The organism is Agrobacterium sp. CFBP 3001, assembly GCF_027871605.1.
In the GTDB taxonomy this organism is placed as follows: Bacteria; Pseudomonadota; Alphaproteobacteria; order Rhizobiales; family Rhizobiaceae; genus Agrobacterium; species Agrobacterium leguminum.
The window spans coordinates 1-49,502 of the sequence record NZ_JAQAHD010000026.1; the positions used below are offsets into that span (position 1 = coordinate 1).

Sequence of the window (49,502 nt, forward strand, 5' to 3'; positions counted from 1 at the left end):
GAAGAGAAGGCTTCGGCCGTAATCGCCATCACATATTGGCGTAAACCGGCCCCTCGCCGCCCTGCGGCGGCACCCAGTTGATGTTCTGGTTGGGGTCCTTGATGTCGCAGGTCTTGCAGTGCACGCAGTTCTGGGCGTTGATGACGTAGACTTCTTCGCCGTCCTTCTCCACCCATTCGTAAACGCCGGCCGGACAATAACGCGTCGAAGGCCCGGCAAAGACGTCGTGCTCGGACGATTTCTGCAGCGCCATGTCCTTCACCTGAAGATGCACCGGCTGGTCTTCCTCATGGTTGGTGGAGGACAGGAACACCGAGGACAGGCGGTCGAAGGTCAACACGCCATCCGGTTTCGGATAGGCGATCGGCTTGTGCTTTGCGGCCGGCTCAAGGCTCTGCGCATCCGTCTTGCCGTGCTTCAGCGTGCCGAAGACGGAGAAGCCGAACAGCTGGTTCGTCCACATGTCGAGACCGCCAAGACCGACGCCGATGAGCGTGCCGAATTTCGACCACAGCGGCTTGACGTTCCTGACCCGCTTCAGGTCCTTGCCGATGTCGCCGTCGCGCCATTCCGCCTCGATCTCCGCCACCTCATCATGGGCGCGGCCGGCGGAAATCGCTGCGGCGATCTTTTCCGCCGCCAGCATGCCCGACAGCACCGCATTATGGCTGCCCTTGATGCGCGGCACATTGACGAAACCGGCGGAACAGCCGATCAGCGCACCGCCGGGGAAGGTGAGCTTCGGCACCGACTGGTAACCGCCTTCGGTAATGGCGCGCGCGCCATAGGAAATGCGCTTGCCGCCCTCGAAGGTCTCGCGGATGGCCGGATGCGTCTTGAAGCGCTGGAATTCCTCGAAGGGGTAAAGATAGGGGTTCTTGTAGTTGAGGTGCACCACGAAGCCGACGGCGACGAGGTTATCCTCGAGATGATAGAGGAAGGAACCGCCGCCGGTCTTGAAACCGAGCGGCCAGCCGAAGGAATGCTGCACGAGACCCTGTTTGTGCTTCTCCGGCTTGACCTGCCAGAGTTCCTTGATGCCGATGCCGAATTTCTGCGGCTCGCGATCCCTGGACAAATCGAATTTGGAAATCAGCTGCTTGGCGAGCGAACCGCGCACGCCTTCGCCGATCAGCACATATTTTCCGTGCAGCTCCATGCCGCGGGTGAAGTTCGGGCCCGGTTCGCCGTTCTTTTCGATGCCCATATCGCCGGTGGCGACACCGATGACAGCGCCCTCGTCATTATAGAGCACCTCGGTTGCGGCAAAGCCCGGATAGATCTCGACGCCGAGCCCTTCCGCCTTTTCCGCCAGCCAGCGACAGACCAGCCCGAGCGAGACGATGTAATTGCCGTGATTGTTCATCAGCGGTGGCATCATGAAATTCGGCAGGCGGATGGAGCCGGCCGGGCCGAGAAACAGGAACTGGTCGTCCTTCACCTCGGTCTTGAAGGGATGCCCCTCCTCTTCGCGCCAGCCCGGCAGCAGCCTGTCGATGCCGATCGGATCGACAACCGCGCCGGAGAGAATATGCGCGCCGACTTCGGCACCCTTTTCGAGAACGACGACCGAAAGCTCCGGCTCCACCTGCTTCAGCCGGATCGCGGCGGCAAGGCCCGCAGGACCCGCGCCAACGATCACAACGTCGAATTCCATCGCTTCGCGTTCGGGCAGTTCCATCGCTTCCGTCATCTCATCCTCTCCGCATCGCCGGTCCCATCCGGCTGTTGTTATATCCGCTTTCCGGCATTCCCGGCGCATCGCCTGCGCCGGTCAAAAAGCCATACGCGACACCGCATCCACCAGCGCCTGTCTTCGCAAAGCAGGACGCCTTTGTCGAGCTTCTATAGCGGCAAAACATGTCGCACGCCAGTCAATTGTCAGACAACCTGATGATTGATGAATTACTTTTACGTTCACGTAATAATGAAAATAGAAGTTGGGAGTGTAGCCGTCAAGGGTAGTCGGCATTTGTGCCACTCTCGCGTTTACCGCGGGTGAAACGCCCATTCGGCTCGCTTCATCAATGGCGGCGCTTCTGTTTGCGCCAAAAGCGGACGTACCTTTACGTATCGATGATTGTCCGCTGTCGCCCCCATTGAAGACGTTCACCGGCTTGATCGCGACGCTGCAAACCGGACATAGTACAACAGCAAAACGTGTCGCAGGTTTTGAGAATTATGTCATAGGTGTGGTATCTTACCAGGGAGACAATGAGAGATATGAACCGCAGCGTCACCTTCACTTTGACCGCCGACGACTATGTTGCTGCCAACAAGCTGTTCATACTGAAATATTCAACCTCACGCTGGCCGCTCGTTTGCTGGCTGATTTTCGTTGCTTTGCTGCTTGCCTCGCTCTTCACGTTGGCGCTGCGATTCCCCGATGCGCCTTTCATGTCGCTCTTCTACATCTGTGTGGTGGTTGTGATCTCAATACCGCTCTACCAGTATTTTTTCGGCGCTGCCGTGTTTGCCCGCAAGGCCTACGCAGAACAGAAAACCCTTCAGCAGCCGATCACGGTTACATGGTCTGAGGAAGGCTTTAGGAGCAAGGGACAGCAGGGCGACTGGAATGTTCCTTGGAACGACTATCTCAAATGGACCGAAGACAGCAAAGTGATCCTCCTCTATCAGAGCGCGCGCGTGTTCAACATGCTGCCCAAGCGCGTCCTGACGCCAGCACAGATCGAGGACTTCAGGCAATTGGTGGCCACCCACATCAAACGCGCGTAAAATGCCCCCACGAAGATGGAGCCGTTCCTATCGCAAACTCCCAAGTTGCTTCAAAATCGCCACTGCCGACTTCTAAAGGAATTTCTGTAGCAAGCGTTTGGTGCAAAACTCCGGCTTGAGCGACACTGGAAGACCTCTTCCCTCTCTCTCAGCGTGAAACTTGCCAATCCGCTCTCCCCTCATCGGTCCCGTCCAGATCAGTGCTACAATCGGTTTGGGCCACAAGCCGACTAGCTAAAATCGCTCTCCAACATCAAACCGCCCATTCCTCATCCGTCGTGAACACGATCGTCAGCCAGCGGTCGCTCCCCTCGCCGCCCAGCGCATCGCCGATTTCGTCGCGGATCGCGTCCCATTCTTCCAGACGCCGTGGCGGCCAGTTCTTCGGCACGATGAAAAAGAGTTCGATCTGACGGCCGCGGCCGACGCGGGCGACATAGGAATAGTGCGAGGAAAAGCCGAATTTCTCCACCGTTTCGGCCGCCACGCGGTCCACATGCTGCTTGAATTCCAGCGGGGTCACCAGAAGGATGTCCGCGAGCGCCTGTTTCACATTGCCGAGCGGCATGGGAATGATGACGAGGCAGACCAGCGCCAGCACGGCCGGGTCGATGTAGGGTGCGAGCCATGCCTGCGCCGTTCCCGTGAGCCCGTAACCCACGGCGAAGGCGACGAAGAGCGCCATGCTCAGAAGCGCGCTCATCAGCCAGCTTTTGGCGTCCAGCGCCACGAAGGCGGATTTCAGCCGGCGGTTCTGCCGTTTGACGAACCATGCCATGGCGAGCGAGACGGCGAAGCTGACGAAGGTGACGACAATGGCGTAATCGAACTCGATCGATCTGCCGCCATCCATCAGGCTGTCGACGGCATTGATGAGGGCGTAGATCGCCGCCCCCATCAGGAGCGTGCCGTTAAGCCCGAGCACCATCGGCTCCAGATGCCAGAAGCCCATTGTGAAACGCTCCACCAGCCGGCCGCCGGGCTTGGGCGCTGCGGAAGCGGCGATCAGCCGCGCGACAAGCAGCGCCAGCACCGTCATGAAAGCATCCGTCAGCGCATAGACACCATCGAAAACCACGGCGAAGGAGCCGGAGAACAGGCCTGCGCCGATGCCGAAGAGCGCCAGGAGAACCGTGACGGCAATGGAGAATTTGAGCAGGGATTGTTCTGTCATGACGTGTCTTTACCTTCAAACCGGACGCTACCTTGCTCTAAGCGTTTTCCCTTTTCCTTGAATCGAGAAAACCCTCTAACTCTTTGTTTTGTAGCATTTCCAGGCGGAAAACCGGGGTCCACTTTTCCTGGAAATGCTCTATAAACAGCACATCGAGCACTCACAAGACAGGACAAAACCCATGGATCTCGGCATTTCCGGCAAACGCGCCCTCGTTCTCGCCTCCTCTCGCGGCCTTGGGCTGGGCATTGCCACCGCGCTGGCGAAAGAAGGCGCACATGTCCTTCTTGTCGGCAGAAGCGGCGAAAAGCTGGAGGCGAATTGCAAGGCGATCAATGCGCTTGGCAAGGGCAAGGCCGACTGGGTCTGGGGCGATCTGGCCGAGGACAATTTCGTCGAGGCCATGGTTCAGGCCGTCAGGGAAAAGCTCGGCGGCATCGATATTCTCGTCAACAACACCGGCGGCCCGACGCCGGGCCTTGCGCAGGAAATGACGGCCGACAAGCTGGATACCTTCTTCCAGTCGATGGTGCTGCGCGTCATCACGCTCACCAATGCGCTTTTGCCGCAGATGAAGGAACAGGGTTTCGGCCGCATCCTGACCGTCGCTTCCTCCGGCGTGTTCGAGCCGATCGCCAATCTGGCGCTGTCCAATACGCTGCGCGGCGCACTGGTCGGCTGGAGCAAGACGCTGTCCTCCGAAGTGGCCTCCTTCGGCATCACCTCCAACCTGCTGCTGCCCGGCCGTATCCACACCGACCGCATCGATGAACTCGATGGCGCCAACGCCAAGCGTCTGGGCAAAAGCGTCGAGGAAATTCGCGAGGCTTCCGTCAAGAGCATTCCGGCCGGTCGTCTCGGGACGGTCGAGGAATTTGCCGCCGCCGGCGCTTTCCTCTGCTCGGTGCCGGCAAGCTACATCACCGGCACGATGCTCAGGGTAGATGGCGGCGCGGCGAAGTCGAATTAAGGCCACAGAGCTACGAATCCGGTCAGGAAGCCGCTCCGTAGATCACGTAGCGGTTCCGGCCAGTATTCTTGGCCTCGTAGAGGGCGGTATCGGCGCGGCGCAGGACATCGCTTGCGCTCTCGCCCGGATTTGCAAAGGCAATGCCCGCCGAGCAGCTGTATCGGAAACCGGGCATGTCTGCGAGCGGTGAGGCCTGCGCCAGTGATGACAGCACCCCCTGCATGACCGCCTCAACGCCCAAAACGCGCGAACCGGCGAGCATCAGCAGGAACTCCTCACCGCCGATCCGCCCCACGAGATCGCCGCGGGCGACCGCAGCAGAAAGTCGGGCGGCGAAGTCCTTGAGAACCAGATCGCCGCAGGCATGGCCAAAACGGTCGTTCACCGACTTGAAGTGGTCTATGTCCATGATGATGACGGCAAGGGCCTCGGCCTTGTTGGGGCCAAGCCTGTGATTGAGAATATCCATGACGTAGCGACGGTTGCCGAGGCCGGTCAACTCGTCGCTCAGGGCGAATTTAAGCGCCCTGTCCCGCTCCTGGCGAAGATCGCGCAGCTCAACACCGAGTTCGGAAATATCGGTGACGACGCAAAGCATCCAGCCGCCCGGCAGCGTCGTCTCGGTCGTCAGCATCCAGCGCCCGTCATTGAGGCTGGTTTCAATGGTGCGATACGGCAGCTTGCCGCGCCTCGTTCCCGCCGAGCGCAGCCATAATTCGAAATCGGCGGTCTCGACGGCCGTGCCGGTGGAGTTGCGGTAACCGATGCGCATCAGATCGGCCCATGTCGGAAATTCGTCCGGCCCGATGCCGAGCGCCATGCGGAACGCCGCGTTGGCGAAACGCAGTTCATCTTCGCCGTCGAAAAGGGCATAACCCTGCTGGGACGCCGCCATCAGGTCAATGAGATGGCGGTTGAAGCTCTCCGCATCGCCGCGGGCGTTTTGCGCCGGCAACACGTCTTCGAGGGAGGAACGGGCCGGCTTTCGGGACATCGGGGCTCCGCGTCTGCAAACACAACAAATACAAAAATAAATCTGCTCTTTAACGCTATAGTTCAGCCTTATACTCGCTTTATGCGAAAAAATATTTAATGCCGGCAGCAGGACGGCCTTCCAGCCATGGCAATTACTTCATGCAATTTTCACAATAAACCCGGGTGCAGGCGCTTGCCATTCCGTCAGCCCTGTGCAATCAACCGCCCTCCTCTGACATCGGGGTGCCAAAGGCATCCCTTATTTTCACGCCGGGCCGCCTTTCAGGCCGGGCGGGTGTTTCTATCGGCAACAAGGATATGGCGATGACGCAAAAGCGGGCTCTCGGCCTCGATTTCGGCACGACCAACACGGTCATGGCTCTTTCCGACACGGGCGGCGCCAGCCGTTCCATGCGCTTCACCAGCAGCGCGGGCACGGATGACAGCATGCGCACGGCGCTCTCCTTCATGAAGGATGCCGGCCTTGGTGCGGCCGCCCTGCATGTGGAAGCCGGCCATGCCGCCATCCGGCAATTCATCGACAATGCCGGTGACTGCCGTTTCCTGCAATCGATCAAGACATTCGCGGCCTCGCCGCTGTTTCAGGGCACGCTGATCTTCGCCAAGCGCCAGAGCTTCGAGGATCTGATGGACGTGTTCCTGCGCAAGCTGAAGACCTATGCGGGCGAGGAATGGCCGGGGGACGTCTCCACCGTCATCGCCGGCCGGCCGGTGCGTTTCGCCGGCAGCAATCCGGACGAAACGTTGGCGCTCGCCCGTTACAACGAGGCGCTCACCCGCGCCGGTTTCCCGGAAATCCACTATGTCTACGAGCCGGTGGCAGCCGCCTATTATTTCGCCCAGAGCCTGAAGAAGGACGCCAATGTGCTGGTGGCGGATTTCGGCGGCGGCACGACGGACTATTCGCTGATCCGCTTCGAGACCCATGCCGGCAAGCTTTCCGCCACCCCCATCGGCCATTCCGGCGTCGGCGTGGCGGGCGATCATTTCGACTTCCGCATGATCGACAATCTGGTCTCGCCGGAAATCGGCAAGGGCAGCAAGTTCAAGAGCTTCGACAAGGTGCTGGACGTGCCCTCCGGCTATTACGTGAATTTCGGCCGCTGGAACCAGCTGTCGATCTTCAAGACCTCGAAGGAATTCACCGACCTCAAATCGCTGGTGCGCTCGGCGCTGGAGCCGGAAAAGCTCGAACTCTTCATCGATCTTGTCGAACATGACGAGGGTTATCCGCTCTATCAGGCGATTTCCGCCACCAAGATGGCGCTCTCCTCAGCGGAAGAAGCGGAATTCAACTTCGCACCATTGGGCAAGGCCGGCCGCAAGATGGTGAAGCGCAGCGATTTCAACAACTGGATCGCCGAAGACCTCGCCAAGATAGAAGAAGCGCTCGACGAGGTTCTGGAAAAGACGAAAGTCGCGCCCGAAGCCATCGACAAGGTGTTCCTGACCGGCGGCACTTCCTTCGTGCCGGCGGTTCGGGAGCTTTTCACCCGCCGTTTCGACGCGGACCGGATCGAAAGCGGCGGCGAGTTGCTCTCGATTGCCCATGGTCTGGCCATGATCGGCGAAAGCGGCGACATTCAGCGCTGGACAGTGTGATTTGCGGGTTTCCCGGGCAGGGAACATGGGTTAATTTCCGCCCATGATCGCCGCTCACGACCTCTCCCCGGCCGAACTCGCCGCCCTCCTGCATTTCCATGCGGATGCGGGCGTGGACTGGCTGCTGGAAGACCAGCCGGTCGATCGTTTCGCCGAATTTGCCGCTGCCCGCCCGGCCCGATCCGCGCCTGCGCAGGAGGCCGCAGCAGCTTCACGCCAGATGGAAAGGCCGGCGGACCGCCGTGCCGATGCGCCTCAGCGGCAGGCGGCGACGCGCAGCGCCCCGGCGCGCGGCGCACCGGCGGCCCCCGCCATTCAGCAGAATGTCGCCATGCCGGACGAGCAGGCGGTGGCGGCGGCGCGTTTTGCGGCCGAAAGCGCGCGGTCGCTTGCCGAGCTGAAAACCGCGCTCGACGGTTTCAGCGGCTGCAACCTCAAGAACAGCGCGCGCAATACGATCTTTACCGAAGGCGACCCCGCTTCCGCCATCATGGTCATCGGCCCGATGCCGGATGCCGATGACGACCGCGAGGGCCTGCCCTTCGCCGGCAAGGCCGGGCTGTTGCTCGACCGAATGCTGGCAGCCATCGGGCTTGAGCGCAGTACCATCATGCTCGGCAATGTCGTGCCGTGGCGGCCGCCGGGCAACCGCCCGCCGACTCAGGCCGAAATGGATATCTGCCGCCCCTTCATCGAGCGTCAGATCGCCCTTGCAGAGCCGAAACACCTGTTGCTTCTCGGCAACTTTACCGCACGTTTCTTCTTTGGCGGCACCGGCACGATCCATACGCTGCGCGGACAGTGGCGTGATGTCGCAGCCGGGCACCTGATTTTGCCGGCTTTGGCCAGCCTGCATCCGCAGGAACTTCTGAATGCGCCTGCCAGCAAGTCATTGGCATGGCAGGATTTATTGGCTTTTCAGGCAAAGATTGCCAAAGGCTGACTGCCTTATTATTGCTCAATGTAAATGAATTATGAAAAAAGCCATGCACAATGCGCATAACAGCGGCGCATTTGCTCAGCTTGCCGAATCCATGCTGCGCTGCGATATAGCCCCATGTCTTGGGAGGAATAGGTTTAAGGAACCAAGGCAATGACCACTCGCTTCCGTCCGGTACATTCCGGCTTTGAAACGCTCCGCCTGGCGGGCCTCGGCCCTCGCTCCAGTCAGGGCTACCATCGTTTCGGCGCAGCCGCAAACGAACAGATGACCGCACGCGCTGCCATGCAGCAGGTCCGCGTGACGCGTCCCTCGGCAGTCTTCGCGGATTTCCGCGAGCGCTGAGAAGCACTCAGGCCAGTCTAACGCTGGTCCACAGATATGATTGCGCGCTGGCGTCTTTCTTCGGGAAGGCGCCTTTTGCTTTTGCGGTTTTTACGATCATAAGTCCCCGTCATGCCGGACCTGATCCGGCATCCAGCCAGCCCAAGTCCTTGGGCTGAAAGAACTCTTTTCGCCGCGCGGACGCGCGTCGGCTGGATCCCGGCTCAAGGCCGGGATGACGGAAGCGGTTGCCATGAAACACCGGCAATAACATCCCTCACCCCTGCGGCGTCGAGGCCTTGCGGGCCGCCCGTCTTGCCAGGCCCAGCTGATGCTCGCGAAAGATGATGAAGATGCCGGCGAGGATAACGATCACTGTGCCGATCAGCATCGTCACCGTGGGAATATCTCCGAACAGAATGTAGGAGACCGCGATGCCGAAGATGATGGAGCTGTATTCGAAGGGCGCGATGACCGAGACTTCGGCGTGCCGATAACTCTCCGTCAGGAAGATTTGCGCAACCCCGCCGCAGATGCCGCTGGTGATCAGCAGCATGGCCTGCGTCATGCTCAGAGCGCTCCAGCCGAAAGGCACGCTGACGAGCGACAGCAGCGTGGCGGTGAGCGAAAAATAAAGCACGATGGTCGGCGTCTTTTCCGTCTCCACCAGTTGCCGCACCTGGATCATCGCCAGACCGCCGAGCGCCGCACCGCACAATACGGCAATGGCCCCCAGCCCCTCACCCGCGGCAAAACCGCCTTCCCTCAGAAGCGTCATCTTCGGCCAGAGAATCACCAGCACGCCCGTCATACCGACGAAGACCGCGCTCCAGCGATAGATGCGCACCTTTTCATGCAGGATGACGGCGGCAAAAACGACCGCGAGAAGCGGCGAGGCATAACCGATGGCGATGAATTCCGGCAGCGGCAGCATGGTCAGCCCGTAAAAGCCGCAGGCCATGGACAGGATGCCCAGAAACCCGCGCTTGAAATGGCCGAAAAGATTATTGGTGTGCAGCGCGCTCGTCAGCGCATGCAGCCACGCCAGATAGACGACAATCGGGAGAATGGCGAAAGCGGAGCGGAAGAAGGTGATCTGGCCGGCAGGTACATCGCCTGCGGCCTTGATACAGGTCTGCATGACAAGAAAAAAGCCGACCGAAATCAGCTTCAGGCTAATCCCGCGAAAGGGATTCATCGGTTCGGCGTTCATTGGCAACTACTCATATCGGCTGCGCAAACACGCCATCGGGGGATTTTTCATGCGGGGAGGACGACGCAGGGGAATTGGATTTATGCAAGGCTAGAGCATTCCTCCGGCGCTTTACAACAAAAAATGTGATTTACCCGTGAATTCGGCTGATTTGGGGAGGGATTGTTTTCGCGGCTGCGGAAATGATGCAAACCAAAAGCGACGCGCGCTAAAATTTGAAGAAAATAAAATATAATTTCAGCAATCGTTCAACATTTGCTGCCATGGTCCACAGGTCCGGCGGCGGGAGGATTGTCTGCATGGCCGGCAAAGCCTTCCATGGCGGGACAGAATGTCCTCCGACGCGCACATGAACGTGACGAATATTCTACCCATTTTACATCCGGGCCTTATGACGACATGATGCCGGGAAGACCACGCAAAGTTATTCAGGGACAGTCATGCGAACAGACACGGGCCAGATCGTTCACCTGGCAGATTACCGCCCCACCGATTTCGTTCTGGAGCGGGTGGATCTCACCTTCGAACTCGACCCCAAGAATACCAAGGTCGAGGCCCGTCTGATCTTTCACCGGCGCGAAGGCGCCGAGCGGCAGGCGCCGCTGGTTCTGGATGGCGACGAGCTGAAGCTTTCCAGCCTGCTGCTCGACCAGGTGGAACTTCCCGCCGGTCAATATGAGGCGACGCCGGAGAGCCTGACCATCCGCGACCTGCCGGCGGAGGCGCCCTTCGAAATCTGCGTCACCAATTACATCAATCCGCAGGTCAATACGCAGCTCATGGGGCTTTACCGCACCAATGGCGTTTATTGCACCCAATGCGAGGCGGAAGGTTTCCGCCGCATCACCTATTTCCCCGACCGTCCCGATGTTCTGGCGCCCTATACGGTGACGATCATCGCGGCGAAGGAAGGCAATCCCCTGCTGCTCTCGAACGGCAATTTCCTCGGCGGCGGCAATTACGATGAAGGCCGTCACTTTGCGGCATGGTTCGATCCGCATCCGAAGCCCAGCTATCTCTTCGCACTCGTCGCCGGCGATCTCGGCGTGGTCGAAGACACCTTCACCACCATGTCCGGCCGCGATGTGGCGCTGAAGATTTACGTCGAGCACGGCAAGGAGCCGCGTGCGGCCTATGCCATGGACGCGCTGAAGCGTTCGATGAAGTGGGACGAAGAGCGCTTCGGCCGCGAATACGACCTCGATATCTTCATGATCGTCGCCGTGTCGGATTTCAACATGGGCGCGATGGAGAACAAGGGCCTCAACGTCTTCAACGATAAATTCGTGCTGGCCGACCCGGAAACCGCCTCCGACGCGGATTACGCCAATATCGAGCGCATCATTGCGCACGAATATTTCCACAACTGGACCGGTAACCGCATCACCTGCCGCGACTGGTTCCAGCTGTGCCTGAAGGAAGGCCTGACGGTCTATCGCGATCAGGAATTTTCCGCCGACATGCGCTCTCGGCCGGTCAAGCGCATCGCCGATGTGCGCCACTTGAAATCGGAGCAGTTTCCCGAGGATTCCGGCCCGCTGGCGCATCCGCCGCGCCCCGATACCTATCGTGAAATCAACAATTTCTACACGACGACCGTTTATGAAAAGGGCGCCGAAGTCACCCGCATGATCGCCACGATCCTCGGCGCGGACGACTTCAAGAAGGGCATGGACCTCTATTTCGAGCGCCATGACGGCGAAGCCGCCACCGTCGAGGATTTCGTCAGGAGCTTCGCTGACGCCAGCGGCCGTGACCTTTCGCAGTTTTCGCTGTGGTACACCGAAGCGGGCACGCCGCTCGTTTCCGTCTCCTCGGCCTACGACGCCGGCAACGCCACCTTCAGGCTGACGCTGGAGCAGACGACCGCGCCGACACCCGGCCAGCCGGTAAAACAGCCGCGTCACATTCCGCTGTCGCTGGCGCTGATCCTCGACAATGGCCAGATCGCCGAACCGCAGGCCGTCGAAGGCGGCGAGTATCGCGACGGCGTGCTGCATCTGACCGAACGCAACCAGACCTTCTCCTTCTCCGGCATTTCCTCACGGCCGGTGCTGTCGATCAACCGCAGCTTCTCGGCGCCGATCAATCTGGATTTCGAGCAGAATGCGGCCGATCTGGTGCAGATCGCCCGGCATGAGACGGATATGTTCGCGCGCTTTCAGGCGCTGACCGATCTTGCCCTGCCGGCGCTGATTGCCGCCACCAGGGCCGTGCAGAATGGCAAGGACGTTCAAACGGATGCGGAGCTGACCGCAACGCTCATCGAAATCATCGGCAACGACGCACTTGAGCCCGCCTTCCGGGCGCAGGCGCTGGCCTTGCCGAGCGAAACGGATATCGCCCGCGAAATGGGCGGCGACAATGACCCAGACGCCATCCACAAGGCGCGCAACGCCACCATCAAGGCCATCGCGACAGCCGGGCTCGAAACGCTGCGGCGGCTTGCCGAAAGCACGGCTGATGGCGAGGCCTACAGCCCGGATGCGGTAAGTGCGGGACGCCGTTCGCTGCGCAACGGCGCGCTGACCTTCCTCGCCTTTGCCGAGGAAACGCCGGCCCGCGCGGCAAAGGCCTTTACTGAGGCCACCAACATGACCGATCTCGCCCATGCGCTCAGCGTGCTGACCCAGCGTTTCCCGGAAAGCACGGAGACAAAGGAAGCGCTTGCCGCCTTCGAAAAGCGCTTTGCCGACAATGCGCTCGTGCTCGACAAGTGGTTCTCGCTGCAGGCAGCCATTCCGGGCGACGGCGCACTCGACCGGATCAAGGCGCTGATGAAATCGAAACATTTCATCGCCACCAATCCGAACCGGGTCCGCTCGCTCGTCGGCACGCTTGCCTTCGCCAACCCTACCGGCTTCCACCGCGCCGATGGCGCCGCTTACCGGTTCCTGGCGGAGCAGATCATCGCCATCGACAAGCGCAATCCGCAGCTTGCCGCCCGGATTCTCACATCCATGCGCTCCTGGCGGTCGCTGGAGGCAAGCCGTGCCGAACACGCCAAGGCGGCGCTTTCGACGATCGCCGACGCCAAGGGCCTGTCGACGGATGTAAGCGACATCGTCGGGCGCATCCTGAAGGGCTGACCGCCCCGCCAAAACTCCGGACAATGCCGATACGCCGTCTTGATCGCCATCAAGGCGGCGTATTGCGTTGCGCGATATGATGGTGCGCGAGAGGCCGGGAACGGCTGAAGACCGGAAAGGAATTTCAGATGACGGATATGTCCAGGACCAGCGCTTCGTTTCAGCGCTTCATGACCGATGCCCCGGCCCACAAGGCGGCATGGTTTCAGGCCGTGCAGGGTCTCGGGGCGGCGTCCACGCTCGATGCGAAAACACAGAGCCTGATCTATATCGGCATTCTTGCCGCCCTGCGTCTGGAAAGCGGCCTCGCCTTTCACGTGATGGAAGCCAAGGTGCGGGGCGCAAGCCGCGACGATATCATCAGTGCGGTGCTGAGCGGTCTTCCCGCTGCGGGCAATGGCGTGATCAGCGCGCTTGGCCCGGCTCTCGACGCCTTCGACGGAACCTGACGCCTGTTCCAGCGGCGCTCCGCAAAGACCGGATCAGATTGCCGGCTCACTGATTTCGTTCATAATTCCCGCCTTCACCAAAGCGGAAACAGACCGTCCCGAAAAAATACGGAGTCGGTTCAAGGGGTTAAAATTCTTTTAACTTTTGCCTCTGGACACGGCGAATCGCATTTGATTCACTAGTCATATTCGAGCGGCGGCGCTTCGAATCACTGGGGACATCTTGAAGGCGGGACAATGACGAACGTGCGGCGGGCGACTGCGGGCGATGAGCGGCCGTATGCCAAATTTTCTGATCTTGCGGCCTGGGGCGAAAGGCTTTCCAGCGACCTGATGGGTTTGATGAATGGCTCCGACCGCCCGATGCCGCAGGTCGAGACCCTGCTGAAACGTCTCATTCCCATTCTCATCCTCGCCTTTCTCGTCGTCGTCGCGGCCTCGCGCATGCTGGGCATCGTTGCCGAATATAGCCGCATGGAAGAGGCCGCCCGCCATTCCACGGCGCTGACGGCGCTGACGGCCAAGGCGGCCCTTCTCAACAACGATACCGTTTTCACCGCGCAGGACCGTGCCCGCGCCGAAGCCAATCTGGTCGCGGCGCTGCCATCCGGCAGCCTTGCCGACGGCACCATGGTGCTTCTTTCGGGCAGCAATGGCCGCATTTTCGCCGGCGCCGGCAAGGAAGCGATGCTTTATATCGGCACGTCGCTGCCGGCTTTGCTTCCTGAAATAGCCATCGTGCAGCGTTTCCCCGGCGCGCCCGGCACCATCGAGACCAATATTGACGGCCAGCAGCACTATGCGACGATGATCCCCTTCGGCGACGACGGCGCGATGGTGATCGCAGCGCGCTCGCTACAGCCGATCCGTTCCTTCTGGCGCAGCGAAATCGCCATGAACGTGACGCTGTTCGCCGGCATCTCCTCGATCCTGCTGGTCGTGCTCTATGCCTATTACATGCAGGTGAAGCGCGCCCGCGACGCCGACGACATCTTCGCCGAATCCAACCTGCGGGTCGAAACCGCGCTGTCTCGCGGCCGCTGCGGGTTGTGGGATTTCGATCTTTCCACGCGGCGCATGTTCTGGTCCGGTTCGCTCTACGAAATTCTCGGGCTGCCGCCGAAGGCCGCGCCGCTCTCCTTCTCCGACGCCGCCCGCATGATGCATTCCGAAGACGGCAATCTCTATGAGCTTGCCCGCGCCGTTGGCTGCGGCAACCTGCGCCAGATCGATCAGATCTTCCGCATGCGCCATGCCAAGGGCCATTATGTCTGGCTGCGCGCCCGCGCCCAGGTCATCCGCACCAATAACGGCCCGCGCGTCATCGGCATCGCCATGGATGTGACCGAACAGCACCGCCTTGCGCAACGCTACGCCGAAGCCGACCAGCGCCTTGCCGACGCCATTGAATCCACCTCGGAAGCCTTCGTGCTATGGGACAAGAACGACCGTCTGGTGATGTGCAACACCCATTACCAGAAGGCCTATGGCCTGCCGGACAGCGTGCTGGTGGCCGGCACGGAAAAAAGCACCGTCTATGCCGCAGCCGCCCGCCCCGTCGTTGAACGTCGCGTTGCCGATCCGGACCAGTCCGGCCTGTCGCGCACCACCGAAGTGCAGCTTGCCGATGACCGCTGGCTGCAGATCAACGAACGCCGCACCCGCGATGGCGGTCTCGTCTCGGTCGGCACCGATATTACCCTTCTGAAGCGCCATCAGGAACGACTGCGCGATTCCGAGCGCCGGCTGATGGCCACCATCGGCGATCTTTCCGCCTCGCAGCACAAGCTGGAGCGGCAGAAGACCGAGCTTTCCGACGCCAACGCCAATTACCTCGCCGAAAAAGAGCGCGCCCAGGCCGCCAACCGGGCGAAATCCGAATTCCTCGCCAATATGAGCCATGAGCTGCGCACGCCGCTCAACGCCATCCTCGGCTTTTCCGACATCCTGCAGAACGAGATGTTCGGGCCGGTCGGTTCGCCGAAATATTCCGAATATGCCCGCGATATTCACGATAGCGGCAAACACCTGCTCAACGTCATCAACGATATTCTCGACATGTCGAAGATCGAGGCGGGCCATATGCGCATCAACCGCGAGACAATCGATCTCGCGCCACTGATCGAAGAGACGCTACGCCTCACTGCCATTCAGGCCGAGCAGAAGAACATCACCGTGCAGCAGAAGGTCTGCGCTGGGCTGACCATGCAGGGCGACCGCCGTGCCATGAAGCAGATCATGCTCAACCTGCTCTCCAACGCCGTGAAATTCACCGGCGACGGCGGCCGCATCGCGCTGCGCACCCATGTGCATCAGGCCGCGATGATCCTCACCATCGCAGACACCGGCATCGGCATTCCCGCCCAGGCGCTCAACAAGATCGGCCAGCCCTTTGAACAGGTGCAGAGCCAATATGCCAAGAGCCAGGGCGGCTCCGGCCTCGGGCTTGCGATTTCCCGCTCGCTCGTCAAGCTGCATGGCGGCACGATGAAAATCCGCTCCTGTGAGGGCCGTGGCACGGTGGTGACGATCATCATTCCGCATGCGGCGGGGTGCTGCGGGACGGTGCATTGAGGTGGCGTCGGACGCGCTGAGTTTCCTGCAATATGTACAGGTCGCGTGCGCGATTACCCCCCTCTGCCCTGCCGGGCATCTCCCCCTCAAGGGGGGAGATCAGCTAGACGGATGCTCCTCGCCAAATTCGCAACGTTTGAGATGATCGCGCCGGTGCCGCATATCGATCTCCCCCCTTGAGGGGGAGATGCCCGGCAGGGCAGAGGGGGGTGAAGCCTCACCCACCATTCTTCACCGTCCCCACAAACGCCTTCCGCACCGCCTTCGCCAGCCGCTTCACCTCTCCCTCCAGTGTGGGAATGTCAGGGCAATCCCCCGCCCGGCAAACGAGATCGGTGAGGCCCGCCGGCGCCTCCTTCGGGTTGAAGGCGCCATCGATGCACAGCCGTACGATCTGCGATATTTCCGTATAAAGCCCCATCGCCGCCATGCAGTCATCGAAAGCCTGCGGCTCCATGACAGGGGCGGCGAGCGCTTGCAGCGCCTCGGCCGTGTTGCGCCCCGGTTCGTGCGCGGCAAGCCCCTTCACCGGCCCCACCAGCGCCAGATATTGGGCGATGAATTCGAGGTCGATCAGCCCGCCATTGATGAGCTTGAAATCCCAGTTGTTTTCCGGCGGCTTTTCCTGCTCGATCAGGCTGCGCATCTCCAGCACATCGGTAGAGACCTTGGCCACATCGCGCTTCTGCGACAGGATGGAAGCGATGATGCGGCGCGCATCCTCCATCAGCGAGGCATCGCCGCAGATCAGGCGGGCGCGGGAGAGCGCCATGTGCTCCCAGGTCCAGGCCTCCTCGCGCTGGTATTTCTCGAAGGCGGAGATACGCGTCGCCACCGGCCCCTTGTTGCCGGAGGGGCGAAGCCGCATGTCCACCTCGTAAAGCACACCCTCTGCCGTCGGTGCGGAAAGCGCCGCAATCAGCCTTTGCGTGACGCGGGTGAAGTAACGCACGACATCGAGCGGCTTTGCGCCGGTCGATTCATGGGCGTCGTCGTCATAATCGTAAAGCAGGATGAGATCGACATCCGAACCTGCCGTCAGTTCGAAGGAGCCGAGCTTGCCCATGCCCATGACAGCCACGCGCCCGCCGGGATAAGGCCCATGCGCCGCTTCCATCTCCGCCAGAACCGCATTCAGCGCCGCCTCGATTACCAGATCGGCAAGGTGGGTGAAGGCGCGGGCGGCGACCTCGCCGCGGATTGCGCCGGTGAGAAGCCGAACCCCGATCAGGAAGCGCTGTTCGGCGGCGAAAATGCGAAGCCGGTCGAGAATATCCTCATAATGCCGGGCGTTGGAGAGAAAGCTTCCCATGCGGTGGGCGAGATAATCGCGAGTCGGTACGTCGCTCATCAATGCCGGGTCCAGCATGCCGTCGAAGACATGCGGGCGGGCGGCGATGATTTCGGCAAGGCGCGGTGCGGACGACATGATCGTCACCAGCAGGTCAAGCAGCGCCGGGTTGTTGCCGAGCAGCGAAAAGAGCTGGATGCCGGCCGGCAGGCCGGAGAGGAAATTGTCGAAACGCAGCAACGCCTCATCGGCCCGCTTGCTTTCACCGAAGGCCCTGAGCAGGTCAGGCGTCAGCTCCGTCAACCGCTCGCGCGCCTCGACGGATTGCGTCGCCCGGTAGCGGCCATTGTGCCAGGTGCGGATGACGCGGGAAATATCCTCCGGCCGCTCGAAGCCGAGGGCGGAGAGCGTCTTTAACGTATCGGGATCGTCCTTCTGGCCGGTGAAGACCAGATTGCCGGCCTCGCCAGACAGTTTCACCTCCTGCTCGAACAGCGCCGAATAACGCCGCTCCACCAGCCGCAGCACCTGTTCCAGCTTTTCCGAAAAGGCCTTGGTGTCCTCGAAACCGAGCATAAAGGCGATGCGCTTCAGTTCGGCTTCGGTGTCGGGTAGCACATGGGTCTGCTCGTCGCGCACCATCTGGATGCGGTGCTCCACCTCACGCAGGAACCAATAGGCCTCCGTCAGGCTGTCACGCGTTTCGGCGTCGATCCATTTCGCCTCGGTCAGCGCCGCAAGCGCCTCCTGCGTTGCGCGCACCCGAAGCGCCGGCATGCGGCCGCCGGCAATAAGCTGCTGTGTCTGCGCGAAGAACTCGATCTCGCGGATGCCGCCGCGCCCGAGCTTGACATTGTGGCCCTTCACCGCAATCGCGCCGTGGCCCTTATGGGCATGGATCTGCCGCTTGATGGAATGAATATCGGCAATCGCCGCATAATCGAGATATTTGCGGAAGATGAAGGGCGTCAACTCGCGCAGGAAGTTTTCGCCCGCCCTGATATCGCCCGCCACCGGCCGCGCCTTGATATAGGCGGCGCGTTCCCAGTTCTGGCCCCTGCCCTCATAATAAAGCAGCGCTGCCTCCACGGGGATGGCGAGCGGCGTCGAGCCGGGGTCGGGCCGGAGCCGCAGATCGGTGCGGAAAACGTAGCCATCGGCCGTGCGCTCCTGCATGATGCGGACGAGACGGCGCATCATCCGGCCGAAATTCTCCGTCGCATCATAGGGATCGTCCATGATGCCGGCTGAGGGTTCGAAGAACACCACGGCGTCGATATCGGAAGAATAGTTCAGTTCGCGCGCGCCGAGCTTGCCCATGCCGAGCACGATGAGGCCCGACCCGTCGCTGGGGGCTGCGACATTTTTCAGTTTCAGCTTGCCGCTCTCATGGGCGGCGAGCAGCAGGTGATCGATGGCGGCGGAAAGCGATGCATCCGCCATGTCGCTCAGCCAGCGTGTCGTATCGCGGGCGGTGAAGATGCGCGCCAAATCGGCAAGTGCTGCGATGAAAGAGAGCCGCCGCTTGGCCACCCTCAGCCGCGACATCACCTCGTTTTCGCTCGGCACCCCGCCTTCTTCGCCCGGCTTCCAGCAATCGCGCGCCTCATGGACAAGACCCGCCAGCAGCGGCTCGAGCGGTTTCGACATCGCCAGCGACAAAAGCCCCTCATCCGCCGACGCCATGTCACGCAGATAGGGGGACAGCGTGAAAGCCGCGGCGATAAAATCCTTCAGCGGACTTTCCCCGGCAAGCAGCGCGGCCACCGCCGGCTCGCTTTTGCCGATATCCTTCAGCGTCGAAAGAACGGATTTCAGTTCCGTCTGCGTGTAGGGGCGGATTACGCCCGGCAGAACCTCGCTCAGCCGCCTTTCAGCGGTTTCCCGTTTCGTCACTGTGTCTCTCCCTCTTACGACTATCCTCTCGCCGCTCCCTGACATGCGGTTTTCAGGACCGGATGCGCCGCACCCGAAACGTCCCTGCCGCCGCACCTCTTGGAATCCTCCCGGCGCATGCATCTGGCGTTGTAACAAATGCAGGCCGCTTTGCGATCATAAAACCGTCGATGGCGATGTTTTCCAAAGCGCCGTTCCCCGTAATGTCTCCGCAATTGTGCCCGCGTAGCGTCAGCCTCAACGAAACCCGACTCCCCGGTTTTCCAACGCTCGGTGTTGCAACGGATATGATCATGAAACAGATTTTTACGGTGAAATTGCAAAAGAACCTGCGCGCGATGGCCCTTTGCCTGACGGCGCTGCCCATGGCGCAGGCCGTCTGCACGCCCGTTTTTGCCGCCGACATCGGCAAATCGGACCGGGTGGCCGATCCGCAGGGCAATTTCGACAATGCCCGCTACAGCAGCTCCAGCGACTGGAAGATCACGCTCGGTATCGGTGCCGCCTACGCCCCGAAATATGAGGGTTCGGACAAGCTGGAAGCAGGCGCCGTGCCGCTGGTTTCCATCGAATATGGAGATACGCTGAGCATCGATTTCAGCGGCGTCACCGTGAACCTTTTGAACCACAACGGCTTCAGGCTGGGTGTGAAGGGCGGCTGGGAAGCCGGGCGCAAGGAAAAGGACGACAGGAAAAACCTGCGCGGAATGGGCGATATCAAGGCGGCCGGCGTGGTCGGCGGCGTCATCGCCTATGGCGTGGACCCCTTCGAAATCTACGCCAAGGTGGACAAGACCATCGACGGCAGCGAAGGCCTGACCGCGACCATCGGCGCCAGCGTCTCGCACAAGGTAGACCAGTTCATCCTGGGCGCCGATCTTTCCGCCACCTGGGCCGACGACAAGCACATGAAATCCTATTTCGGCGTCACCTCGGCCCAGTCCGCCCGCTCGGGCCTGCGCCGCTTCGACGCGAAATCAGGCTTCAAGCGCGTCGACGCCAGCGCCTCCGTCACTTACCTTATGACCGAGAACTGGTCTATCACCGGCACAGGCGGCGTCGGCTTCCTGCTGGGCGATGCCAAGGACAGCCCCCTGTCGAAGAAAGATATTCAGCCGTTTGCGATGGTGGGCGTCGCTTACACGTTCTGAACCGCGAGCAGGAAAACCGCGCGGCCACGGATGCGCGCTCCGGCATGTCCCCAATGAGGAAAGGCGTCCCTGCCCTCACGCCTCCTCACCCGGTGAAGCGCCGCAAGGCGTTTCACCGGGGCCGCGATGTTCCACAGAACGAGCGACCGGTTCCAGCGTGCCCTTATAAGCGACGACGAGACCGATGAAGGGCAGAGAAATTTCCACATCGAAGTGGAAGCGGCCGTTTTCCTCTGACTCGAAACTCTGACCCTTCGGCAGAAGAAAGCCGGGCAGCGGCACGCCCAGAAGATGCCATCGCCGGGGGATGAGAGCCAGCCGGCCGCCATCGAGCACCAGCGCCAGAGCGACGGTAACGACGCCGAAGCGCTCCGCCAGCAGATATTGATCCTTGCCCAAGCCGGCCGACTGTGTGGACGAGAAGCGCCGCCCGCCGAAATTCCGCGTCCAGCGCTCCTTGCCCTTTTCCGGCGTGAAGGTAACGCTGACGGGAATCTGCTTTCCCGCCTGCGGAAAGCCGACGAGCGCGGAAATCATGCTGGCCAGCATGCCCTGCCCGCGGCGTATCTCGGCGACCCCGCTCCATTGCCGCGGATCCTTGCTGTCGTGCAGTTCCCGCAGGCGCGGCGGCAAGTCATCGAAGGCCGGGCCGAGAAGCTGGCGGAACAGCGGGACGTCGCGTTCCTCGCGGCGGAACCCCGTGTAGATCGTCTTGCTGCGGAAAAGCCGGTCGTAATCGGCAAGGTTCAGCGCATCCGTGCCGGCGCGTGCGCCGGGCAGCGGGCGCTCGCCGCTCAGCATCTTGCGGACAAGGGCCTCGATAGCCATGGAGGGGATGTAGGGGCCATCATCGCCTTCGGCCAGCAAATGCCAGCTCATCTCCATCGGCCTGCCCGCTGCACGCCCCTGCGCGCGGACGAACATGCCGCCGCGATGTTCGCCAAAGCGCATCCGGTTCAGCACGGCATGAAACAGCGGCGATAGCGGCGCGAATGAGGGAAGGCCGAACCGCGCTCGCGCTTTCGCCAGAAGGTTCAACATGCGGTGCAAAAACTCTGGCACGGGACCGGCCCCCATCCATATATCGGTCATCGACGGGTGTTCCGGTGGAATCACCTGCAAATCCGGCACATCGACCAGCGAAAAGTGAATATTGCGCAACGGCAGCCTGCCGGGCACGGCGACGGTGAAGCGCCTGCTTTCCGCAAGGCCGACGCCATGCGACGGCCCGCCATGCCGCCAGAGTTTTACCGGCGCGCCGGCATAACCCACGACCGCCCGCATGACGTTGAGGCCGATCCCGGCATAAGGAGACGGCGCTATTCCGCCCTCGACGGCGAGAATGTCCATGGTCCTTTCCATTTCGCGCAGAACGGCGGCCGTCAGAACGGGAAAACTGCTGACGCCTGACAGAACGAAAACACCGGCGGCTTTTGCCCGCTCGTCGAATTGGCTGACGCCGAAAACGAAATCGGCGGCATCGGCGAAATCGAGATAGTCTATCCCGGCGTCGATGCATGCCGTTATCACGCCGTAACATGCGCTGCCATAGGTCTGGAAAGGCCCCGATGCATCGACGACAAGGTCGGGCTTGTGGATGCGCAGGGCGTCTGCGATATCGCGGCGATCGAGCATCAGCGGGCGCAATTGCGCCTTTCCGCGCCAGGCTGTGCAAAAGGCCTCCGCCCGTGCGCGGCTGCGGCCGCAGACGAGAATTTCAAGGCTGGACATATCGGCAAGCAGTTCCGCCAGTCGACCGCCGAACACACCATAACCACCGAGGATCAATATTTTCATTACCCTGCCGACGCCTCTGTGCCACTGCCCGGTTTACCTGAACGGGTGGCCATTGCCATGGTCAAAGGATTCTCTCCCGGTACTCCGGCGGCGCCACCCAGCATTCTTCGCGTTTTCCGAACCAGCGGTATCGATGGCGGGCGACATAACGATAGACGGGATCGCGCAGGAATGCGGGAACAATGCGCAGGACGCCCAGCAGCAGCCAGGGCATGCCAAGCGCTTCATAGATGCTCAGAACGGCGTCGCTATCCTGCCGCACCCTGTCGCCATCCACGACCAGCAGGCTGACCGGATTTTTCGGGTCCATGCCATGACGCCGATAGATTTCCGCCCCCGCTTCTCCCTGCATGGATGCGAGCCGGAAGTATCCCCGCCTGTCATGCCGCAGAACGAATTGCGCATTCACGGAACACAACACACATTCGGCATCGAAGAGGATGATCGGGTGATGCCGGTCGCCGGCCAAGGGAATTGTGCCTGCCATCCGTCGCAAGTCCTTTTGTCGATCACATCAAACCGACCTATGAAGTTCAGCAATAATCCAGACGAATATTCTTCCGATCATCTGTCAATTCAATCGCAAAAGACAGTTATTTTTCGAGGAGTTTCCACGCAAACATCGGTGATCACCATTGGTTACGAACGCTTGCGTCACAGGACAGATTGCAGGCGTCTCTGACGCCACGAATTCCTGCAAAATTCGACCCTGTTTTACCGGCGCGGTTTGACTGTTATGTACCATGCCGGGTTCGTACGAGACGCATCAGGGTTTCGGAAGGGGAAACACCATCGAAACGGTAAGCCCCGGACAGGCGGTATTCGTGGCATCCGTGTCCGACAGCATCAGCGATCCGCCATGCAGCTCCATCACGGCCTCCACCAGCGACAGGCCGAGCCCGGTTCCGGGTTTCGAGCGGCTTTCATCCAGCCTGACGAAGCGTTTCAGCACCTCGCCGCGTTTGTCGGCGGGAATGCCGGGCCCGTGATCGGCGACGGAGAGCACGATGGCCTCCGGCTCCCTTGCCAGACGCACAACGAGCTTTTTGTCGCCTTCGCCCTCGCAGGCATATTTCATGGCGTTGTCGATGAGGTTGGAGAGGGCCTGTCCGATCAGCTCGCGGTTGCCCTTTACCGAAAGGTCAGCCTCTATTTCGGCCTCCAGCACAAGCCCGGCATCCTCGGCCACCGGCTCGTAGAGTTCGGCGCTGTCGGCTGCAATCGCCGAGACGTCCACATCGGTCATTTCTGCTGCAATTGAGCCGGCCTCGACGCGGGAAATCATCAGGAGTGCGTTAAAGGTGCGGATAAGCTGGTCGGATTCGGCGATGATGCCTTCAAGCGCTGCGCGCCGTTTCGTCTCGTCATTGTCGTCAAGCGCTGCGGCCGCCTTGTTGCGCAGCCGCGTCAGCGGCGTCTTCAGATCATGGGCGATATTGTCGGAGACCTGCCGCAGGCCTTCATTCAGCTTTTCGATGCGGCCGAGCATGGCGTTGAGCGAGCCGGACAGGCGGTCGAATTCATCGCCGGAGCGACCCTGCGGCAGGCGCTGCGAAAGGTCGCCCGCCATGATCTTCTTGGTCGCCGCCGACATGCGGTCGATGCGTTTCAGCGCGTTGCGGCCGATGCCGAACCAGATGAGCAGCGCGCCGCCGCCCATGATGGCGAGCGCCACCATCAGCGCGTTGCGCACCAGCGCCCGGAACTTGGTGGGTTCGCCGAGGTCGCGCCCGATCAGGATGCGCAGGCCATTGTCCAGCATGAAGACATTGGCGGTGGCCAGATGCTGCACGCTGTCGCCGCTTTCGGAGTATCGCTCGTAACGGAAAGGAAAACCGGTCCAGCCTTCCTTGTCGAAAACGCCCGGCTGCACCGAAGCGACGTTGCCGGCAAGGATTTCGCCATTCGGCCCGGCGATGACGTAAAGGCTCGCCCCCGGCTGGCGGGCACGGCGTTCCATCATCCGCAGCAGCGGGTTGATGCCGCCGCGATTATAGATGCGCTGCACATCCGAGACTTCCTGCAAGACGGCGTCACGCGTCTGCTGGTTCAGCAGCCGTTCGGAAAGGGCGGTGACATAAAAGACCAGGAAGGCGGCGCAGAGCGCAAACAGCAAAATATAGAGCGCCGAAAGGCGCACCGCTGTCGACCGGAACACTATTCTGAGGCGGGCCATTTTCGCCAATCAGCCCTCGTCCTTCATCATGTAGCCAGCGCCGCGAATGGTCTTCAGCAGCGGCTTCTCGAAGTCCTTCTCGATCTTCGAGCGCAGGCGGGACACATGCACGTCGATGACATTGGTCTGCGGGTCGAAATGATAGTCCCAGACGTTTTCGAGAAGCATGGTGCGGGTCACGACCTGACCGGCATTCTTCATCAGATATTCGAGCAGGCGGAATTCGCGCGGCTGCAGCAGGATTTCCTTGCCGTTGCGGCGGACATCGTGGGAGAGCCGGTCGAGTTCGAGATCGCCGACCCGGTAGATCATGTCCTGCTCGGGCTTGCCCTTGCGACGGCCCAGCACCTCGATGCGGGCGAGCAATTCGGAAAAGGCATAGGGTTTCGGCAGATAATCATCACCGCCGGCGCGCAGGCCGGTGACGCGGTCATCCACCTGCCCCAGCGCGGAAAGGATCAGAACCGGCGTCTCGATGCCGCGGCGGCGCAGCTCGCTGATGACGGAAAGTCCATCGCGGCGCGGCAACATGCGGTCGATCACCATCACGTCGTAAGCGTTCTCGCAGCCCATGAACAGGCCGCTCTCACCGTCGCTCGCATGGTCGGCGACGATCCCGGCTTCGCGGAACGCCTTGGTCATATAGGCCGCAGCCTCGAGGTCGTCTTCAATGACAAGAATCTTCATGTGCGGGACAATAGCGCCCTCGCCCTTTTCCGCACAACCGGAAACAGATGCGACAGACATTTCCTGAACCTTGTTTTCCATGAGGTTTCCTCCGAAGACCCGGTCTCTGGCGTTATCTGGCTTCTAGACGGGGCGACCGCCCATGGAGCGAGTGGTTACCGCTTGTTTCTTCTCCCCGCCGGGGAGAAGGTCGCGGCAGCGGGATGAGGGGGCAAGGCCAGAGATTTACCGAGAGGTTCCCCCCTCATCCGACCCTTCGGGCCACCTTCTCCCCGGCGGGGAGAAGAAACGGGCCGCAACGCCCTGCCATACTCAACCGCCCCGTCTCAAGAGCGGGATACGACGCCGGCTCCCGAAAGAACCGGCATCGCCTTTCAGCCTATCAACCCTGGTCGATATCCAGAGCGATGAAGCGGCTGCCGTCATCCGTCTGGATCTGGAACAGCGCCTTGGAGCGTCCGTCCTTCTTGGCCTGTTCGAGGATCTTTTCGATATCGGCGGCGGAAGCGACCTGCTGGTTGTTGACCGAGGTGATCTTCTCACCCGTCTTCAGGCCACGGGCGGCAGCATCGCTGTCGGGGTCGACATCGGTGATGGCAAGGCCGTTGCCGTCATCGGCGGGCGAAACCGTCAGGCCGAGGCTGGAGAGCACCTTCTCGCTGGAGGACTGGCCGCCCTTGTCGTCGTTCTGGCTCGGTGTCGCCTTGGAAGCATCGTCGCTGGCGAGATCGCCGAGCGTTACCGTGACAGGCTGCGACTTGCCGCCGCGCCACAGCGAGATTTCAACCTTGGTGTTAGGCGCCATGCCGCCGATGCGGCGCGACAGGTCGCGGGCATCCTTGACGGGCTCGCCATTGACGGCGGTGATGATGTCGCCCTGCTTGATGCCGGCCTTGTCGCCCGGCGAGCCGGCCTGCGGCGAAACGACGAGCGCGCCGCTGGCTTCGGAAAGGCCGAGCGATTCGGCGATATCCTTGCTGACGGGCTGGATCTGCACGCCGAGCCAGCCACGTTCCACCTTGCCGTCCTTCTGCAGGTCGGCGATCACGTCCTTGGCGACCGATGCCGGAATGGCGAAGGCGATGCCGACATTGCCGCCGGAGGGCGAGAAGATGGCGGTGTTGATGCCGACGACTTCGCCGTTGAGGTTGAAGGCGGGACCGCCCGAGTTACCACGGTTCACGGCGGCGTCGATCTGCAGGTAGTCGTCATAGGGGCCGGAGCCGATATCGCGGCCGCGGGCCGAGATGATGCCGGATGTCACCGTACCGCCAAGACCGAAGGGGTTGCCGACGGCGACAACCCAGTCACCAACGCGGATCTTGCTGTCATCGGCAAATTGGACATAGGTGAACTTGCGGTTCACATCGACCTTCAGCAGCGCCAGATCGGTGCGCGGATCGCGGCCGACGAGCTTGGCATCGAGTTCGGTACCGTCGTTCATCACGATCGTATAGGCGGAGCCGTCATCGACGACGTGGTTGTTGGTGACGATGTAACCGTCTTCGGAAATGAAGAAGCCGGAGCCCTGAGCGACGGGGCGCAGCGGACCCTTGCCGTCACGGTGGCGATTGGGGCCACGGTCGGAGCGATCCTGGTTGGGGCCGCCGAATTCCTTGAAGAAGCGCTTGAGCGGATGGTCATCCGGAAGCTGGTCAAGGCCACGGCCACCGAAATTGAAGGAGAAATTGCTGCTATCATCGGAAGCGGGCTGCACGTTGGACTGCACACGAACGGAGACGACGGCAGGCGATACCGCATCGACCACATTGGCGAAACTCGGAACCTGCGGCGCATTTACCTCAACGGGGGCGGCAAACGAATGGAGGATCGGTGCGGCGATGCCGGTGGAAAGCATCAGCGCCGCAAGGCCGCCAACGGTCGCGGCCTTCAAAGCCGTCTTCAGCGAGGCCGTCTTCAGCGAGAAATGGCCGTTTTGCGAATGAGACATGGTGTACCTTCTTTCTTCATTCAGACTGGAGCCCGTTTGACCGGGGAAGCGGTGGATGATGAAGATATAGGAGGCGACACCTTACGGCGAAGTGTCTGACGAATGAAAAATCCGTAATGTTGAAAAAGAACCGTGGGGAAAAATGAAAAACGGTTATTTTTCAATGAGATTGCGAATTCTCATCTCTTCGTCCGCGCTCAGTTTCTGCGGCTGTTCCTGGCTTGCTCGACGGCGCGAAAACACGAAGACGGCAAAAATTCCCGCAAGGGTGAGACCGATGGGTGCGCCCCACAAAAGCACGGTGCGCAGGCTGAGGCGCGGTTTCAGGAGCACGAACTCGCCGTAACGGGACACGACATAATCGATGACGGCCTTGTCGCTGTCACCCTCGACCAGCCGTTCGCGCACCAGAACCCGCAGGTCACGCGCGAGCTCCGCATTGCTGTCGTCGATGGACTGGTTCTGGCAGACCATGCAGCGGAGCTGAGACGTGAGGTTGCGGGCGCGCTGCTCCAGCACGGGGTCTTTGAGGACTTCATCCGGGTTGAAGGCGAAGGCCGGAGAGGCTGCAGCGAAGACGAGGGTGAGAAGAAGAGCAAGCCTTGCCACTCTCTCCATCATTCCTGTGCTTGTCACAGGAATCCAGCCAGCCCAAGTCTTTGGGCTGAGAGGAGTCCTTCGCCGCGCAGACGCGCGTCGGCTGGATTCCTGTGACAAGCACAGGAATGAGGGGAGCAAGACCACACTCATTCCGCCGCCTCCGGCATTGCAGCCCGCACCGGCTTCGCCTTGCGATTCGGCGCTCCGACCCGCAAACGCCTGTCCGAGAGCGAGATGAAACCGCCCGCCATCATGAACAGCGTGCCGCCCCAGATGCATAGGATGAAGGGTTTCCACCAAATGCGCACCACCATGCCGCCATCGGCCATGGGGTCACCCAGCGAGACATAAAGCTGGCTGAGGCCGAAGGTCAGGATGCCGGCTTCCGTCGTCGGCATCCGGCGTGCGGTATAGAGCCGCTTGGACGACCAGACATCGGCCACCTCCACCCCCGCCTTGCGCACGGTAAAATGGCCACGATCCTCGGTGAAATTCGGGCCGACGGCGTGGCGGACGCCATCGAAAGTCAGGCTGTAACCGCCCGCTTCCGCCGCCATGCCCTCTTTCATTTCCAGGACCGTCTCGGTCTCGAAAGTGGTGACGATGACGATGCCGAGCACGGTGATGCCAAGCCCCATATGCGCCAGCGCCGTGCCGAAGGCCGAACGCGGCAGGCCCTTCAGGCGGCGAAACGCGATACCGAAGGCGAGCTTGCCGAAATTGGCGCGATACCAGAGATCGGCGAAAGCGCCGAAGATCAGCCAGAAACCGGCGGCGATGCCGAGTGCGGCCAGCACCGGACCGCCATTTTCGATGTACCAGAGCGTCAGCCCGGCAAGGGCTGCAAGCGCTGCCGCCACATAAAGCCGCTGGAAGGCTCCGAGAAGATCGCCGCGCTTCCAGGCGAGCATCGGTCCAAAAGGCGTGACGATCAGGATCGGGATCATCAGCAGACCGAAGGTGAGATTGAAGAAAGGCGCGCCGACCGAGATTTTTTCGCCCGTCAGCGTTTCCAGAATGAGCGGGTAAAGCGTGCCGATCAGCACGGTCGCGGTCGAGACCGTCAGGATGAGGTTGTTGAGGACAAGCGACCCTTCGCGCGAGATCGGCGCAAACAGGCCACCGGCCTTCAGGGAAGGTGCACGCCATGCAAAGAGCGCGAAGGCGCCGCCGATGAAGACGGTCAGGATGCCGAGAATGAAGATGCCGCGGCTCGGATCGGTGGCGAAAGCATGAACCGAGGTGAGCACGCCGGAGCGGACGAGGAAGGTGCCGAGCAGCGACAGCGAAAAGGTCATGATCGCCAGAAGCACAGTCCAGATCTTCAGCGCCTCGCGCTTTTCCATGACGAGCGCCGAATGCAGCAGCGCGGTCCCGGCAAGCCACGGCATAAAAGAAGCGTTTTCCACCGGGTCCCAGAACCACCAGCCGCCCCAGCCGAGTTCATAATAGGCCCAGTAGGAGCCCATGGAGATGCCGGCGGTCAGGAAGGTCCAAGCGGCGAGTGTCCATGGCCGCACCCAGCGCGCCCAGGCGGCGTCGATGCGTCCTTCCAGCAGCGCCGCAACGGCAAAGGAGAAGCAGACGGAAAAGCCGACATAACCGAGATAGAGCAGCGGCGGATGAATGGCGAGGCCGAAATCCTGAAGAATGGGATTGAGGTCCTGCCCCTCGGCCGGCACCGGCTCCAGCCGCAGGAATGGGTTGGAGGTGAGGAGGATGAACAGCAGGAAGGCGACCGAAATCCATGCCTGCACCGCAAGCACATTGGCTTTGAGCGTTTCCGGCAGGTTGCGGCCGAAGGCGGTGACGAGCGCGCTGAAAAACACGAGGATGAGCAGCCACAGCAGCATGGAGCCTTCGTGGTTGCCCCAAACGCCGGTGAGCTTGTAGATCATCGGCATTAGCGAATGGGAGTTTTCCCAGACATTGCGCACGGAAAAATCCGAGACGGCATAAGCCCGCGTCAGCGCCGCGAAGGAGAAGGCGACCAGCAGGAACATCAGGACCGAGCCGAGCGAGGCGACATCCATCAGCGCCCGGTCGTTGCGGCGCGCGCCGATGACCGGTAGCGTCGAGACGATAAGCCCCACACCGAGCGCCAGAACCAGAACATAATGGCCGATCTCGTTGATCATCTGGTCGCTCCGGTCTTGTCGGAAGAAGCTGCGCTGGCCGCTGGCGTTGCGGCGGCGGGTTCTTCGCCTTCCCCCGCGTGCTGCCACAGGCCCTTGTCCTTCAGCCGGTCTGCCACTTCCTTCGGCATGTAGTTCTCGTCGTGCTTGGCCAGCACGCTGTCGGCAACGAAGCCGTGGGTCGCGGCATCGAACATGCCTTCGGTAACCACGCCCTGCCCTTCGCGGAAAAGATCGGGCAGGATGCCGGTATAGCTGACCGGCACGTTCGCTTCACCGTCGGTCACCGTGAAGCTCACCGTGCGGCCCTCGCCGCGCTTGATCGAGCCTTCCGCCACCAGCCCGCCGAGACGGATGCGGGTGCCGGGGTTGACGGGCGTTTTCTCCAGATCGGCCGGCATGTAGAAATAGGCAATGGACTGACCGAAGGCGAACATGACCAGCAGCACGGCTGCAACAATGAAGCTCATGCCGCCGCCGATGATCGCCAGGCGTTTCTGTTTGCGGGTCATTGCGTCACTCCCTGCGGCGCGGCATCCTGCTGCCCGTTCATGCGGATCGGTCCGGCGGAAACGCCCAGTTCCTTAGCTAGCGCCAGCAGTTGGCGGCCCTGCTCGCCCTCCGGCGGGAAGGCCTTCAGCCCCGCTCGCAACGCCTCTCCGGCCTTGGCTTCGTTCTTCAGCACGGAATAGGCACGGACAAGCCGCATCCAGCCTTCAAAATCGGCGGGGTTTTCCTTCAGCTTGGCGTCGAGGCTCGACACCATGCCCTCGATCATCGCCTGCCGGTCAGAAGCCGTCATGTCTTTTGCCGCCGCCATGTCCTCAGCGGTCGGGCCGGGTGCGGCGGGGGTCGCCACGCCGCCGGTGCGGGCGATATGCTCTTGAACCAGTGGCAGCCAGGGCGCACCGGCGGGCGCATCCGCCGCCAGTGCGGTGAAGGCGGCGCGTGCTTCCTCGGCCTTGCCGGCCTGTTCCAGCGACAGCGCCAGATAGAAACGGGCGCGCGGATTGCCGGGTTTCAGCTCTTCGGCCTCAGCAAAAGCAGCACGCGCAGCTTCGATGACGATGCCGTCATTGCCGGCCACTAGCGTTTCGCCAAGGCCCGTCAGCCGTTCCGGGCTCGGTCCCAGAATACGAAGCGCATTGCGATAGGCAAGCTCGGCATCGCCAAGCCGCAATGTCTTGAAATAGATCGGCGCGAGGATATCCCAGCCGGCGCCGTCCTCCGGGTTCTGCGCCAGATGCCGTTCCGCCCGCGCGACCAGCAGGTTCATGTCGTTGCCGGGCTTTTCAAGACGCGCCTCGAGCGGCATGTCCGGCACCTCCGGACTGCCGTTCCAGATGTAAAGACAGAGACCGAGCGCGGGCAGCAGAACCGTGATGAGGCTGGCGGCGAGATTGTGCCGGCGCGGCCGGGTTTCTTTGCCGGATTGCTCTTCCGCTTCGGCGGCGGCGAGAAGCCGGCGGCCGATTTCGGCGCGGGCATAATCCGCCTCGGTGTCGCCGATCAGGCCGGCAGCACGTTCGCGGTCCAGTTCGGCCAGCTGATCGCGATAAACGGCGACCTCACCGTCGCGGCGCGTCTGCGACGCCTCGGTCTTCCGCATCAGCGGGTACATCAGGACGATGGCGACAGCCGCCGTCAATATCGCAACGACAATCCAGAACATAAGGCTCAATTACTCGAATGCGCGGCACATGGAAACATGAAGCGCGGGGATGACGTGAATTTGAGACATCACGCCGCACCGCAGGCCATTTCCCGGCTGCACCGCCATGCCTCTTCTTGTCATCGCAAAAGGTCCGTGACCTTGATTTACGTCAAACTATTTTAAGTTAGCGGCGACCAGCTTCCATCGGCATTGCGGCAGGCTGCGCCGCGCGCCCTGGTTTCGCGTCCGTCGACCGTCAGGGTGTGGGAATATTGCCGGCAATTCTGGTTGCCGACCTGATAGGGCGCATTGGCGACCACCTGCCCCTTGGCGTCATCGCCGATCCACGACACGGGCGTGCCGACGGGGGCCGTTTCCAGCGCCTTATATTCGGCCTCCAGCGCCTTGGTCTGGTCACCCCTGTCGAGCTGCACGCCGCTTCTCCCGACAATGCCGCCCTCAAGATTGGCAAGGAACGGCGTCGAAGGCTGCGCAGAGCGGCCGAACAGACCGCCGCCCGCCGGGCGGGTGCCCGTGGTGGTGCAGGCGCTCAGCATCGATACACACAGGATCGAGAGAAGTGCCGGGCGTGACACCAGCGAACGCATTGTCACGGAGCGGCAGCCATCATACACGTCAACCAAACCCTGTCCTCTTTTTTACCGCATCGCACCTAATATAGTGCCATTGAATTTCTTGCCTTTTTTCTTGCCTCACGCAAGCTCTTTCGAAAGGCCCGGCAAAATCAGATCGGCTTTCAGCCCGCCGATGGCGCTGCGCGACAGCGAAAAGCGGCCATGGTACTCTGACACCACCTCGGAAACGATCGACAATCCGAGGCCCGTACCCGGCCGGCTTTCGTCCAGCCGCCGCCCGCGCTTCATCGCTTCGCTGATCTGTTCCGGCTCAAGCCCCGGCCCGTCGTCCTCCACCGTCAGCTCCACCCAGGAGCGACGGGCAATTTCCGCATCGGAGGATGGGTGCGTGCCGGCCGCAAGCGTGATGACCACGCGCGTCTGCGCAAAACGCGCGGCATTTTCCAGAAGATTGCCGACGACCTCTTCCAGATCCTGCTGCTCCATACCGAGCACCGCGCCGGGTTGCTCGAAATTCAGCACGAACTGCTTGTCGGGGTTCAGGCGGCGCATCACGCGCACAAGCCGTTCCAGCGCCGGCTCCGCTTCCACGCGGGCGAGGATCGAGCCGCGCTGGGCGGCGATGCGGGCACGGGAGAGATAGGATTGCACCTGCGCCTGCATGGCGTCCGCCTGCGCCCGCACCAGATCGCCATGCTGCGGCTCCAGCGTGCGGGCCTCGTTCAGAAGAACGGCGATCGGCGTTTTCAGCGAATGCGCGAGATTGCCGACCTGCATGCGGGCGCGCTCCACGAGGCGGCGATTGCTGTCGATCAGCGCATTGACCTCATTGGCGAGCGGCTGGATTTCACGCGGGAATTCACCTTCGAGGCTTTCCGCCTCCCCGCCCCTGATCTTGCCGAGCGCCACGCGAGCCTGATCAAGCGGTCGCAGACTGTAGAGAATGGCAAGACCGTTGACGACCAGACTGCCGACACCGAAAACGGCGAGCGCCAGATAAAGGCTGTTGGAGAAATCGCGCACATCGTCTTCCACGACGTTCAGATTGCCGGAGACACGGAAACGCGCCGCGCGCCCCTCGCCATCCAGCACCACTTCCGTTTCCGCCACGCGCACCTGATTGCCGGCCTCGTCGGTGACGGCATAAAAGCGCTCATAGCGGTTGTCGAAGGGCGCATCGAGAATGCTCGGCACCGGCAGGGTGGAGACGCCGAGCGACGATGATACCAGCGGCGCGGTCTGGAAATTGCCGAGCGGCTCGACAACCCAGTACCAGCCGGTATCGGGTTGCGAAAAGCGCAGATCGCCGAGCTGCGGGCTGCCGGCCAGCGTATTCTCGTTGGAAATCGTCACGGAATTGATGACGTTATAAAGCTGCGCCCTCAGAAGATCGGTGAAGCTGCGCTCCACCCCCTGCCGGTAAAGCGTCGAAATCACGACAGCGATCACCACCAGCGCCAGCACCGACCAGAGCGAGGCGAGCAGCAGAACGCGGGCGGTGAGGGAATTACTTCGCATCTGCCGGCGCTTGCATCCGGTAACCGAGACCACGGATCGTCTCGATCAGATCAACCCCGAGCTTCTTGCGCAAACGGCCGACAAACACCTCGATGGTGTTGGAATCGCGGTCGAAATCCTGATCGTACATATGTTCGACCAGCTCCGTGCGCGAGACGACCTCGCCCATGTGGTGCATGAGATAGGACAGCAGCCGGAACTCGTGCGAGGTGAGCTTCAGCGTCGTGCCGTTGACGGTGGCCTTGGAAGATTTGGTGTCGAGCCGGACCGGGCCGCACACCAGTTCGGAAGAAGCATGGCCGGCGGCGCGGCGGATGAGCGCGCGCACGCGGGCAAGCACTTCTTCCACATGGAAAGGCTTCGTCACATAGTCATCGGCACCGGCGTCGATACCGGCAACCTTGTCGCTCCAGCGGTCGCGGGCGGTGAGGATGAGCACCGGCATGGCCTTGCCGGCCGCACGCCATTTTTCAACGACGGTGATGCCGTCGAGCTGCGGCAGGCCGATATCGAGGACGATGGCGTCATAGGGCTCGGTATCGCCGAGATAATGGCCTTCCTCGCCGTCGAATGCCTGATCGACAACATAACCGGCTTCTTTCAGCGCATCGGTCAGCTGACGATTGAGATTGGCATCGTCCTCAACAACGAGAATACGCATTGTCCGCCCTTTCCTGTATCCCGGCCCGCAGGCGCGTCGCCGGTCATGCTAAATGTGTCGGATTGTTTTCCGATATTTCGGCGATGCGGGCAAGCTACATCGGCACGCGCATCGTCACCTTGCGCGGGCGTTCGCCATTGCCCTGGACGAGAACGGTGACGACACAGGACTGACCGTCACCGGAAGGATAGACCGAAAGCAGCTGACCGCCGGTTTCGCGCACGACGCGGGCGACGGCTGCGCCGCAATCGCTCGCCGCCAGAATGTAATGGCCCTGCAGATCAGCCTCGGGCGCCGTGAAACCGGAAAGCCCGGCTGCAAGCGTCGCGATGATGAGAGGTGATGCCATTCTACAAACTTCCAAAAAACCGGGTGCGTCTCGAACCGTATTGTGACCGAATATGTAGCGCAAAGCGTCTGAATGGCAAATGAATGCCGCCCCCGCCGCGTGGGTGCCAGGCGGGAACGGCGTTGTCGCGGGTGCTGTCAGCGAATGGCGCTGGTCGCCGAAAGACGGCCATAAAGTGCGACCAGACCACCGATTCCGCCCGCAACCGTCACCAGCCCGTCCGCAAGTTCTCCTTGCAGACCGGCGGGCAGATCGAGGCCGGCGATGCTGAAAAGCGGTGCGAAAACCGCGACCAGGGCGCCCCAGATCGTGCGCGATTGATACCATGCTTTGGTACTGTCCATAGTCTCATCCTTTGCGTTGTTTTTCAGGCACATGTCAGATCGGGAGGGTGGCCTCAGCCACCACGCCCGAGGGCACCGCGCGGCCGAGCATTCGGACACGCACGGAAATGTGATCCCGCAATGCCGGGAAATCTGTGAGTTCGTCTGCGGCGGGGTAAAACCAGAAGGGTTGCGAAACCTCCGCCATGCGCCGCACGGTCTCGCCGTCCAGCACCTCGATGCGATAAAGCTCGAAGGGCTCGTCCAGCGGAATGTCGCTCGCATCCCAGCCGTCGGCCTCCACACGGCCCCGTCGTTTCCACCTGATGAAAACGCCGTCGCCGCGCCGCTCGGCAGCAAGATGCACCGGCGCGAGCGGTGTCAGCGCCCGCAGGCCGCCCTCGAAGGCAAAAGGACCGCTTGGCGCGCCCGCCATTCCGGCGGCTTCCGCGATCCAGTTCAGGCGTCGCCCGCGCTCGCTCGCGGCAAGACCGAGCGGCTGCACCGCCGCATCCAGCACCACCACCGGCGCACCTTTCGGCGCGCCTGCGGCGAGCGCGTCTTCCGTGCCGGCCAGTCCCCGCAGAAGAGCGGAGAGCCGCCAGCGTGCGGGTGCGATTTCCTCGGCCTTTGCGAAAGCGACGATCTCCCACACACCGTTCGCCGCCTTGATGGCGAGACGGTTCTCGCCGTTCAGCACCGAAAGCTCCCCGGCCGACGATACCTCGCCGAAGGGCAGATCGACGACAACGGTGTTTTTCCGGTCGAAGCGGCCGGAAGGACCTGATGTCAGCGGCATTGCCAGCGCGCCGATCATCGCCGGCCGGTCCAGCACCACGCGCTGCCGGTAACCTTCCCTGCCCGGCGACGCGGAAATGATGATTGGCCGCCAGGGCTTTGCAAGCGCCGCAATCCGCGCCGAATCCTCCGGCGCGGTGCCGTCATGGTAGGGCAGATCGAGAAACAGCACCTCGGGCGCGAAACCTTCGGCTCCGCTTGCGCCGCTGCTGCGCCGTTCCTCCGCGCCGCCGGCAAAGACCGGAAAGGCAGCGGAAAAGGCCCGCGCCTCCACCTGCCGCACCGCGCCGTCCTCGATCCGGCTGACCAGAAACCGCCCTGCCGGCGCCTGCGGAAAGGTCCCTTCCGGCAGGCGGATACAATCACCCGGTTCAAGCGCGATATCGCAAGGCGGCAGAGCAAAGCGCAGGCTGCGCCGCGCCTGCCGGTTGTCGCGCAACAACGCCTCGACGGCGGCCTCCGCCGTTTCCGCAGGCAGGGCAGCGTTAAGATCGAGCCGCATCACCCGGCTGCCGGCATTGTCGATGCGCCGGGACCGTACACTTGCCTGCTCGTAATCCAGCGTGGGGTTGAAAGAGGTCAGCACGGCTTCAGCCGCGAAATCGCTGTCATGGCCGCGATTTTCCGACCAGAGCGGCTCGTCTTCCAGATCGGCCAGCACGGCAATATCCCGGACCGGCAAGACGGCCGTATTGCGGGAGCGGAAGCGCAGGGTTCCGCCATCTTCCGCCACATCCACCTGAAACGCCGCCATCAGCGGCTCCAAGAGGTTGCGGGCAGAGGTCACGTCTCCCTGCACATAACCTCCCAGATCGCCGCTGACGGCGGAAACATCGAAGTCTGAAAAGCCGTGGTCGGTGAGGATGGCGGCGATGGCATCGGCGAGCGTTGCCGTGCCCAGCCTCCCGTTCAGCCAGTGGCCGGTGCGCCAGTTCGCCCCATCGCTCCAGGCCGCGCTATTCTGCGGAAAGGCCGGAAAGGGCCGTGCATCCCAGGTCCACAGATAGACCCGGTTTGCATCGACCATCGCCGCATCGCCCTTTCCCCAATGGTCGAGATGTGCCTCCAGAAACCGTCGCTGCTGGCTGTCGGCGCGGTTGCGGCGGGAAAAATAGGGAAAAGCGTTTTCCGCCGATTTCGGATCGGGAAAGACATTGGGGCGCGTCGCGCTCTTGTCCACCGCCGGGCAACCGAGTTCGGTGAACCAGACCGGCTTCGAGCGCGGCGCCCATGCCGTGGGCGCGGTTTTCTCCACACCCCGCACCCGGTCGTAGTGGAGGTTTCCCCACCAATTGCGCAAGTCCTTGTAACGGAACACCCACGGCTTGCCCTTCAACCCGTCGGTAATCGGCGTGCGCCGCCGCGCGGCGCGGTCCGCATCGCTGGCATAATACCAGTCGAACCCCTCTCCCGCCGTGATCGCGCGGCGGAAGGCGCTCACATCGTCCGGGCCGGTCATGCCGTCAAGATTGCCGTTTGCGGCATCCCCGTCGCGCCAGTCGGAAAGCGGCATGTAATTGTCGATGCCGATGGCGTCGATATTCGGGCTCGCCCAGAGCGGATCGAGATGGAAGAACACGTCGCCCGAACCGTCCGCCGGCTGGTGACCGAAATATTCGCTCCAGTCCGCCGCATAGGTCAGCTTCACCGCCGGCCCCAATATCGCCCGCACATCGCCCGCCAGCCGCACCAGTTCCTCGACAAAGGGAAAGGCATCATTCTCGTCTCTCAGCGCCGTCAGCCCTCGCAGCTCCGAGCCGATCAGGAAAGCATCCACCCCGCCAGCCCGGGCCGCCAGCGCCGCATAATGCAGCACCATACGGCGGTAGCCTTCATCGCGGTTGCAGAAGGCGGAAACCTGCGCCCTTACGCCCGCGGTGCGATCCGCAGAGCCGGCCCTGCCGGGTGCGGGAAAGCAGGTGATGCGCCCGCGCCAGGCATAGGCGTCCTGTTCACTTTTGCCGTAGGGGTCGGGCAGACCATTGCCGATGGGAACATCCATCATCACGAAGGGATAAAGGCACACCCGAAGCCCGCGCGCCCTGAGATCGGCTATCGCCTGCAACACGCTTTCATCATTCGGCGTGCCGCCATAGGCCGGGCCGCCGCCGTGATGGCTGACAGGATGCGCCTCATCGCGCGAAAGGCCGGCGACGGACCATGGCATGGTTTCCCCATCCCGGCCGCCCACTTCCACGCCCGGCAGAATGCGGCATTCCCCCGCCCGCATATCCGTGCCGAACCAGCTCACCACCAGCGCCACGCTCTCAAGATTGGGACACAGATCCAGCAACTCGTCGATCGCGGCCCCCCAGTCGGTCGAAGCGGTCAGGCCGTTGCGGTTCATGATGCGGCTTTGGCCGATCCCCGTTCTTTCGGAAACCTGCGCGGTGGCGTAACCATGTTCCGTTGCCCCCGGAATGACGGTGATGGCGCGGATGGATTTTTCCAGCCGGCCGACCGGCCGCACCACTTCGAACTGCATGAGCGGAATGCGGTTGCCGAAGCCGTCGAGCGGCAGGCGTTCGAACACCACATAGGCCAGTCCGCGAAAGGCCGGCGCATTGCCCGCCCCCTGCTTCGCCTCGATCAGCGGGTCGGGCAATTGCGTCTCGCTGCCGGGATAAAAGCGCATCTCCACGGCACTCAGGTCCACCTCCCGCCCATCGGCCCAGACGCGCCGCACCCTTGCCGCCTCGCCTTCGCACAGGCCGATGGCGACGTTGGCGAAATACCGAAAGGTCTCCACTTTCGGACCGCGATTGCCCTTGCCGCCACGCCGCTGCACCTCCACGCTTTCTTCGAAACGCGTCGCCCAGATCAGCGTGCCGCCGATCCGCGCTGCCCCGTAAAGCCGGTTGATCGCCGCGCCCTCATCCGCGCCGGGAATGCGCGCGGTCGAGAGCCGCGCGCCCGTTACCGTCCGCCCGTTCGAAAGCAGCGTGCGGTCGATGGCATTCCCCGCCAGCGCCCCGGCCGCCCGGCCGATTACCGCGCCCAAAGGACCGAAAATGCCGCCGAGTGCCGCGCCCGCCGCCTGAAAAACGATTGTCGCCATGCTTGCCTCGAAAAATTCAGGGATCGGGAAAACGGAAGACGCCGGCAATGCGCCGCCGCCAGCCCGGCACGAGCGCCGAACGCATCACCGCCGCCTGTTCATAGGCGTGGATGAAATGCTGCGGACCGGCGAGAATGCCCAGATGCTTGGCCGCCGCATCGGCCCGCCAGCGGAACAGCAGCAGGTCTCCCGGCCTTGCCTCTTCCAGGCTCGCCACCGCCGGAAAATGGCGTTTTGCCGCCGCCATCAGCCGGTCCTCGCCGCCGCGTTCGGCCCAATCGGGCGCATAGGGCGGCGGCAATTCCGGTTCGTGGCCGTAAAGGTCCCGCCAGATGCCGCGAATGAGGCCGAGGCAATCGCAGCCGACACCCTTCAACGAGGCCTGATGCCGATAGGGCGTGCCGATCCAGCCTTCGGCGAGCGCCAGCACTCTTTCGCCGGGATCGCTCATGAAAACAGCGCCCCGCCGTCGTGGCTCTCGCCGCCCGCCGCATAGGAATAGGCAAAATCCGCCCCCGGCAGATGCGGAAAGCCCCGGAAATTCAGATGATTGCTGAATTTTGCCCGGCAGGTGGAAAAACTCTTGTCGCAGCCGGCGGTGACGGAGAACGTATCTCCCGGCAAAGGCGGCTGTTCCGGCAGCAGCCAGAAGGACAGAAGCACCCCGCCGTCACGCCGCTCCTGCCCGTCGAGATCGAACCCCTTGCCGGCGAGCGGGCCGGTCAGAAAACGCAGCTTTCCCCGGCTGAAAAAACCATCGGCAAAGGCATCGAGCCCGGAAACGAGCAGTCCGCCAGAGGCATCCACCGCCGCGACGCTGCCATGCCCGGTAAAGCGGGCCAGATCGACACCGCAACGCCTGTCGCCAAGGGCGGCGTCGCAGCGCCGCCCATAGACCCGGCCCTGTGGCTGGCCGAGGCGATGGGCAAGACTGCGCAGCTCGGCGCGAAAAGCGCCGCCGGCCCGCGTCACCTCGCCAATCTCGCGCCTGTTCAGCAGCACATGCTGGTCAGGCGCCTGCCAGTTGACGAGGAAAAGCTCCACCCTCGCCCCATCGAAACGCCCGGCGGCCAGATCGCCCTCCGCAATCGCCTCGCTCGAAAAACCGCCCGCCACCTCCCCAGCGCCGGCGCCCAGTCCCGTTTCGCCGTCACTATCGCTGGCCGAAAAGCCGCTGGCGGCAAGGTAGGAGGTGCCGGCAAACGATATCGCCTCGTCATGATCGGTAAAACCGATCACCGCACCGTCCTTCAGCGTCACCTTCCAGCAATGGCATGTAGTCGTCGCATCTTGCCCGAGATGCCCGGCAAGGGCGGCGGGAATGGTTTTCATGGCAGGATTTCCATCAGTGGAATGGAGGGAATGCGGCCCGCCTCGAAAGCGGTCAGGTTCACGTCGATACGGTCGATCCCGAAACGGACCGGCACGTCGAATTCGAAACCGGCGCGGATCGCGGCGCCGGCGGGCGGCACCCGCCCCGCCCGGAACACGATCATTCCGGTTACATGATCGACCGCCACATCAGCCGCTTCGACCCTTACCCCTTCGACCGAAACCATGACCGAGCCTTCGGCCGGTTTCTCGATCCGCCGCACGAAGGAGCCGCCGGCATCGGCATAGGTCTTCCACAACTGAAAACCCGCTGTCACGCCGTCGCCGGTGCCGATCCTCTGATCGGTCGCGGCGGGCGTCTCTCCCGGCGGGCAGGATTTGAAATCCACCGGGTCGCGAAAACGAAAGCCGTAAAGTTCGCCGCGTCGCGCCTCGAAAAAGGCGAGCACCTCATAAAGATCGGCGACGGAGCGGATACCGGATCCGGCGTCATAACTGCGTCTGGCGTTCCTCCAACGCTGATTGCGGCTTTCGCGGCCATTGGACAGGTTGACGATGTCCGTCCGCCGCACCGGCCCGCCGCTCACCCCGAGTGCGAGCCGCAGCGGAAACCGCACTTCATGAAATGCCGCCATGTCATTGTTCCTGGATTCTTTTCGATGGTCTTGAAACGTGGGAGGACGCGCGTGCGTCACAATCCGCGCTGGCCGCGCCCGACGCTGCGCGCCAGCATGGCCGCGATCTGGCCTTCGCTTTTCCGAAAGCTCGCAGCGTCCGTCGCCGTCACGTTAAAGACGATCTGCGCCCCGCCACCGCCGGACGGTGCAGCAACGCCGAGAGCGCCATCCGAACCGCGCTTCAGCGGCAGGACCGCTTCCGCCCCCGCCTCGCCCATCAGGCCAAGCCCGCCGCCCATCGGAAAAAAGGCGGGGCTGGAAACGACGCCGCCATCGGCAAAGGGCGTGATGCTGCGTCCCGGCACACCGCCATCGGCAAAGGCAAACAGCGAACCGCCGCCGTTCAACAGCCCGCTGACGGCATTGCCGATCATGCCCTCAAGCGGTTTCAGACCGGCCGAGAGTGCGATGCCGGACAGCCGCTGCCCCAACCCGCGCAACACATCGTCCAGCCCTTTGCCACCCGCCGTCGCCGCCTGCAGGGCCGAGGTCAGGGCCGCCCCGAACCGCTCGGACCGGCGCTCAAGATCGCCCATCACCTCGGACAGCGCCTCCGCCTCTTCCCGGTTCTCGGCCATTGATCCTTCGCCCGCCATCGCGCTTGCCTTTCTGATTCAACTGGGGAATGCATGGTGCTGAAACAGCTCTCAAAACCGCTGATTCAACCCACACTCTTTTAAAACCCAACTTCTTGGGTTATGGTTCTCATGGTCACGGTTCTCCGCCAGCATGGCATGCGTTTTGTCATCTACACGGCCGATCACGAGCCGCCGCATGCTCATGTTTATGGAGAGGGTGAAGCCCGTATCGACATCGTCAGCCTCGTCGTTCTCACGCAGGGCGGCATGTCGGACCGGGATGTGCGGCGCGCCGTCGCCGTCATCGAGGAAAACCGGAAGCTGTTTATGGAAACCTGGAGACGATATCATGGTTGAGGTCAGCGATGCCGAACTCGCCGCCGCCAAGGAACGCTGGCAAAAAGAGCGCGCCGAGCGCCCTATTCCGGTTTCCGTGCGTTTCGAAACGGCCTCGGCCCGTGTCATCGTCGATTTCGCCAACGGCGCCTGCTTCATGTTTCCCGCGCGGGCGCTCGAAGGCTTGCAGGACGCGACCGCCGAACAGCTTGCGGATGTCGAACTGCTCGGCGAGACGGGTCTGCATTGGGAAACCCTCGATGTCGATTATACGATCAGCGGCCTGATGAACGGTATTTTCGGCAGCCGCACATTCATGGAAACGCAGCGCAAGGGCGGGCAATCCCGCTCTCCGGCCAAGGCAGCAGCCAGTCGCGCGAACGGTGCCAAGGGCGGCCGCCCACGAAAAATGCCCTGACGCCGTCACCCATCGGGAAACCGCCGCATCATCGCCTCCATCGCCTGACGGTCGGGGCCGCGGAGAACGGCGTTGCCGCCCGTCATCGCGAAGAATTCCCGCGGGGTCAGCCGCCAGAAGGTTTCGGAGGAGAGCCGCAGCAGGCAGAAGCCGGCATGGATCGCCGCCTCCCAGGGGAACGGGCGCGGCGTCGCCTCGCCTGCTGCGGCGCTCAAGGGTCCGTTGGCGTCTCGCCTTTCAGGCCGCCGAAGGTGGCGGTCAGAAGATCGGCGACGATGGCGGCATGGCCGGCAATGCCGCCTTCCACCGTGGCGGCGGCCACATCCTCGTCGGAAAAGACATTGCCCGCACCGCGCAGGCCCGCGCCGATCACCCTTATCATGTCGACCGCCTTCATGCGGCCGCTCGCGAAACGTTCGGCGAGCGCGGTGAGGTCGTCGGCTGCAAAGGCGGTTTCGAGTTCGGCCAAGGCCCCGAGCGTCAGGCAGAGAACGCGCCTTTCGCTGTCGATCAGCGCTTCGATCTCGCCGCGATGGCGGTTCGCCCGCCCGTAACGCAAACGCTCAGCCATCACAGCTCTCCGAATGCGAGAAGACCGGCCGATTCCAGCGCGATCTCGAATTGCACCTCGCCATCGTGACGGCCGGAATATTCGAGCGCCACGATCTGGAACGGCCCGGTAACGATGCCGAAACCGGGAATGACGATCTGCCAGCCGGAAATGCTGCCCGCAAAAAATGCGCCGCGCACCAGCGCATCGCTTGCCTGATCCTTGAAGATGCCGGAGGCCGTGAGCGACGCCCGTTGCACACCGGCGCCGGCAAGAAGCTCCCGCCAGCGCCCCGCGCTTTCGGCATCCGTCACGTCGACCGCCTGGGCATTGAAGGCCAGCCGCTTTGTCCTCAGCCCCGCGACGGTTGCATAGGAACCGGCATTGTCGATCTTCAGCAGCAGGTCCTTGCCCTTCTGCGCCACCATGTTGTTTCCTTTCGTCTCGATTGATGTTGCGGGGCTGCGACGGGCCTGCTACCAAAAGCGTTCCTGCACCTCGCACCCCGCGATCTCACCATGTCCGACGCTGCCCCCATGACGTCTCGCGCGCGCCTTATCGGCGTGCTTGCGGTCGGGCAGATCGTGAGCTGGGGTAGCGGTTTCGATATGCTGGCCGTCCTCGGGCCACGGATCGGTAAGGAACTGGCCATCACCAACGGCGTGGTTTTCGCCGGCCTCACGATCATGATGACCATCAGCGCCCTGTGCGGCCCATTGCTTGGACGAATGCTGATGCGCCACGGCGCGGCGCCGGTGCTGGCGGCCGGTTCGGTATTCTTCGCGGCCGGCTTTGCCGTGCTCGCCTTTGCGGGCGGGGCGGTGAGCTATCTCTTCGGCTGGGCCGTGATGGGTTTTGCCGCCACCTGCGGCCTGACGACGGCGGCCCATGCGGCCGTGGTGGAACGCGTGGGCGCGGAAAGCGGCCGGCTGCTGACGCTGCTGATGCTGTTCACCGGGCTTTCGGCGGCGGTTTTCCTGCCGGTCACGACGCTTGCCGATCAGCATCTCGGCTGGCGCGGGACGCTTGCCGCCTATGCCTGTCTGCAAATCTTCATCCTGCTGCCGCTCTATCTTTTCGTGCTTCCCGGCCGGCCGGCCCGAAAAGAGGCAAAGCCGAAAGAAGAGACGGCCATGTCGCCCTCACCGGTCGATACGCGGCGCGCCTTCGTGCTGCTGGCCGCCATGACGACGATCAGCGCGTTTACGACCTTCGGCCTGTCACCGCTCCTGCCGCTGCTTCTGGTTCAGGCCGGCGCAACGCAATCGCTTGCGGTGCAACTGGCATCGGCACGCAGCGTCCTTGCGATTACGGCGCGCGGGCTGGATTTCCTGCTCGGGAAGCACGGAAACCCCTTCCTAACCGCCATGATCGGCTTCTGTCTGCTGCTCTTTTCCCTGCTGCTCCTGCTCATTTTTGCCCCGGCCATGCCCGCCTTCATCGGTTTCATCGTTTTCTTCGGCTTTGGCGCCGGCGTGCTCACCGTCAGCCGGGCCGTGTTGCCGCTCGCGGTATTTTCGCCGGAAGAATATGGGCTTCAGGCCGCGCGCATCTCCCTGCCGCAGAACCTCGCCATTGCCGGGGCGCCGGTCATCTTCACCGTGGCGCTGGATCGCGGCAGCGTATCCGCCATGCTCACCATCGCCTCCGTGCTAATCGGCATTTCGTTTCTGCTGCTGATCGTTCTGTGGAAAACCGTGCGCAGGCAGGGTTCCTGAAACGGCGCTACTCCGTCACCGCCCTGAAGCGCATCTCCGCGATGAAATTCCGTGTCTTCGCCTCGCGCCGCGAGCGGCTGGAGAGAAGATGCAGATTGACGAGAGAAACGCCGGCAATCGGCAGCGCCGCATCATCGAGCAGGATCTTCACCCGTTCGACGATTTCGCCGGCACCCCTGCGGCCATTGGCATCGCTCCATATCTGCAGCGACAGAAAATGCTCCTCGGCTCTTTCCGTCGCCGTCGAATAGTCCCGGCTTTCGAGATCGTCGATAACGATGCACGGCAGAAGCGCGCGCGGCAGAAGCCGGTCGACGATGCCGCCGGGGACAAGCGCTGTCAGCGCTGCATCGCTGCCGAGCCTTGCGAAAATCGCCTGAAGAAATGCGTTGGCAGCGCTCATCGGCTTTCCTCCTCGCAGCGGCACACGATGAAGCGACGCGTCTCATCCGGGTCCATCACCGCCCGGATCGCCAGAATGCGGCGGCCCTTGCGAAAGCGCATGCCGGCGGCGATGTCGGCGCGGTAAGCCAGCCAGACGCGATGGGTGATCGTCACGCCTTCGGCCGAGGCCCGTTCATGCGATGCCTCCGAAACGGGTTCGATCGCAGCCCAGAGCGACCGCAGGAAATTCCAGCTTTCCGCAGCACCGCCCTGCCCGTCCGGCGTTTCGGTCCGCACGTCCAGTTCCAGCCGCGCCGTCAACCTGCCGGGATCGAGAAAAACAAGGTTCATCCCTCAAAGCCCCAGACGGCAGAAAGGCGCCACCAGCCGCTCGTAACCGGCGGGAATGGCGGCGGGCTGGTTTTCCGCGGCGACCGCGCCGCGAAAGGCGAACATCTGCGCCACATGCATCAGCATGGCGCGTTTCAGCGTGTCGGGCACATCCGTTCCCGCTTCGCCATAGCCGGCAATGAAATCGATCTCGATGCCGTTCATCGCTTTTCCGGGGGCCGGCGGATCGCGCAGCCACAGCCTTGCCGGCCGCGCCGCGCCATCGAGCAATTTTTCCATGGCGGTGATATCCACCGAGCGACCCTCACCGTCAAAAACCAGTATAGTTTCGATGGCTTGCACCGGTGTCCTGCCAATCGGAATCACGCCGTTCTCAGGCCACCGGTCGAGATAAAGCCGCCAGGTCTGGCGGATGAGGCAAAGTCCGGTCGTACGTTCCAGATGCTCGCGGGCGGTGCGGATGAGCGCGGCAAGAAGCGCATCCTCATCGCCGCTATCGAGACGCAGATGCGCCTTCACCTCGGCAAGCGTCAACGGCTCCGCCTGCGGCGGATGAATGAGGGCATAGGTCATGGGATCTCCGGACGAAAGGTAGTCGCATTAGCGAGCGGGCACCGCTTGTTTCTTCTCCCCGAGGGGGAGAGGTCCGCGGCAGCGGGATGAGGGGGCAAGGGTGGATATGTTCGGAGAGCTTGCCCCCTCCATCTGCCCCTTCGGGGCATCTTCTCCCCGGCGGGGAGAAGAAAGGGCGGTCAATTCACCCCGAATTTCACCAGCTTGATCGCCTCGAAATTCTGCACGCCGCCGCCCACGCGTTTAGTAGTGTAGAACAGCACATAGGGTTTGGCCGAATAGGGATCGCGCAGGATGCGCACCCCGGTACGGTCGACGACGAGGTAGCCGGCGCGGAAATCGCCAAAAGCGATGGCGAAGCTGTTGGCCGCCACATTCGGCATGTCTTCCGCTTCCGTCACCGGAAAGCCCATCAGCGAGGCCGGCTGGCCGGCAGCGGCGGGCGGATGCCACAGATAGGCGCCGCTGGTATCCTTGAAGCGGCGCAACGCCCCTTGCGTCTTGCGGTTCATCAGGAAGGTTCCGTTCTGGCGGTGGCCGGCCTTCAGCGCATAAACGGCATCGAGCAGCACATCCATCGGCCCGGCCGAGGCGAAACCGGCCGAAACGCCGGTCGCGACATAACCGATATTGCCCCAGTTCCAGCCATCATTGGCGACGGCGGTATAGGAAAGGAAACCCTTGGGCTTACTCGCGCCATCGCCGGCGATGAAGGCGGCGGCCTCCTGTTCGGCAAAAGCGATATCCACTTCGGAGGCGATCCAGGCTTCGATATCGACTGCCGCATCATCCAGCAGGCCCTGTGTGGCCGCCGGCATGGCGTAAAGCTCCATGGTCGGGAAGGAAAGCTCGGCAAGCTGCGGCGTTGCCGTTTGCGGACGCGCCGCCGTTTCGGAAACCCAGCCGGTCGTCATGCCGCCGGGCGAGAAGGGTTTCTTCAGCACGGCGGCGGAAACCTGCCGGACGGTCGCCAGCGCACGGATCGGCGAAATCGCCGTCATGCGCCGGCCGATCTCGCCATCGGTTTCGTTCGGCAGCAGAAAACCGCCATCGGCCCCGGTTGAACCGGCAAAGGCCTTGGCCTCCAGATCGCGCAACGCGCCCTCCTCGCCGCGACGGATATAGGCCTCGAAAGCGGCCTTGTGCTCTTCGGTATCGTGGGAAAGCGCATCCTTGCGGCCAAGCGCGGGACGCGCTTTCTTGAGCGCCAGATCGTCCATGATCCGGCGGTTGTCGTCGAGCGCCCTGTCGATTCGGTCGAGCTTGTCGCGGGTCACGACATCAGAGCCCATCTTGCGCTCGATATCGGCAAGCCGCTGGTCGTTGGTCTCGCGAAAGGCCTCGAAGGCCTCCATGAATTCGTCGAAGGCGGCCGTCATCGTATCGGGCACGGCCTTCACCTGCGGCGCGACGGTCATCGGGGCCGGTTTCGTCATCTGGTCTGTCATGTCGTTTCCTTGTTGGTGATTGTCCGGAAGTCAGCGTTTGGATGTCGTGTCGAACAGCGCGCGGGCGGCCCGGCGCATGGTGCGCACCAGCTCGGTCTCGCGGTCGCGGAAGAAGCGGGCATGCTTGACGTCGGAAACGCGCGCCGAGGGCAGCATCGGGAAGGTCACGACCGAGATTTCCCAGAGGTCGGCTTCCAGGATGCGCCGGACGCCGTGGCTCGCCGCCTTGCCGGAACGGACGGTGCGAAAGCCGATGGACAGCCCGTCCAGCGCCCCGGTCTTCATCAGCGAATGCACCTCGCGGGAGCGGGCGACGCCGGGGGCGAGAACGCCCTCGACATAAAGGCCGCGCTCGTCCTCGCGGATGGTGCGCCAGGCGCCGATGGGCTCGGCCGGATCGTGCTGGTAGAGCATGCGGATGCCGGGTGCGCCACGCTCTTCGATGGAGCGGCGGAAAGCGCCGCGCTCGATGACATCCTGACCGAGATCGACCTCGCCGAAGACGCTGGCATAACCGGAAAAGGTGCCATCGCTGGTAATGCCGCGCAGTTCCAGATTGGCGAATTTGCGCGTGGCGGGACGCGGCCCGCGATAAACGTGCATGGAAAACTCCTGCGATGTGAAGGAAGTGTCAGGCGCGCGGGCGCGCACCGTAACGGTCGGCGATGCGCACCAGCACGCCCAGCCCCCACCACGCGCCCATGCTGGCGGCGGCGGAACCCGCCACCATGATTTCCCGGCCCGAAAGCGCGCCGGCGATATCGAGCTGCTGCACGATCCACAGGCCAATAGGCCCGCCGAAGATCATGCCGCAGGAAACGCCGGTGATGAAACGGCTCGCGGCCTCGCGTCTGCTTTTCGGCAGGAGATAAACGAGCGACACACCCGCGCCCGCCACGGCGCCGGTGATGCGGGCGGCCCAGATGCCGGCCTCATTGGCGAATTCAGACATGGGTAATCATTCCGTTCTAGGATGTGGTTATCGGGCGGACGCGCCGCGTCGCACGCAGGCGCTTTTTGCGCGCCTGCGCCGGGTGATTTTGCGAATCTTCGGAATCGCTTGGACGGAAGACCTCACAGGGAGATTCCGCTTCTTCAGAAAATGATTGAACAGGAAACCGGGGTTTCGATCCCGCCCGGGCGGCGATCAGTAACCGACGGCTTCGCGCTTTTCCTCGTCGCTCAGGAACGAGGCCGCGCCGATGCGTGCCCAGAGCGCATCCCGCTCGCCGGCAAGCCCGGCAATCCTGTCGAGATCAGGTTCGAGCCTCAGGCCAGAGCCGAAGACCGGAGAAAGCCAGCCGCAGAGCCTCGCCGCCGTGCGATAAACGAGCGGCAGGACGGTGAGACGATAAAAGGCGCGGTTCGCCTCCTGGTAATTGGCATAGGTGTTGTCGCCGGGAATGCCGATCAGCATCGGCGGCACGCCGAGCGAAAGCGCGATATCGCGCGCCGCCCCATTGCGGGCCTCGAGAAAATCCATGTCGCGCGGCGAAAGACCCATGGCCTTCCAGTCGAGCCCGCCTTCCAGAACCAGCGGCCGGCCGGCATTCATCGCCCCCTGATAGCCTTCCTCCAGCTCACGCTTCAGCCGCTCATATTGTTCGGTGGAGAGATTGCCGCCCTCCTTCGGCTGGTAGACCAGCGCGCCGGATGGCCGGGCGGAATTGTCGAGCAGGCGCTTGTTCCACTGGCTTGCGGCATTGTGCAGATCGAGCGCGGCCCCTGCGGAGGCGAGCGGCGCAAAACCCGCCCGGTCATCCAGCGGATGGAAAAGTTTCAGATGCAAAAGCCCCAGCCCGTCGCGCTCGGCGGCGATGCGCCGGGAGGCGCGGCCCTCGGCGCGGTAATCATAGGCCACCGGCCAGCCATCCGGCCCCTCGACGATGCTGACCCGGTCGGGCCGCAGGAGATGCAGCTCGCGCAGCCGCCCGCCCACCATCAGCGGCTCGATATAGGCATTTCCGGCGAGCATGAGGTGACCATAAAGCGCCTCGAAGAAATCCGGCCCGCCCATATGGGCGCCCGGTTTTAAAAGCAGCGCCAGGAGCGGATGATCGGCGAGTTCCTCTTCGCCATCATAAAGCAGCCAGCTGACGGAAGCCGAGGTCTCCGCCACCATGCGGGCGGCCCGGTGCGCGACCGGGTTTTTCATGAAGCCCTCGCGGGCAAGTGCGGCATAGGACCGGCCCGACCAGAAGGCCTGCCTGCCCTGCACGGCAACCGCCATGAAGCCATCGGCCATTTTCCGGCTTTCAGGCACGGCTCTGCCATCCGCCGGGCGCAGCCACGGCAGGGAAAAGGGAAATCGCATGGAGTTGTCCTTGTTTTGATGGCGCGCGGCGTCGCTTCCTGCGGCGTCGCCCGCGTGGGGTTTTCACCGAAGGGTAGACCCTGAAATTTCTGACGAAGTCCTGAAAGCTCTCTTT

At 62.6% G+C, this 49,502-nt stretch carries 46 protein-coding genes; 12 read left to right on the forward strand and 34 right to left on the reverse strand.

Translation table 11 applies throughout. From position 1 onward, the window contains the following. Positions 1-28 precede the first annotated feature (28 nt). Positions 29-1,693, reverse strand: a complete 1,665-nt coding sequence (locus tag PH605_RS22410) for an electron transfer flavoprotein-ubiquinone oxidoreductase (RefSeq protein WP_142846223.1) — start codon at positions 1,691-1,693, stop codon at positions 29-31. Positions 1,694-2,223: 530 nt separating this feature from the next. Here PH605_RS22410 and PH605_RS22415 point away from each other — a divergent pair. Next, the gene (locus PH605_RS22415; protein ID WP_078054242.1) at positions 2,224-2,736 is read left to right on the forward strand and encodes a YcxB family protein; all 513 of its coding nucleotides are present in this window, start codon (positions 2,224-2,226) and stop codon (positions 2,734-2,736) included. Between the two features lie 253 nt (positions 2,737-2,989). Here the strand turns inward: PH605_RS22415 and PH605_RS22420 are convergent, their stop codons facing one another. Next, positions 2,990-3,910, reverse strand: coding sequence for a cation diffusion facilitator family transporter (locus PH605_RS22420; RefSeq protein ID WP_003524087.1), 921 nt, complete (start codon positions 3,908-3,910; stop codon positions 2,990-2,992). Positions 3,911-4,091: 181 nt separating this feature from the next. Here PH605_RS22420 and PH605_RS22425 point away from each other — a divergent pair, with 181 nt between their 5' ends. Continuing rightward, the gene (locus PH605_RS22425) at positions 4,092-4,880 is read left to right on the forward strand and encodes an SDR family oxidoreductase (RefSeq protein ID WP_142846221.1); all 789 of its coding nucleotides are present in this window, start codon (positions 4,092-4,094) and stop codon (positions 4,878-4,880) included. A gap of 22 nt (positions 4,881-4,902) precedes the next feature. Here the strand turns inward: PH605_RS22425 and PH605_RS22430 are convergent, their stop codons facing one another. After that, the gene (locus PH605_RS22430) at positions 4,903-5,874 is read right to left on the reverse strand and encodes a GGDEF domain-containing protein (RefSeq protein ID WP_161987993.1); all 972 of its coding nucleotides are present in this window, start codon (positions 5,872-5,874) and stop codon (positions 4,903-4,905) included. Positions 5,875-6,179: 305 nt separating this feature from the next. On the opposite strand from PH605_RS22430, the gene PH605_RS22435 reads away from it, so the two are divergent. The 3 genes from PH605_RS22435 to PH605_RS22445 all read left to right on the forward strand — a co-directional run bounded on the left by PH605_RS22435 (position 6,180) and on the right by PH605_RS22445 (position 8,763). After that, positions 6,180-7,478 carry an Hsp70 family protein gene (locus PH605_RS22435; protein ID WP_137452152.1) on the forward strand — a complete coding sequence of 433 codons (1,299 nt, stop codon included), beginning with the start codon at positions 6,180-6,182 and terminating at the stop codon, positions 7,476-7,478. A gap of 43 nt (positions 7,479-7,521) precedes the next feature. Beyond that, on the forward strand, positions 7,522-8,421 hold the full coding sequence (locus tag PH605_RS22440) for a uracil-DNA glycosylase (RefSeq protein ID WP_104679349.1): 900 nt from the start codon (positions 7,522-7,524) through the stop codon (positions 8,419-8,421). A gap of 150 nt (positions 8,422-8,571) precedes the next feature. After that, positions 8,572-8,763 carry a hypothetical protein gene (locus tag PH605_RS22445; protein WP_003509784.1) on the forward strand — a complete coding sequence of 64 codons (192 nt, stop codon included), beginning with the start codon at positions 8,572-8,574 and terminating at the stop codon, positions 8,761-8,763. Positions 8,764-9,019: 256 nt separating this feature from the next. Here the strand turns inward: PH605_RS22445 and PH605_RS22450 are convergent, their stop codons facing one another. Then, a complete protein-coding gene (locus tag PH605_RS22450; RefSeq protein ID WP_142846219.1) occupies positions 9,020-9,955 on the reverse strand; it encodes a DMT family transporter in 936 nt (311 codons plus the stop codon). Positions 9,956-10,395: 440 nt separating this feature from the next. Between PH605_RS22450 and pepN the strand changes: the two genes are divergently transcribed. From pepN to PH605_RS22465, 3 genes are all read left to right on the forward strand, one after another. Continuing rightward, positions 10,396-13,044: an aminopeptidase N gene (gene pepN / locus PH605_RS22455; protein ID WP_142846217.1), complete on the forward strand. Its 2,649-nt coding sequence runs from the start codon at positions 10,396-10,398 to the stop codon at positions 13,042-13,044. 128 nt (positions 13,045-13,172) lie between these two features. After that, on the forward strand, positions 13,173-13,493 hold the full coding sequence (locus PH605_RS22460; RefSeq protein WP_142846215.1) for a carboxymuconolactone decarboxylase family protein: 321 nt from the start codon (positions 13,173-13,175) through the stop codon (positions 13,491-13,493). A 237-nt stretch (positions 13,494-13,730) separates the two neighbouring features. Continuing rightward, complete coding sequence (locus PH605_RS22465) at positions 13,731-16,067, forward strand: PAS domain-containing sensor histidine kinase (RefSeq protein WP_078054246.1); 2,337 nt, start codon at positions 13,731-13,733, stop codon at positions 16,065-16,067. Between the two features lie 217 nt (positions 16,068-16,284). Here the strand turns inward: PH605_RS22465 and PH605_RS22470 are convergent, their stop codons facing one another. After that, entirely contained in the window at positions 16,285-19,254 is a 2,970-nt protein-coding gene (locus PH605_RS22470) for a bifunctional [glutamine synthetase] adenylyltransferase/[glutamine synthetase]-adenylyl-L-tyrosine phosphorylase (RefSeq protein ID WP_081307678.1), read from the reverse strand. A 287-nt stretch (positions 19,255-19,541) separates the two neighbouring features. Here PH605_RS22470 and PH605_RS22475 point away from each other — a divergent pair, with 287 nt between their 5' ends. Then, positions 19,542-20,405 carry a MipA/OmpV family protein gene (locus PH605_RS22475; RefSeq protein WP_161987992.1) on the forward strand — a complete coding sequence of 288 codons (864 nt, stop codon included), beginning with the start codon at positions 19,542-19,544 and terminating at the stop codon, positions 20,403-20,405. Positions 20,406-20,480: 75 nt separating this feature from the next. On the opposite strand, the gene PH605_RS22480 is transcribed toward PH605_RS22475, so the two are convergent. From PH605_RS22480 to PH605_RS22570, 19 genes are all read right to left on the reverse strand, one after another. Beyond that, positions 20,481-22,202 carry an SDR family oxidoreductase gene (locus PH605_RS22480; protein ID WP_142846213.1) on the reverse strand — a complete coding sequence of 574 codons (1,722 nt, stop codon included), beginning with the start codon at positions 22,200-22,202 and terminating at the stop codon, positions 20,481-20,483. 61 nt (positions 22,203-22,263) lie between these two features. Continuing rightward, positions 22,264-22,689, reverse strand: coding sequence for a thiol-disulfide oxidoreductase DCC family protein (locus PH605_RS22485; protein WP_142846211.1), 426 nt, complete (start codon positions 22,687-22,689; stop codon positions 22,264-22,266). 279 nt (positions 22,690-22,968) lie between these two features. Then, positions 22,969-24,378, reverse strand: a complete 1,410-nt coding sequence (locus PH605_RS22490; RefSeq protein WP_142846227.1) for a sensor histidine kinase — start codon at positions 24,376-24,378, stop codon at positions 22,969-22,971. Positions 24,379-24,387: 9 nt separating this feature from the next. Then, complete coding sequence (locus PH605_RS22495) at positions 24,388-25,146, reverse strand: response regulator transcription factor (protein ID WP_031233368.1); 759 nt, start codon at positions 25,144-25,146, stop codon at positions 24,388-24,390. A 301-nt stretch (positions 25,147-25,447) separates the two neighbouring features. After that, positions 25,448-27,016, reverse strand: coding sequence for a Do family serine endopeptidase (locus PH605_RS22500; protein ID WP_142846209.1), 1,569 nt, complete (start codon positions 27,014-27,016; stop codon positions 25,448-25,450). Positions 27,017-27,169: 153 nt separating this feature from the next. Beyond that, on the reverse strand, positions 27,170-27,637 hold the full coding sequence (locus PH605_RS22505) for a cytochrome c-type biogenesis protein (RefSeq protein ID WP_161987991.1): 468 nt from the start codon (positions 27,635-27,637) through the stop codon (positions 27,170-27,172). 125 nt (positions 27,638-27,762) lie between these two features. Further along, positions 27,763-29,754 carry a heme lyase CcmF/NrfE family subunit gene (locus PH605_RS22510; RefSeq protein ID WP_142846205.1) on the reverse strand — a complete coding sequence of 664 codons (1,992 nt, stop codon included), beginning with the start codon at positions 29,752-29,754 and terminating at the stop codon, positions 27,763-27,765. Continuing rightward, positions 29,751-30,263: a cytochrome c maturation protein CcmE gene (gene ccmE / locus PH605_RS22515; protein WP_078054252.1), complete on the reverse strand. Its 513-nt coding sequence runs from the start codon at positions 30,261-30,263 to the stop codon at positions 29,751-29,753. Before ccmE ends, PH605_RS22510 begins: the two co-directional genes overlap by 4 nt. After that, the gene (gene ccmI, locus PH605_RS22520; protein WP_161987990.1) at positions 30,260-31,423 is read right to left on the reverse strand and encodes a c-type cytochrome biogenesis protein CcmI; all 1,164 of its coding nucleotides are present in this window, start codon (positions 31,421-31,423) and stop codon (positions 30,260-30,262) included. Before ccmI ends, ccmE begins: the two co-directional genes overlap by 4 nt. 161 nt (positions 31,424-31,584) lie before the next feature. Next, on the reverse strand, positions 31,585-32,013 hold the full coding sequence (locus tag PH605_RS22525; RefSeq protein ID WP_078054311.1) for a hypothetical protein: 429 nt from the start codon (positions 32,011-32,013) through the stop codon (positions 31,585-31,587). 105 nt (positions 32,014-32,118) lie between these two features. Then, positions 32,119-33,519: a sensor histidine kinase gene (locus tag PH605_RS22530; RefSeq protein ID WP_065654175.1), complete on the reverse strand. Its 1,401-nt coding sequence runs from the start codon at positions 33,517-33,519 to the stop codon at positions 32,119-32,121. Further along, positions 33,509-34,180: a response regulator transcription factor gene (locus tag PH605_RS22535; protein WP_003509815.1), complete on the reverse strand. Its 672-nt coding sequence runs from the start codon at positions 34,178-34,180 to the stop codon at positions 33,509-33,511. Before PH605_RS22535 ends, PH605_RS22530 begins: the two co-directional genes overlap by 11 nt. A 94-nt stretch (positions 34,181-34,274) precedes the next feature. Beyond that, positions 34,275-34,529: a hypothetical protein gene (locus PH605_RS22540; RefSeq protein ID WP_003497070.1), complete on the reverse strand. Its 255-nt coding sequence runs from the start codon at positions 34,527-34,529 to the stop codon at positions 34,275-34,277. A 137-nt stretch (positions 34,530-34,666) separates the two neighbouring features. Beyond that, positions 34,667-34,873: a hypothetical protein gene (locus PH605_RS22545; protein ID WP_035262738.1), complete on the reverse strand. Its 207-nt coding sequence runs from the start codon at positions 34,871-34,873 to the stop codon at positions 34,667-34,669. 34 nt (positions 34,874-34,907) lie between these two features. Next, positions 34,908-38,708 (reverse strand): baseplate multidomain protein megatron, encoded by a 3,801-nt coding sequence (locus tag PH605_RS22550; protein WP_142846201.1) that lies wholly within the window; start codon positions 38,706-38,708, stop codon positions 34,908-34,910. A gap of 16 nt (positions 38,709-38,724) precedes the next feature. Beyond that, entirely contained in the window at positions 38,725-39,159 is a 435-nt protein-coding gene (locus PH605_RS22555; RefSeq protein WP_142846199.1) for a C40 family peptidase, read from the reverse strand. Next, positions 39,156-40,040, reverse strand: a complete 885-nt coding sequence (locus PH605_RS22560) for a DUF2163 domain-containing protein (RefSeq protein ID WP_142846197.1) — start codon at positions 40,038-40,040, stop codon at positions 39,156-39,158. The genes PH605_RS22555 and PH605_RS22560 overlap by 4 nt, the downstream gene beginning before the upstream one ends. Further along, positions 40,037-40,675, reverse strand: coding sequence for a TIGR02217 family protein (locus PH605_RS22565; RefSeq protein WP_142846195.1), 639 nt, complete (start codon positions 40,673-40,675; stop codon positions 40,037-40,039). The genes PH605_RS22560 and PH605_RS22565 overlap by 4 nt, the downstream gene beginning before the upstream one ends. Positions 40,676-40,731: 56 nt before the next feature. Continuing rightward, on the reverse strand, positions 40,732-41,313 hold the full coding sequence (locus tag PH605_RS22570) for a phage tail tape measure protein (protein WP_142846193.1): 582 nt from the start codon (positions 41,311-41,313) through the stop codon (positions 40,732-40,734). A 111-nt stretch (positions 41,314-41,424) separates the two neighbouring features. Here PH605_RS22570 and PH605_RS22575 point away from each other — a divergent pair, with 111 nt between their 5' ends. Together PH605_RS22575 and PH605_RS22580 are read left to right on the forward strand one after the other, a co-directional pair. Continuing rightward, positions 41,425-41,652 (forward strand): DUF4160 domain-containing protein, encoded by a 228-nt coding sequence (locus PH605_RS22575; protein WP_031233366.1) that lies wholly within the window; start codon positions 41,425-41,427, stop codon positions 41,650-41,652. Continuing rightward, positions 41,645-42,049, forward strand: a complete 405-nt coding sequence (locus PH605_RS22580; RefSeq protein WP_065654181.1) for a DUF2442 domain-containing protein — start codon at positions 41,645-41,647, stop codon at positions 42,047-42,049. Before PH605_RS22575 ends, PH605_RS22580 begins: the two co-directional genes overlap by 8 nt. 5 nt (positions 42,050-42,054) lie before the next feature. On the opposite strand, the gene PH605_RS22585 is transcribed toward PH605_RS22580, so the two are convergent. The 3 genes from PH605_RS22585 to PH605_RS22595 are packed head-to-tail and all read right to left on the reverse strand — an operon-like array spanning position 42,055 to position 43,027. Beyond that, positions 42,055-42,264, reverse strand: coding sequence for a rcc01693 family protein (locus PH605_RS22585; RefSeq protein ID WP_142846191.1), 210 nt, complete (start codon positions 42,262-42,264; stop codon positions 42,055-42,057). Next, complete coding sequence (locus tag PH605_RS22590; protein WP_142846189.1) at positions 42,261-42,620, reverse strand: gene transfer agent family protein; 360 nt, start codon at positions 42,618-42,620, stop codon at positions 42,261-42,263. The genes PH605_RS22585 and PH605_RS22590 overlap by 4 nt, the downstream gene beginning before the upstream one ends. Beyond that, a complete protein-coding gene (locus tag PH605_RS22595) occupies positions 42,620-43,027 on the reverse strand; it encodes a phage major tail protein, TP901-1 family (RefSeq protein ID WP_142846187.1) in 408 nt (135 codons plus the stop codon). The genes PH605_RS22590 and PH605_RS22595 overlap by 1 nt, the downstream gene beginning before the upstream one ends. A 90-nt stretch (positions 43,028-43,117) precedes the next feature. On the opposite strand from PH605_RS22595, the gene PH605_RS22600 reads away from it, so the two are divergent. Next, positions 43,118-44,317, forward strand: coding sequence for an MFS transporter (locus PH605_RS22600; protein WP_161987989.1), 1,200 nt, complete (start codon positions 43,118-43,120; stop codon positions 44,315-44,317). A gap of 7 nt (positions 44,318-44,324) precedes the next feature. On the opposite strand, the gene PH605_RS22605 is transcribed toward PH605_RS22600, so the two are convergent. The 7 genes from PH605_RS22605 to PH605_RS22635 all read right to left on the reverse strand — a co-directional run bounded on the left by PH605_RS22605 (position 44,325) and on the right by PH605_RS22635 (position 49,387). Then, the gene (locus PH605_RS22605) at positions 44,325-44,720 is read right to left on the reverse strand and encodes a DUF3168 domain-containing protein (protein ID WP_078054262.1); all 396 of its coding nucleotides are present in this window, start codon (positions 44,718-44,720) and stop codon (positions 44,325-44,327) included. Further along, positions 44,717-45,052: a phage head closure protein gene (locus tag PH605_RS22610; RefSeq protein WP_142846185.1), complete on the reverse strand. Its 336-nt coding sequence runs from the start codon at positions 45,050-45,052 to the stop codon at positions 44,717-44,719. Before PH605_RS22610 ends, PH605_RS22605 begins: the two co-directional genes overlap by 4 nt. A gap of 3 nt (positions 45,053-45,055) precedes the next feature. After that, on the reverse strand, positions 45,056-45,625 hold the full coding sequence (locus PH605_RS22615) for a head-tail connector protein (RefSeq protein ID WP_142846183.1): 570 nt from the start codon (positions 45,623-45,625) through the stop codon (positions 45,056-45,058). Between the two features lie 179 nt (positions 45,626-45,804). Further along, positions 45,805-47,073 (reverse strand): phage major capsid protein, encoded by a 1,269-nt coding sequence (locus PH605_RS22620; RefSeq protein WP_142846175.1) that lies wholly within the window; start codon positions 47,071-47,073, stop codon positions 45,805-45,807. 30 nt (positions 47,074-47,103) lie between these two features. Then, on the reverse strand, positions 47,104-47,676 hold the full coding sequence (locus tag PH605_RS22625) for an HK97 family phage prohead protease (RefSeq protein ID WP_142846173.1): 573 nt from the start codon (positions 47,674-47,676) through the stop codon (positions 47,104-47,106). Positions 47,677-47,704: 28 nt separating this feature from the next. Further along, on the reverse strand, positions 47,705-48,025 hold the full coding sequence (locus PH605_RS22630; RefSeq protein WP_003521211.1) for a DUF6107 family protein: 321 nt from the start codon (positions 48,023-48,025) through the stop codon (positions 47,705-47,707). Positions 48,026-48,220: 195 nt separating this feature from the next. Beyond that, entirely contained in the window at positions 48,221-49,387 is a 1,167-nt protein-coding gene (locus PH605_RS22635; RefSeq protein WP_142846171.1) for a phage portal protein, read from the reverse strand. Between the last annotated feature and the right edge of the window lie 115 nt (positions 49,388-49,502).

Excerpts from the sequence above, each read along its gene's own strand:
- PH605_RS22560 (WP_142846197.1), bottom strand. The coding sequence starts at position 40,040 with ATGAAAACCATTCCCGCCGCCCTTGCCGGGCATCTCGGGCAAGATGCG.
- PH605_RS22575 (WP_031233366.1), top strand. The coding sequence starts at position 41,425 with ATGGTCACGGTTCTCCGCCAGCATGGCATGCGTTTTGTCATCTACACG.
- PH605_RS22450 (WP_142846219.1), bottom strand. The coding sequence starts at position 9,955 with ATGAACGCCGAACCGATGAATCCCTTTCGCGGGATTAGCCTGAAGCTG.
- ccmE (WP_078054252.1), bottom strand. The coding sequence starts at position 30,263 with ATGACCCGCAAACAGAAACGCCTGGCGATCATCGGCGGCGGCATGAGC.
- PH605_RS22545 (WP_035262738.1), bottom strand. The coding sequence starts at position 34,873 with ATGGACAGTACCAAAGCATGGTATCAATCGCGCACGATCTGGGGCGCC.
- PH605_RS22505 (WP_161987991.1), bottom strand. The coding sequence starts at position 27,637 with ATGATGGAGAGAGTGGCAAGGCTTGCTCTTCTTCTCACCCTCGTCTTC.
- PH605_RS22565 (WP_142846195.1), bottom strand. The coding sequence starts at position 40,675 with ATGGCGGCATTTCATGAAGTGCGGTTTCCGCTGCGGCTCGCACTCGGG.
- PH605_RS22420 (WP_003524087.1), bottom strand. The coding sequence starts at position 3,910 with ATGACAGAACAATCCCTGCTCAAATTCTCCATTGCCGTCACGGTTCTC.
- PH605_RS22440 (WP_104679349.1), top strand. The coding sequence starts at position 7,522 with ATGATCGCCGCTCACGACCTCTCCCCGGCCGAACTCGCCGCCCTCCTG.
- PH605_RS22570 (WP_142846193.1), bottom strand. The coding sequence starts at position 41,313 with ATGGCGGGCGAAGGATCAATGGCCGAGAACCGGGAAGAGGCGGAGGCG.
- PH605_RS22525 (WP_078054311.1), bottom strand. The coding sequence starts at position 32,013 with ATGCGTTCGCTGGTGTCACGCCCGGCACTTCTCTCGATCCTGTGTGTA.
- PH605_RS22600 (WP_161987989.1), top strand. The coding sequence starts at position 43,118 with ATGTCCGACGCTGCCCCCATGACGTCTCGCGCGCGCCTTATCGGCGTG.
- PH605_RS22475 (WP_161987992.1), top strand. The coding sequence starts at position 19,542 with ATGATCATGAAACAGATTTTTACGGTGAAATTGCAAAAGAACCTGCGC.
- PH605_RS22480 (WP_142846213.1), bottom strand. The coding sequence starts at position 22,202 with ATGAAAATATTGATCCTCGGTGGTTATGGTGTGTTCGGCGGTCGACTG.
- PH605_RS22590 (WP_142846189.1), bottom strand. The coding sequence starts at position 42,620 with ATGGCTGAGCGTTTGCGTTACGGGCGGGCGAACCGCCATCGCGGCGAG.
- PH605_RS22625 (WP_142846173.1), bottom strand. The coding sequence starts at position 47,676 with ATGCACGTTTATCGCGGGCCGCGTCCCGCCACGCGCAAATTCGCCAAT.
- PH605_RS22435 (WP_137452152.1), top strand. The coding sequence starts at position 6,180 with ATGACGCAAAAGCGGGCTCTCGGCCTCGATTTCGGCACGACCAACACG.
- PH605_RS22495 (WP_031233368.1), bottom strand. The coding sequence starts at position 25,146 with ATGGAAAACAAGGTTCAGGAAATGTCTGTCGCATCTGTTTCCGGTTGT.
- PH605_RS22610 (WP_142846185.1), bottom strand. The coding sequence starts at position 45,052 with ATGAACCTTGTTTTTCTCGATCCCGGCAGGTTGACGGCGCGGCTGGAA.
- PH605_RS22500 (WP_142846209.1), bottom strand. The coding sequence starts at position 27,016 with ATGTCTCATTCGCAAAACGGCCATTTCTCGCTGAAGACGGCCTCGCTG.
- pepN (WP_142846217.1), top strand. The coding sequence starts at position 10,396 with ATGCGAACAGACACGGGCCAGATCGTTCACCTGGCAGATTACCGCCCC.
- PH605_RS22630 (WP_003521211.1), bottom strand. The coding sequence starts at position 48,025 with ATGTCTGAATTCGCCAATGAGGCCGGCATCTGGGCCGCCCGCATCACC.
- PH605_RS22550 (WP_142846201.1), bottom strand. The coding sequence starts at position 38,708 with ATGGCGACAATCGTTTTTCAGGCGGCGGGCGCGGCACTCGGCGGCATT.
- PH605_RS22425 (WP_142846221.1), top strand. The coding sequence starts at position 4,092 with ATGGATCTCGGCATTTCCGGCAAACGCGCCCTCGTTCTCGCCTCCTCT.
- PH605_RS22490 (WP_142846227.1), bottom strand. The coding sequence starts at position 24,378 with ATGGCCCGCCTCAGAATAGTGTTCCGGTCGACAGCGGTGCGCCTTTCG.
- PH605_RS22535 (WP_003509815.1), bottom strand. The coding sequence starts at position 34,180 with ATGCGTATTCTCGTTGTTGAGGACGATGCCAATCTCAATCGTCAGCTG.
- PH605_RS22510 (WP_142846205.1), bottom strand. The coding sequence starts at position 29,754 with ATGATCAACGAGATCGGCCATTATGTTCTGGTTCTGGCGCTCGGTGTG.
- PH605_RS22530 (WP_065654175.1), bottom strand. The coding sequence starts at position 33,519 with ATGCGAAGTAATTCCCTCACCGCCCGCGTTCTGCTGCTCGCCTCGCTC.
- PH605_RS22615 (WP_142846183.1), bottom strand. The coding sequence starts at position 45,625 with ATGACCTATGCCCTCATTCATCCGCCGCAGGCGGAGCCGTTGACGCTT.
- PH605_RS22485 (WP_142846211.1), bottom strand. The coding sequence starts at position 22,689 with ATGGCAGGCACAATTCCCTTGGCCGGCGACCGGCATCACCCGATCATC.
- PH605_RS22635 (WP_142846171.1), bottom strand. The coding sequence starts at position 49,387 with ATGCGATTTCCCTTTTCCCTGCCGTGGCTGCGCCCGGCGGATGGCAGA.
- PH605_RS22540 (WP_003497070.1), bottom strand. The coding sequence starts at position 34,529 with ATGGCATCACCTCTCATCATCGCGACGCTTGCAGCCGGGCTTTCCGGT.
- PH605_RS22410 (WP_142846223.1), bottom strand. The coding sequence starts at position 1,693 with ATGACGGAAGCGATGGAACTGCCCGAACGCGAAGCGATGGAATTCGAC.
- PH605_RS22445 (WP_003509784.1), top strand. The coding sequence starts at position 8,572 with ATGACCACTCGCTTCCGTCCGGTACATTCCGGCTTTGAAACGCTCCGC.
- PH605_RS22430 (WP_161987993.1), bottom strand. The coding sequence starts at position 5,874 with ATGTCCCGAAAGCCGGCCCGTTCCTCCCTCGAAGACGTGTTGCCGGCG.
- ccmI (WP_161987990.1), bottom strand. The coding sequence starts at position 31,423 with ATGTTCTGGATTGTCGTTGCGATATTGACGGCGGCTGTCGCCATCGTC.
- PH605_RS22460 (WP_142846215.1), top strand. The coding sequence starts at position 13,173 with ATGACGGATATGTCCAGGACCAGCGCTTCGTTTCAGCGCTTCATGACC.
- PH605_RS22595 (WP_142846187.1), bottom strand. The coding sequence starts at position 43,027 with ATGGTGGCGCAGAAGGGCAAGGACCTGCTGCTGAAGATCGACAATGCC.
- PH605_RS22465 (WP_078054246.1), top strand. The coding sequence starts at position 13,731 with ATGACGAACGTGCGGCGGGCGACTGCGGGCGATGAGCGGCCGTATGCC.
- PH605_RS22620 (WP_142846175.1), bottom strand. The coding sequence starts at position 47,073 with ATGACAGACCAGATGACGAAACCGGCCCCGATGACCGTCGCGCCGCAG.
- PH605_RS22580 (WP_065654181.1), top strand. The coding sequence starts at position 41,645 with ATGGTTGAGGTCAGCGATGCCGAACTCGCCGCCGCCAAGGAACGCTGG.
- PH605_RS22415 (WP_078054242.1), top strand. The coding sequence starts at position 2,224 with ATGAACCGCAGCGTCACCTTCACTTTGACCGCCGACGACTATGTTGCT.
- PH605_RS22555 (WP_142846199.1), bottom strand. The coding sequence starts at position 39,159 with ATGAGCGATCCCGGCGAAAGAGTGCTGGCGCTCGCCGAAGGCTGGATC.
- PH605_RS22605 (WP_078054262.1), bottom strand. The coding sequence starts at position 44,720 with ATGAGCGCTGCCAACGCATTTCTTCAGGCGATTTTCGCAAGGCTCGGC.